Annotated in this window: 54 protein-coding genes (2 of these 54 cut by a window edge); 22 read left to right on the forward strand and 32 right to left on the reverse strand. The window is 57.8% G+C overall.

Annotation, left to right across the window (positions count from 1 at the left end; translation table 11 throughout):
* The 6 genes in view from NQT62_RS01085 to NQT62_RS01110 are tightly spaced (at most 8 nt apart) and all read right to left on the reverse strand, a layout consistent with a single transcriptional unit that may run on beyond the window.
* Window positions 1–290, reverse strand: the 5' end (the start) of a protein-coding gene (locus tag NQT62_RS01085) for a hypothetical protein (RefSeq protein WP_256762688.1). 865 nt of this gene lie to the left of the window's left edge; the window shows 290 of its 1,155 coding nt (coding positions 1–290); its start codon is at window positions 288–290; the stop codon falls past the left edge of the window.
* Entirely contained in the window at window positions 287–1,999 is a 1,713-nt protein-coding gene (locus NQT62_RS01090) for an ATPase, T2SS/T4P/T4SS family (protein ID WP_256762689.1), read from the reverse strand. Before NQT62_RS01090 ends, NQT62_RS01085 begins: the two co-directional genes overlap by 4 nt.
* Window positions 1,996–2,469 (reverse strand): hypothetical protein, encoded by a 474-nt coding sequence (locus tag NQT62_RS01095; RefSeq protein ID WP_256762690.1) that lies wholly within the window; start codon window positions 2,467–2,469, stop codon window positions 1,996–1,998. The genes NQT62_RS01090 and NQT62_RS01095 overlap by 4 nt, the downstream gene beginning before the upstream one ends.
* Window positions 2,459–3,766 (reverse strand): type IV pilus inner membrane component PilO, encoded by a 1,308-nt coding sequence (locus tag NQT62_RS01100; protein WP_256762691.1) that lies wholly within the window; start codon window positions 3,764–3,766, stop codon window positions 2,459–2,461. The genes NQT62_RS01095 and NQT62_RS01100 overlap by 11 nt, the downstream gene beginning before the upstream one ends.
* An 8-nt stretch (window positions 3,767–3,774) precedes the next feature.
* Complete coding sequence (locus NQT62_RS01105; RefSeq protein ID WP_256762692.1) at window positions 3,775–5,643, reverse strand: type II secretion system protein GspD; 1,869 nt, start codon at window positions 5,641–5,643, stop codon at window positions 3,775–3,777.
* Window positions 5,640–5,990 (reverse strand): TcpQ domain-containing protein, encoded by a 351-nt coding sequence (locus NQT62_RS01110; protein ID WP_256762693.1) that lies wholly within the window; start codon window positions 5,988–5,990, stop codon window positions 5,640–5,642. The genes NQT62_RS01105 and NQT62_RS01110 overlap by 4 nt, the downstream gene beginning before the upstream one ends.
* Window positions 5,991–6,236: 246 nt before the next feature.
* Between NQT62_RS01110 and NQT62_RS01115 the strand changes: the two genes are divergently transcribed.
* Window positions 6,237–6,572, forward strand: a complete 336-nt coding sequence (locus NQT62_RS01115) for an STAS domain-containing protein (protein WP_256762694.1) — start codon at window positions 6,237–6,239, stop codon at window positions 6,570–6,572.
* A 27-nt stretch (window positions 6,573–6,599) separates the two neighbouring features.
* On the opposite strand, the gene NQT62_RS01120 is transcribed toward NQT62_RS01115, so the two are convergent.
* The 5 genes from NQT62_RS01120 to NQT62_RS01140 all read right to left on the reverse strand — a co-directional run bounded on the left by NQT62_RS01120 (window position 6,600) and on the right by NQT62_RS01140 (window position 13,686).
* Entirely contained in the window at window positions 6,600–8,237 is a 1,638-nt protein-coding gene (locus tag NQT62_RS01120) for a sulfatase-like hydrolase/transferase (RefSeq protein WP_256762695.1), read from the reverse strand.
* Window positions 8,230–10,836 (reverse strand): glycosyltransferase, encoded by a 2,607-nt coding sequence (locus tag NQT62_RS01125; RefSeq protein ID WP_256762696.1) that lies wholly within the window; start codon window positions 10,834–10,836, stop codon window positions 8,230–8,232. The genes NQT62_RS01120 and NQT62_RS01125 overlap by 8 nt, the downstream gene beginning before the upstream one ends.
* Window positions 10,837–10,914: 78 nt before the next feature.
* Window positions 10,915–11,259 (reverse strand): DMT family protein, encoded by a 345-nt coding sequence (locus NQT62_RS01130; RefSeq protein WP_256762697.1) that lies wholly within the window; start codon window positions 11,257–11,259, stop codon window positions 10,915–10,917.
* 80 nt (window positions 11,260–11,339) lie between these two features.
* Complete coding sequence (locus NQT62_RS01135) at window positions 11,340–12,302, reverse strand: MBL fold metallo-hydrolase (RefSeq protein ID WP_256762698.1); 963 nt, start codon at window positions 12,300–12,302, stop codon at window positions 11,340–11,342.
* Window positions 12,303–12,411: 109 nt separating this feature from the next.
* The gene (locus NQT62_RS01140; protein ID WP_256762699.1) at window positions 12,412–13,686 is read right to left on the reverse strand and encodes an MFS transporter; all 1,275 of its coding nucleotides are present in this window, start codon (window positions 13,684–13,686) and stop codon (window positions 12,412–12,414) included.
* A gap of 71 nt (window positions 13,687–13,757) precedes the next feature.
* Between NQT62_RS01140 and NQT62_RS01145 the strand changes: the two genes are divergently transcribed.
* Window positions 13,758–14,639, forward strand: coding sequence for a LysR substrate-binding domain-containing protein (locus NQT62_RS01145; protein WP_256762701.1), 882 nt, complete (start codon window positions 13,758–13,760; stop codon window positions 14,637–14,639).
* On the opposite strand, the gene NQT62_RS01150 is transcribed toward NQT62_RS01145, so the two are convergent.
* Window positions 14,602–16,032 carry an aminotransferase-like domain-containing protein gene (locus NQT62_RS01150; protein ID WP_256762702.1) on the reverse strand — a complete coding sequence of 477 codons (1,431 nt, stop codon included), beginning with the start codon at window positions 16,030–16,032 and terminating at the stop codon, window positions 14,602–14,604. The genes NQT62_RS01145 and NQT62_RS01150 overlap by 38 nt on opposite strands.
* A gap of 185 nt (window positions 16,033–16,217) precedes the next feature.
* Here NQT62_RS01150 and NQT62_RS01155 point away from each other — a divergent pair, with 185 nt between their 5' ends.
* A complete protein-coding gene (locus NQT62_RS01155) occupies window positions 16,218–16,553 on the forward strand; it encodes a DUF2917 domain-containing protein (RefSeq protein ID WP_256762703.1) in 336 nt (111 codons plus the stop codon).
* Between the two features lie 89 nt (window positions 16,554–16,642).
* Complete coding sequence (locus NQT62_RS01160) at window positions 16,643–17,908, forward strand: NRAMP family divalent metal transporter (protein WP_256762704.1); 1,266 nt, start codon at window positions 16,643–16,645, stop codon at window positions 17,906–17,908.
* Window positions 17,909–17,929: 21 nt separating this feature from the next.
* Here the strand turns inward: NQT62_RS01160 and NQT62_RS01165 are convergent, their stop codons facing one another.
* Window positions 17,930–18,628 carry a haloacid dehalogenase type II gene (locus NQT62_RS01165; RefSeq protein ID WP_256762705.1) on the reverse strand — a complete coding sequence of 233 codons (699 nt, stop codon included), beginning with the start codon at window positions 18,626–18,628 and terminating at the stop codon, window positions 17,930–17,932.
* 117 nt (window positions 18,629–18,745) lie between these two features.
* On the opposite strand from NQT62_RS01165, the gene NQT62_RS01170 reads away from it, so the two are divergent.
* From NQT62_RS01170 to NQT62_RS01190, 5 genes are all read left to right on the forward strand, one after another.
* The gene (locus NQT62_RS01170) at window positions 18,746–20,326 is read left to right on the forward strand and encodes a sensor histidine kinase (RefSeq protein ID WP_256762706.1); all 1,581 of its coding nucleotides are present in this window, start codon (window positions 18,746–18,748) and stop codon (window positions 20,324–20,326) included.
* Complete coding sequence (locus tag NQT62_RS01175; RefSeq protein ID WP_256762707.1) at window positions 20,323–21,042, forward strand: winged helix-turn-helix domain-containing protein; 720 nt, start codon at window positions 20,323–20,325, stop codon at window positions 21,040–21,042. Before NQT62_RS01170 ends, NQT62_RS01175 begins: the two co-directional genes overlap by 4 nt.
* 73 nt (window positions 21,043–21,115) lie before the next feature.
* Window positions 21,116–23,041, forward strand: a complete 1,926-nt coding sequence (locus NQT62_RS01180; protein ID WP_256762708.1) for a potassium transporter Kup — start codon at window positions 21,116–21,118, stop codon at window positions 23,039–23,041.
* Between the two features lie 86 nt (window positions 23,042–23,127).
* Window positions 23,128–23,880, forward strand: a complete 753-nt coding sequence (locus NQT62_RS01185; RefSeq protein WP_256762709.1) for a metallophosphoesterase family protein — start codon at window positions 23,128–23,130, stop codon at window positions 23,878–23,880.
* Entirely contained in the window at window positions 23,877–25,376 is a 1,500-nt protein-coding gene (locus NQT62_RS01190) for a bifunctional serine/threonine-protein kinase/universal stress protein (RefSeq protein ID WP_256762710.1), read from the forward strand. Before NQT62_RS01185 ends, NQT62_RS01190 begins: the two co-directional genes overlap by 4 nt.
* A gap of 471 nt (window positions 25,377–25,847) precedes the next feature.
* On the opposite strand, the gene NQT62_RS01195 is transcribed toward NQT62_RS01190, so the two are convergent.
* Window positions 25,848–26,069, reverse strand: coding sequence for a hypothetical protein (locus NQT62_RS01195; RefSeq protein ID WP_256762711.1), 222 nt, complete (start codon window positions 26,067–26,069; stop codon window positions 25,848–25,850).
* Window positions 26,070–26,193: 124 nt separating this feature from the next.
* Window positions 26,194–27,813 (reverse strand): MFS transporter, encoded by a 1,620-nt coding sequence (locus tag NQT62_RS01200; RefSeq protein ID WP_256762712.1) that lies wholly within the window; start codon window positions 27,811–27,813, stop codon window positions 26,194–26,196.
* Between the two features lie 218 nt (window positions 27,814–28,031).
* On the opposite strand from NQT62_RS01200, the gene NQT62_RS01205 reads away from it, so the two are divergent.
* From NQT62_RS01205 to NQT62_RS01215, 3 genes are all read left to right on the forward strand, one after another.
* Entirely contained in the window at window positions 28,032–28,466 is a 435-nt protein-coding gene (locus tag NQT62_RS01205; RefSeq protein WP_256762713.1) for a hypothetical protein, read from the forward strand.
* 71 nt (window positions 28,467–28,537) lie between these two features.
* Entirely contained in the window at window positions 28,538–29,893 is a 1,356-nt protein-coding gene (locus NQT62_RS01210) for an ATP-grasp domain-containing protein (protein WP_256762714.1), read from the forward strand.
* A 38-nt stretch (window positions 29,894–29,931) separates the two neighbouring features.
* On the forward strand, window positions 29,932–30,528 hold the full coding sequence (locus tag NQT62_RS01215) for a YHS domain-containing (seleno)protein (protein WP_256762715.1): 597 nt from the start codon (window positions 29,932–29,934) through the stop codon (window positions 30,526–30,528).
* Here NQT62_RS01215 and phnE read toward each other — a convergent pair.
* Genes phnE through NQT62_RS01235 form a run of 4 tightly spaced genes read right to left on the reverse strand, consistent with a single transcriptional unit; the run spans window position 30,517 to window position 33,920 of the window.
* Complete coding sequence (gene phnE, locus NQT62_RS01220; protein WP_256762716.1) at window positions 30,517–31,353, reverse strand: phosphonate ABC transporter, permease protein PhnE; 837 nt, start codon at window positions 31,351–31,353, stop codon at window positions 30,517–30,519. The genes NQT62_RS01215 and phnE overlap by 12 nt on opposite strands.
* A 26-nt stretch (window positions 31,354–31,379) precedes the next feature.
* Complete coding sequence (locus NQT62_RS01225) at window positions 31,380–32,213, reverse strand: PhnE/PtxC family ABC transporter permease (RefSeq protein WP_256762717.1); 834 nt, start codon at window positions 32,211–32,213, stop codon at window positions 31,380–31,382.
* 10 nt (window positions 32,214–32,223) lie between these two features.
* On the reverse strand, window positions 32,224–33,054 hold the full coding sequence (locus tag NQT62_RS01230; RefSeq protein WP_256762718.1) for a phosphonate ABC transporter ATP-binding protein: 831 nt from the start codon (window positions 33,052–33,054) through the stop codon (window positions 32,224–32,226).
* Window positions 33,051–33,920: a putative selenate ABC transporter substrate-binding protein gene (locus NQT62_RS01235; RefSeq protein ID WP_256762719.1), complete on the reverse strand. Its 870-nt coding sequence runs from the start codon at window positions 33,918–33,920 to the stop codon at window positions 33,051–33,053. Before NQT62_RS01235 ends, NQT62_RS01230 begins: the two co-directional genes overlap by 4 nt.
* 109 nt (window positions 33,921–34,029) lie before the next feature.
* Between NQT62_RS01235 and egtD the strand changes: the two genes are divergently transcribed.
* The gene (egtD, locus tag NQT62_RS01240) at window positions 34,030–35,001 is read left to right on the forward strand and encodes an L-histidine N(alpha)-methyltransferase (RefSeq protein WP_256762720.1); all 972 of its coding nucleotides are present in this window, start codon (window positions 34,030–34,032) and stop codon (window positions 34,999–35,001) included.
* Between the two features lie 4 nt (window positions 35,002–35,005).
* On the opposite strand, the gene NQT62_RS01245 is transcribed toward egtD, so the two are convergent.
* Window positions 35,006–36,181, reverse strand: coding sequence for a methyltransferase (locus NQT62_RS01245; protein ID WP_256762721.1), 1,176 nt, complete (start codon window positions 36,179–36,181; stop codon window positions 35,006–35,008).
* Window positions 36,182–36,198: 17 nt separating this feature from the next.
* Window positions 36,199–37,443: a selenoneine synthase SenA gene (gene senA, locus NQT62_RS01250; protein ID WP_256762723.1), complete on the reverse strand. Its 1,245-nt coding sequence runs from the start codon at window positions 37,441–37,443 to the stop codon at window positions 36,199–36,201.
* Between senA and senB the strand changes: the two genes are divergently transcribed.
* The 4 genes from senB to NQT62_RS01270 all read left to right on the forward strand — a co-directional run bounded on the left by senB (window position 37,442) and on the right by NQT62_RS01270 (window position 43,433).
* Entirely contained in the window at window positions 37,442–38,470 is a 1,029-nt protein-coding gene (gene senB / locus NQT62_RS01255; RefSeq protein ID WP_256762724.1) for a selenoneine biosynthesis selenosugar synthase SenB, read from the forward strand. The genes senA and senB overlap by 2 nt on opposite strands.
* Window positions 38,457–40,751, forward strand: a complete 2,295-nt coding sequence (gene selD / locus NQT62_RS01260; protein ID WP_256762725.1) for a selenide, water dikinase SelD — start codon at window positions 38,457–38,459, stop codon at window positions 40,749–40,751. Before senB ends, selD begins: the two co-directional genes overlap by 14 nt.
* A 7-nt stretch (window positions 40,752–40,758) precedes the next feature.
* A complete protein-coding gene (locus tag NQT62_RS01265; RefSeq protein WP_256762727.1) occupies window positions 40,759–41,376 on the forward strand; it encodes a TVP38/TMEM64 family protein in 618 nt (205 codons plus the stop codon).
* 65 nt (window positions 41,377–41,441) lie between these two features.
* Window positions 41,442–43,433, forward strand: a complete 1,992-nt coding sequence (locus tag NQT62_RS01270) for a methyl-accepting chemotaxis protein (protein WP_256762728.1) — start codon at window positions 41,442–41,444, stop codon at window positions 43,431–43,433.
* 7 nt (window positions 43,434–43,440) lie between these two features.
* On the opposite strand, the gene NQT62_RS01275 is transcribed toward NQT62_RS01270, so the two are convergent.
* The 9 genes from NQT62_RS01275 to NQT62_RS01315 form a co-directional block, all read right to left on the reverse strand.
* Window positions 43,441–43,800: an FKBP-type peptidyl-prolyl cis-trans isomerase gene (locus NQT62_RS01275; RefSeq protein ID WP_256762730.1), complete on the reverse strand. Its 360-nt coding sequence runs from the start codon at window positions 43,798–43,800 to the stop codon at window positions 43,441–43,443.
* 86 nt (window positions 43,801–43,886) lie between these two features.
* The gene (gene cynS / locus NQT62_RS01280; protein ID WP_256762731.1) at window positions 43,887–44,330 is read right to left on the reverse strand and encodes a cyanase; all 444 of its coding nucleotides are present in this window, start codon (window positions 44,328–44,330) and stop codon (window positions 43,887–43,889) included.
* Window positions 44,327–45,256 carry an ABC transporter ATP-binding protein gene (locus NQT62_RS01285; protein WP_256762736.1) on the reverse strand — a complete coding sequence of 310 codons (930 nt, stop codon included), beginning with the start codon at window positions 45,254–45,256 and terminating at the stop codon, window positions 44,327–44,329. The genes cynS and NQT62_RS01285 overlap by 4 nt, the downstream gene beginning before the upstream one ends.
* A 5-nt stretch (window positions 45,257–45,261) precedes the next feature.
* The gene (ntrB, locus tag NQT62_RS01290) at window positions 45,262–46,110 is read right to left on the reverse strand and encodes a nitrate ABC transporter permease (protein ID WP_256762741.1); all 849 of its coding nucleotides are present in this window, start codon (window positions 46,108–46,110) and stop codon (window positions 45,262–45,264) included.
* 3 nt (window positions 46,111–46,113) lie between these two features.
* Window positions 46,114–47,469 carry a CmpA/NrtA family ABC transporter substrate-binding protein gene (locus NQT62_RS01295; protein WP_256762742.1) on the reverse strand — a complete coding sequence of 452 codons (1,356 nt, stop codon included), beginning with the start codon at window positions 47,467–47,469 and terminating at the stop codon, window positions 46,114–46,116.
* 21 nt (window positions 47,470–47,490) lie between these two features.
* A complete protein-coding gene (locus tag NQT62_RS01300; RefSeq protein ID WP_256762743.1) occupies window positions 47,491–48,171 on the reverse strand; it encodes a DJ-1/PfpI family protein in 681 nt (226 codons plus the stop codon).
* Window positions 48,172–48,282: 111 nt separating this feature from the next.
* Entirely contained in the window at window positions 48,283–48,912 is a 630-nt protein-coding gene (locus tag NQT62_RS01305; protein WP_256762745.1) for a response regulator, read from the reverse strand.
* On the reverse strand, window positions 48,909–50,081 hold the full coding sequence (locus NQT62_RS01310; RefSeq protein ID WP_256762746.1) for a sensor histidine kinase: 1,173 nt from the start codon (window positions 50,079–50,081) through the stop codon (window positions 48,909–48,911). The genes NQT62_RS01305 and NQT62_RS01310 overlap by 4 nt, the downstream gene beginning before the upstream one ends.
* Window positions 50,082–50,316: 235 nt before the next feature.
* The gene (locus tag NQT62_RS01315; RefSeq protein WP_256762747.1) at window positions 50,317–50,550 is read right to left on the reverse strand and encodes a hypothetical protein; all 234 of its coding nucleotides are present in this window, start codon (window positions 50,548–50,550) and stop codon (window positions 50,317–50,319) included.
* A 4-nt stretch (window positions 50,551–50,554) separates the two neighbouring features.
* Here NQT62_RS01315 and NQT62_RS01320 point away from each other — a divergent pair, with 4 nt between their 5' ends.
* Window positions 50,555–50,827, forward strand: coding sequence for a hypothetical protein (locus NQT62_RS01320; RefSeq protein ID WP_256762748.1), 273 nt, complete (start codon window positions 50,555–50,557; stop codon window positions 50,825–50,827).
* 117 nt (window positions 50,828–50,944) lie between these two features.
* Here NQT62_RS01320 and NQT62_RS01325 read toward each other — a convergent pair whose 3' ends face one another.
* Together NQT62_RS01325 and NQT62_RS01330 are read right to left on the reverse strand one after the other, a co-directional pair.
* The gene (locus tag NQT62_RS01325; protein ID WP_256762749.1) at window positions 50,945–51,661 is read right to left on the reverse strand and encodes an NAD(P)H-dependent oxidoreductase; all 717 of its coding nucleotides are present in this window, start codon (window positions 51,659–51,661) and stop codon (window positions 50,945–50,947) included.
* A 170-nt stretch (window positions 51,662–51,831) separates the two neighbouring features.
* On the reverse strand, window positions 51,832–52,482 hold the full coding sequence (locus NQT62_RS01330; protein ID WP_256762750.1) for a response regulator transcription factor: 651 nt from the start codon (window positions 52,480–52,482) through the stop codon (window positions 51,832–51,834).
* 163 nt (window positions 52,483–52,645) lie between these two features.
* Between NQT62_RS01330 and NQT62_RS01335 the strand changes: the two genes are divergently transcribed.
* The 4 genes from NQT62_RS01335 to NQT62_RS01350 all read left to right on the forward strand — a co-directional run.
* On the forward strand, window positions 52,646–53,311 hold the full coding sequence (locus NQT62_RS01335; RefSeq protein ID WP_256762751.1) for a TetR/AcrR family transcriptional regulator: 666 nt from the start codon (window positions 52,646–52,648) through the stop codon (window positions 53,309–53,311).
* Window positions 53,312–53,397: 86 nt separating this feature from the next.
* The gene (locus NQT62_RS01340) at window positions 53,398–54,798 is read left to right on the forward strand and encodes a TolC family protein (protein WP_256762752.1); all 1,401 of its coding nucleotides are present in this window, start codon (window positions 53,398–53,400) and stop codon (window positions 54,796–54,798) included.
* Complete coding sequence (locus tag NQT62_RS01345; RefSeq protein WP_256762753.1) at window positions 54,795–55,862, forward strand: efflux RND transporter periplasmic adaptor subunit; 1,068 nt, start codon at window positions 54,795–54,797, stop codon at window positions 55,860–55,862. The genes NQT62_RS01340 and NQT62_RS01345 overlap by 4 nt, the downstream gene beginning before the upstream one ends.
* Before the next feature lie 5 nt (window positions 55,863–55,867).
* Window positions 55,868–57,671, forward strand: partial view of an efflux RND transporter permease subunit gene (locus NQT62_RS01350; RefSeq protein ID WP_256762754.1) — the 5' portion only. It continues 1,280 nt past the right edge of the window; only the first 1,804 of its 3,084 coding nucleotides appear in the window; the start codon lies at window positions 55,868–55,870; its stop codon lies off the right edge, out of view.

The raw sequence follows: 57,671 nt of genomic DNA on the forward strand, positions 1-57,671 counted from the left end.
AGCATCAAGCGGTCCTCATTGGGCATCACCTCACTCAAAATCTGACTGATTTTGAAGTCCTGCCCCTGACTCAACTTCGCCAGCATCAGGCGCATGGCAAACTCGCGGGACGAATCTCGCGTGGCCTTGGACTTGGCAATTTTCTGCTCTTCCACAAGGAAGGTGCGAAGCCGCTCGCGCCGCTCCAGCGAGCGGGCCAGCTGCAAATAAAACTCATCCCGCTTGCCTCGGAAATCCATCAACTGGACATAAGTCCAGAGGGATTTGAACAAGGCCATGATGCCGTTCACGACAACACCTCAAACCGGTGGAAGCTGTCGAATCGCTCACACACCCGCAGGTCGACCGTGCCCATCAGGGCCTTGTACAGGGAATGTTCAAACACGGTTTTTCCCGTCATGTCCGGGCTGTCAAACTGACCATTGGACTTGGAACGGAAGTAACGCATGGCGTCGTAATCTTTGGACTCCCGTATCAGCTTGAGCCATTCCGTGTCCGGGCTGTACACCTCGCTCACCACGGTCAAGCCCGTGGTACCGCGTCCACGGCAACGGCCACAGCCCCGCGGGTTTTTAAAGAAAAAGCGATCACGGGTCAAACCAAACCGCTGCTCAGCCAGCGATAAAATGTCGTACACATGCTCGGAATCGGCGTACACCCGCGAGTACACCGAACCATTGATGCGGCAATTGGTGCACAGCTTGGGCACCAGCGCCTGGTACACCAGCAAGGTCAGCATGTTGGGGTTGGTGAGCACTTCCCGGCTCATGCCGATTTCATCGTTGGTCAGGCGCGGCACAATGCCGGAAATCAAATGCGCGTGCACCGTGGCGCAGGCCATGTGGCCGGTTTCCACAATTTGCTGGGCCGCCATGGCACTGGCGGAATCGCGAATTTCCCCCATCATCACGCAACCCGGGTCGGCGCGCATCAGGCCAGCAATCACTTCCGAGAACTTGGCCATGGAGGCCTGCCGGTCAATCAGGTCACGCTGAATCGGAATTTGGTGAACACCCTTCAAGGGATATTCCACCGGGTCTTCCAGCGAGTAAAACGCATCCGCTTCCAGGTGCGGGTGTGTTTCAATGAAGGTCTTCAACGAGGTGGTTTTGCCCGAGCCGGTCACACCTGAAAAAATGATCAGACCCGATGGGGTGTTGGAGGCGTTTTTCAGTTCCTGAATTTGCGAACGCGCATAGCCCAACTGCTCATAACTGAGGGTGGGGCTGTCCACATCCACATACAGCAGGCGGCACACCAGCTTGGTGCCCGACCAACCCCGGATGCTTTGGTACCGCAAGGCCACGCGTTGACCGGCAATTTCCCGGGGCTCGATCATGCAGTACAGGTTTTCGGTGGTCGAGAATTGCGACTCACTGTTAGAACCCTTGCCCGATGCATTGTTATAAGCCCAGGCCATGGCACGCTCAGCCTGAAGCGGTGTGTAAATGCCGTTCTGACCATCACGCAGCGGTTCCAGGTCGCCATCCACCCGCAGGTGTACCTGGGCCACATTGTTGGTTACCCGCACGTGAATGTCGGTGGCTTTTTCACGCACGGCGGCGTTCACCCAGGATTCAAAAATTTCTTTGGCCTGGCTCTGCGAAAAATTGCTGTCCTCCAGGCCTTCCAAATCCACTTCATTGGAACGGGCCAGCTCGGTCAGGTGTTCCAGCACACTGAGTGAACAGGGCTGGTCTTTGCCATCCAGTTGGAATTTGTTGGCAATCAGGCGTCCGCGAGCCTGGGCGATAAAGGGCGCCAACGGAACCGGGGAATCCGGATTGAACAACACCAAGGCCCGTTTAATCCCGGTCTCGATGATCACCAAATGCGACTCAACCGCTGCGGGCAACAACACCAAGTGAGACCCCGTACGCCCGCTGAGCACACTGGTGTAAAACGGCAACTCAGACAACGCATTGATGACCACCGGTCCATCTGCCCGCGGTACCATGCTGGGCGGCACTTTCACCGATGCTTTGACAGGCGTATTCATGGGCGAGCCCCCACCGAAATGGTTCGGCGACTTTTCGTGCTGCCAGTTTTTTCAATCACCACGCCCTGCTCGCTCAAGGACACAATGCGGTGGCCATTCCAAACATCGCCCTGGCGATAGGTTTGCACGCCGCCCTTGCCATCGGCCACCTCCAGCTTCAGCTCACCCAAAGGGCCATAAATGGCCATCACCGTGTTGCGTGCAGGCACCGGCTCTTCCTCCACCGCGGGGAAGAAGTTGCGCAGGGGCGGCATGGCGGGTTGGCCAGGTTCGGCCGGTGTAGGCACACCCTCGGCCAAGCTGCTGGCAGCCGGCGTGCCATTCAGCTTGTTCAAAAATTCAGCTTCTTCGATTTTGCGCTGGCGGTCAGCCAGTGCCCGAATGCTGATGCTGCCCGACGAACCGGCAGCCAGAATTTGCTCGCTGACCAGGAACAACAGCACGAGGAACGCGGTGCGATTAATACGCATAATAGGCCCCCTGCAAATCCAGCTCGATTTCAGGGGCGGCAGAACTGACCGCAGCAAACGTCATGGTCAATGAATCCCAATACATCGATTTTTCCTGGGCCCGAATAAAGGCTTCTGCCATGGATACACCGCCTTTGAACCGGAAGCGATAGCGGCTCACCGCGCCTTCCGGCGAAATGTTGGCGTAGCCTGTGGGCCAAATTTCTGGTTCAGCAAACATTTCAATTTTGAGTTTGGAATGCTCATACACCTGGCGCTGCTTGAGCACCCAGTTGTCCAGCTCGCTTTTCACCGCCAGCTCTCGCCAGGCCTTGGGGCCCGACAGCGGCAGGTTAAAATTTCGTGTCACCACCGCCTGCGAGGGCACCGCCTTGTTGATGAGCACGCCATACCCCTCTTTCACCGGAAACGCGGCTTCCAACTGATCGGTGTACCCGCCCACCGACATCCATTTCATGGTGCAGGCCGCATACTTGCACTCCATGCTTTGCAAAGCCCAACCGTTGATGAAAAACGGCAAGTCATACACAGACTGCAGCAAGGTTTGGTAATCCGCCGTGCTTAACCCAACGCGTCCCAGGCTTTGCTCAAGCGCTTGCCCGTACTCTTGGGTTTTGTCCTGCAAGGCAATCTGCTGGGCCAGTGCGCGCTTCTGCGACGCATCGCTGTAGTACTGGTAACCCACCCACGCGCCCAGCACCACCAACACCAAAGCAATCAGTTGCGACAGGTTTTTGTAATCCAGCGGAATGGTCTGTATTTTGTCGGCGCGCTGAACGTGTCGCTTGATGAATGCCGAATCATCCTCAATGTGAACATCGGCCACCCAAATCTTGGTGTCATTGCTCACCACGCGAAACAGCTGGCTTTCTTCCCGGCTGCGCTGGTAATACTCCATCATCGCCAGCACTTCGCTTTCCGTGGCAATCACATCCATGGTGGGCACACCATGTTCGATCACAACCAAGGCCACCTCACCCAAGCGGTCACCCGACCGTATGCGCCAGGCCACCAGGGAATCCGTGTCGCCAAAAGCACGGGCCAACACCGCCGCCAGCGCATAGGGCGCATCATTGCGCTCCTCTTTGCTCAGGGACTCGTCAAAATTGTCGAACCCGGCCACCACGGTTTTGCCGGCTTTCACCGACGCGTAGAGGCCGCAATCCAACAACAATGCATTTTGGCGAATTTCAGCCATCTGGCCCCACAGCCGCCGTGCAAACACCGGCTGCCAGGACAAACCCGCCACCAGCAGACGCTTGGCATACTGACCGACCGCGCTGGTCTCGTCTTTCATGGCGAAACCTACAAAATAACAGCGCGAATGAACACGATGAAATTCTCACGCCGCGCACTGGAAATGCGTGAGCCTCCAAACCCCAGGCTGATGCCCTCACCCAGCGTGCGCTCATCGCCACTGGAGATGTCTCTGGACAAACCGGTGATGGCCATGACTTCACCAGGCTTCAATGCAATGGTGTACTGGTCGGAAATGGCGCTGGTGTTGGGTGTTTGCACCCGCTGCAACGTATCGCCACTGCCGGTGGTCACCTCAAACAAACCCAGCAGATCGGACAGGCTCAAGCCCATCTTCACCATCACGGTGTTGTTTTCCAGAATGAACGGCATCACCGCGTATTGGTCGCCGGTCGTGATGGAACTCGTGGTCAAACCGGGCAAACCGGTGCCACCGCCCAGTGCTGACCCCACCGAGGGTTTGGTTTCCGACAAATATCCAGTGGTGTTCAAACGGGCCTTGCGTGCCCACTGGCGGTTCAGTGCAATCAACGAAATTGGACGGTGCTGCACGTTGTTGCCGATCTGGTTCAAGGCATTGATAACGACCGATGAATTGCCAAAACGCCGACTGGTGTCGCTGGTGCCGCCCGGCAAAATGGTGGCTGTAATCGCGCCCGCATTGAGCGAAGTCAAGGTGGTGGGGGCCGATGAATTCAGGCCGTAATTGCCAGACAGACTTTGATAAAAAGCGGCCCAATCCACACCCAGTTCATTGGCGTTGGTGGTGGTCACCGAGTAGATGTCCATCTGAATTTGAACCTGCTTGAGCATGTTCGCGTTTTCGGCACGAATAAACTCACGCACACTGGCCTGGGCGTCGCGGCTGGTACGCACCACCAAGCGTCCAGAACCTTCCGACACAATCACCTCGGAACCCGGCACGCCCTCCACCATTTTCTTCACCACCGCCACCAGGCTGGTCATGCCATTGATGGCACCTTGCTCGGCCACATTCAACTGGGACGAGGCACTCATGCCTTGACCGGTGGTTGATCCAGTGGTCCCGGAATTGATGGTGTAGTTGTAACCGTTGGGGAAACTGGCCACTTCGTACATCGCGGTGGTAAACCGCATGATGACGATGGCGCCATCCCGGTATTCCCAGGACAGGCCCAGCTGATCGGTGAGGTTGTTCAGAAAACCAATCAGGGTGCCGCGCCAATTCATGGATGCCGCCGACAACATCAGACTGCTGGCTGGCGGGTTGCTGCCGGTGGCCGATACGCCGCTTGCCGCGCCCGGGGCAGCCACTGCAGCTTGCTTGGCCCCCACGGCAGGCAGGGCCTGCACAGCCTGCAAGGCCTCAGCCAGGGCCGACGCAGAGCCAGGGTCGGATGACTTGGCTGCACCACCGCCAGCGGCAGCAGCGCCAGTTCCACCGCCGGCTGGGGCAGGGGATGCCGCTGTGCTTGTTTCGCTATTGGTGGTGCTGCCGTTGGTGGCATTGCTGGTGGCCGGGTTGTTGTACACATCCTGCTGAATACGCACCGGAATACCCACCATTTGCGCCAAGCGGGCCGACACCACCGACAAGGGCAAGGGATTTTTCCCGTCGGCGAAGTTCATGACATATTCGGCCGAGAAACCAGGGGGCAATTTGTCATCCGCGTTGGTGGGCAACATGGCAGCGCCCACCCAACTGCGGCTGGAAAACCGCAACACCGCTGGCTTGCTCTGACGTTGGGCCGCCGAATCTGCAAAGTCGGCACCGCCGCGCACCTGGGCATCACCGGGCAAACTGCGTACCACCGCGTCGCGCTTGTCCACGGCCTGGCTGCGTTTAATCTCGGTGATTTTTTGGGAGATGGGCGTTGCGCAGGCCTGCAACATCAACACAGCAGCGCCTACGTTGCTCAAGCGAAACAAGGACTTCATGGGCACTCCCGCGTCTGGTCGCCCAAGCGAGTAATGCGCAGCAGGGGTGGGTTATTGGCGTAGATACAGGCCTCCAGCGGGTATTCAGAATTGGCAATGCCCGGCGTGTCCAGCACTTGGGCAATGGCCTCGGTGAAGTTGCCTTCAAACACCGACGGCGCGCCAATTAAAAGATAACGGTCGGCATCCCAGCGAAAAGAATAACCAGCCTGCTTGGCCCAACGTGCCAAGGCACGGTCCAAACGCAGGTCATCGAGCCGAAGTTCCCACCGCGAGGCCACCGGCGGGGCATCACTGCCGCCCGCTGTAGCGCGTGCCGGCGCTGTGACAAAACATGCAAGCGCCATCAGGCCCGCGCAAACAACGCGTAAAAATAGATTTGCCACCCTGTCGAAACCCTGTTTAATGTTTGTAGTTAATCGTTGTTTACATCCGAACCGCTGGGCCTGCGGTATAAAGCTATAACGACTCAGAACAGAAAATCAACTAAAACAATTGTGAATTTTCTGTCAAATTGTTAGCCGCACATGAGTGTTGATACTGGCTGACAGCGGTTTTGGATGTTTTTTCGCCATGCAAGGAACGTGTTGTCCATGATGACCATTGAAGAACAGGATGAAGTGCAGGTGGTTCACCTGGAAGCCCGGGTGGTGGATGCCAAAACGGCCGGACATATCCGGGAAACCCTGCAGGAACTGATGCCCCATCACAAACGGTTTGTGCTGGACCTGGCGGCCACACAACTGGTGGACAGCGGGGGCTTGGCCGGCATTGTGATGTTGCTGAAAAACATGAACAGCCAGCAATGCAAGATGGTGTTGTGCAACCTTAGCAAGCCGGTGGTAACCCTGTTTCAGCTCACCAAGATGGACCGCCTGTTCAAAATTCAACCCGACCTGAAGGCGGCGATCGGCCAATGCGTTGAATAAAGTGCTGTGCGCCTTGAAAGCGCACAGTCAGGGTCCGACCGATCCCGGCCCAAAGGCCTGCAACAAGGTCGCGGTAAAATCATTCAGCCCGCCCAGCGGCTTTCTGTGGGCCGGTGTCAAGCCATCGGTGAAACCCAGTTGCTTGAAACGCGCCAACAAGGCGGGATCTTTCGCCACGATGAACACGGGTACATCCCAGGACGCATCCGGTCCCGTCACGCTGCCGGTGGGTTGATGGTCGCCCAACATCACCACCACCGTGTCGCGTTGCTCGGGCTGCTGAAAATACCCCGCCAGCCACTGATGGCAATAGTTGATGGTGCGCAAGTAATCGGGCCGCATATTGGCCCAATTCACCTGCTCGGCTTGTGCGCGGGCGGCCTGCGCGGGGTCAAAGGGCGTATCACTCAGCACCCGCTTCCAATCGGGCTGGTAAGGCGGCACCTGATAAAACGGAAAGTGCGTGGAAATGGTGGGAAACACCGTCAAGCGGGGCTTGTCACCCGGCTTTGCCGGGTATTGCTCTGCGTATTTGGCCAGGGCATATTGATCCGGAATTTTCCAGAAACCAAAGGCTGGCCCGGTGTAGTTCAAATCAGGGCCGCTGACATAACGGTCAAAACGGTAAAAGCTGCGCTCCACCCAATCCCAGAACACCGAATGGTACAGGCCCACCACCTCATAACCCTCCCGCTGAAACACCTGCAAGAGCGTGGGGCGCTGAGTGGTCATCAGCACGTCAAACTTGCGGGGTTGGTGCAGGTTGAGGTCGATGCCGGACAACACCGACATGTGCGCCAAGTCGCTGGCGCCACCCACCGTGGGTGATGTGTAAAACGCAGACACCGCCTGCCAGCCACTGCGCTCAATGGCGTTGGCGAGCTCACGCCGTGAGCCTGCCACAGCTGCATTGGCATCGGCCTGGTCATACAGCATGGCACCATAGGTTTCCAGCAACATCAGCATGACATCGCGATGCTTCAGTTCGGTCAACACGGTGCCAGGCGGCTTTGCCATGGCTGCATCCACCACAGTGCTGGCGGGCAGCAGGCTAGCGGCCCCCGTGGGGGAAAACGCATCCCACAGGCGCACAGCCTCTTTCCAATAGGTGGGCACCACCGGCTTGCACACCACCTGCCAGGTGGATTCCACGCCAGCATAATTGGCACAAGCCACAGCAGACAAAGGCAACAGCAATATCCACAGTCGCGCGGTTTTTCGGTAGGCCCACAGGCCGTCCGCCAGCGTTGAGAAACCCCAGTGAATGGCCCGGTACAACCCCACCATGAACAGGACCAGCGCGGCAGCAGCCAATACACTCATCCACCCGGGCAAGCCCTTGGCGCTCACCCAAACAAAGCGGGGCAACTGCGGCAAGTCCCAATACAGGTTGACGGGGCGACCCAACACATTGGGCACCACCATGTCGGCATAGTGGCCCAGCACCAGCACCAGATAAAAACCGGAGAGCACCGCCAGAAGACGGCTACCCAACCTGCCGCGCCAGCAGGTCCACACCGCCATCAACAACAGGAGGACTAGAAAGTCTGGCCCCAACTTCAAGGTGGGCTTCACCCACACCGTGGGCCACACCGCCTCAAAGCCAATCAGCGCATTGAGCAACAGCAGTGCGCACAACCAGGAAACAACGCCTTTTTTAAACAAGTGATTCCGCCTTTTCATCCACCAGGCCTTCCGCGCGGGCACTGAGCAGAGAAACCACCACGGCCGCCACGCAAGGCACGCTTTGCAGCAACAACACCCCACACCAGGCCAGGTTTTCCTGTGCCTGCAGTCCCAGCCGTGCAAGCAACAGGACCTGAAGAGACAACAACGCAAGCGCGCAAATGGATTCACCCCGCGCCGCTGCCAAGGCTTGCCGCCAACGGGCACGTTGCCCTGTCTTTGGCGTGCGGGCGAACGCAATGGCTCGGCCCAGCAACAAACCGCTCAAGGTGGCGTGCCCGATGGTGTAACTGAGGGACAAACCCGCCAGTGTGGCGGCCAAGGCCTGCCCGAGGGTGGTGCCCACCCGGGTGGTGTACAGCGTGAGCAACTTCACCAGCTTGAACACGAAAAACAGGAATGGCACCACGCTGATCAGCAAGGGCGGCGCATTAAAGGCCAAGGGATTGATCAGCATCAACACGGACCAGATCACCGCCAGACCGGTGAACAACAGGTTCAGGCCGTCGGCCATCCAAGGCAGCCAGCCAGCCAAAAAATGGTAGCGTTGCCCAGCCGTCAGGCCTGTTTTCTGGAAACCCAGCAAAGCCGCGGCGTGCGCACGCACAATTTGCATCGCCCCATAGGCCCACCGGTGACGCTGTTTTTTGTAATCCAGAAATGTGTCGGGCATCAACCCTTGGCCATAGCTGTGGTCAATGTAGGTGGCCTCATGCCCCGCCTCAAAAATGCGCAAACCCAGTTCAGCATCTTCCGTCACGGTGTGGGTACCCCAGCCCCCCACATCATCCAGCACGGAACGCCGCACCAGCGTCATGGTGCCGTGTTGAATGATGGCATTGCGCTCATTGCGGGTGACCATGCCCACATGGAAAAAACCTTTGTATTCCGCATAGCACAGGGCTTTGAATGCACTGTCGCTGGCGTCGCGATAATCCTGTGGTGCCTGCACAATGGCAATCGACGGGTTGGAAAAAGCAGGCATCAAATCCCGCAGCCAGTTGGACGCGACCTGGTAGTCGGCATCAATCACGGCCACCACCTCGGCACGGGCGTCGGTGTGATCCAGGGCCAGGTTCAAGGCGCCCGCCTTGTAGCCAGCCAGGGGGTTTACATGGAAAAAACGGAATCGATGGTCGCTGCTATCCAGGCTCATGCAATGCGCCTGAACGGGTTTCCAGGTGGCTTCGTTGCGGGTGTTGTTGTCAATCACCAGCACTTCAAACTGTGGATAATCCAGTCGGGCCAAAGCATTCAGGGTGGCCTTGAGCAATTCGGGTGGCTCTTCATAGGCCGGTACATGAATGGATACAAAGGGCAAGGCACTCGAAGCCGTCGCTGTTTCCCGCGGCAACGGTTTGCCCAGCAGCCGTTGCCGCCCTGCCACCCACAAGGCTTCAGCCCACTCATGGGCTTCGGCCAGCACCACGACCACAATGCCCAGCACACCCAGCAACATCAGTGCCGACACGGCCACACTGGTCCAGGTGTGGTACTGCTGGGAAAACTCATAGAGGATAAACACCACCAGGGTGGAGGCTGAAAACGCATTGAACATGAGAAATGAGCGCCCGGCAGTGGTCAAGGCTCGAGCATCGGTCAGCAAAAACAGGGTAATCAACAACGCCACGCCCACCGACACGCCTGCGAGCATTTTCCAGTGCGGCACTGCAATGATGGGGTTGCGCATTTCAAACTTGGGGTTGCGGTCCGCGTCCAGCACGCCCCAGTGTGCACCCACAGCCCCTTCTATTGTTCGCTTCCAGGGCTGGTCAAAAGCTTCCATCACATAAAACACCACCCCTTCAGCCTGTGCACGGTGAATGAAGCGGCGCAGAAAAATCGCTTGGTTGGCTTGCGAAGCAACCGCCTGTTGAATGGTGCGGCCCTGGCTGGGCCAACCCACTTCAGACACCACCACCCGCTTGTCTGGGAAACGTGCCTGTACCTGATGCAAGGTGTTCAATGCATAGTCCACCGCCTTGTCCATCTCCACACCTTCCCAAAACGGCAGCAAGTGAACCGCGATGTAATCCACATGCGCAGCCAGTTCGGGGTTTTGTAGCCACACATGCCAGGGCTCGGCTGTGCTCACCGGGATGTCGGTCAAGGCCCGCACCGTGTCTAGATACGCGGTGAGCTGATGCACGGACACATCGGTGCGCAGCAAGGCTTCGTTGCCGACCAGCATGCGGACAATGTTGTGCGGCGCTGACCTGGAGATGCTCACCAGGCGGTCAATTTCCCGTGCGTTGCTGACCGCATCGGGCCCAATCCACGCGCCCAAAGCCACGTTGATGCCGTAGGTGTTGGCCAGCTCGGGAATGTCGCCAAACACCCCCTCAACCGTGTAAGTGCGGATGGCCCGGGTTTTGCCCTGCAGGCGGGCCAAATCGCGGATGATGTCTTCCCGAGTGGGCAGGACATTGTTTTGTGGATTTTGGTCTTTTTGGTAAGGGGAGAAAGCAAAGCCGGGAATGACGTCAGGCCAGGCGGGCTCCTGCACGGGTTGGTTGACAGCACCGTAGCCACCAAACACCATCAGGACAAATGCACACAGGGCCAGAAAAGACGGCATGACAACACCTCACACTGCAACAGGCAAAGCTAGGTTAACGCAGTTTGACCGGCCGGGGTGGACTTCCGAACATCGGACTCAGAGCGGCCCCTTGAAAATGAAAAAGGCGCCCAGCCCAATGAAGGCAAACCCCACCGCGTGATTCAAGGTGAGCTGCTCGCCCAGGTACACCACGGAAAACACGGCAAACACCGCCAGCGTGATCACCTCTTGCATCGTCTTCAGCTCAGCAGTGCTGTACACCGTGTGGCCAATTCGATTGGCCGGAATGGCAAAGCAATATTCAATGAGCGCGATCAGCCAACTCACCAGAATCACCACATACAGCGGTTTTTCACCGAACTTGAAATGGCCGTACCAGGCAAAGGTCATGAACACATTGGACACAATGAGCAGCAGCACCGGCAACAGTTTGGGGGACATCACAGCAGCACCTCAAAGAACAGGCATTCAACGAAAAACGCCCCCGAGGGGGCGTCTTCCAACTCTACACCAGCGATGACTTACTTCAGGCCCTGGTAATTGATGGGCAGGAATGTATAACCCTTGCCATTTTTGACCAAGTGACCCACGCCAGGGAAAGACAAATGGCTGGCGCCCACCAGATAACCGTTTTTGGCGGCATCGGCGAAAGCCTTCTCACGCTCTTTGCGAGCGGCTTTGCTGTCGCTGTCAAAACCAATGGTGACTTCCGGGTGGTTAAACTGCACGGAAGCCACGTGCATGAGGTCACCCCACAGCACCAGCTTTTGGCCTTTGCTGTCGACTTCATACACGGTGTGGCCTGGGGTGTGACCGTAACTGGCAATCGCCTTCACGCCCGGAACAATCTCGGTATTGCCCTGGAAGGTTTTGAGTTTGCCGGCCTCCACATAGGGGTTCACCGACGCCATGGCACCCTGGAAGAAACCTTTCTTGTCGTCCGGTGCTGCATCCATGTTGGCCTTGCTCAGCCAGTAGTCGGTGTCTTTCTTGTCAATGTGCAGGGCGGCATTGGGAAACGCCAGCTTGCCATCGGCCACCAATCCACCCACATGGTCAGGGTGCATGTGGGTAATCACAATGTCATCCACCTGCTCTGGCTTGTAACCTGCGGCTTTCAGGTTGTTCAACACATTGCCCAGCGTGGGGCCAAACAGGCCAGCGGCACCCGTGTCGATCAGCACCAGTTTGCTGCCGGTGTTCACCAAAAACGCATTCACAGACGTGTCCACTTCATTGCCCAGGAAACTGTCCTTCAGTGCTTTGCTGGTTTTCTTTTCGTCCTGGTGCAAGAGCTTGGTCACCGGCAACTTCACCGTGCCGTCCGACAGGGCGGTCACTTCAAAGTCACCCAACAGGATTCGGTAGTAGCCGGGGGCCTGGGTTTTCACCATGGGCGCAGCGGCGATGGCCGGTGCTGTGGCGGCCAGGCCACCCAAGGCCAAGGCCAGGCTGGCCACGAGTGCAGAAACGGTGTGCTTCATGAATGAGGTCTCCTAAACAACGGGAGCGCTCAGTGTACGCCAATGCCAGGATGGGCAGCCATCCACATGAAAAAAGTAAGCGCGATAAGCATTTTCCCGAGGGTAAACCCTAGCGGGACGGCGGCACGACTGCAGACAAGGGCGTGATTTTTTTCAGCAGCAACGCACAACCGAGCACCGCCAGCAGGGCCAGCAACAGTGTTGCGCTGACCCCGCGCCATTGACCGAAACCCCAAGCCAGCCCGGCACCGGAACCCAGCAAACTGCCGCCCAGATAATAGGCGGTGAGGTACACCGCCGAACTGAGTGCGCGGCGCTCACGCGCCCGCTCTCCAGCCCAGCCACTGGCGGTTGAATGGGTACCAAAAAAGCCCATGGTGAACAAAGCCACGCCCGCCACAATCACGGGCAACCAGGCAAACTGCGTGAGTGCCAAACCGGCAATCATCAACACCACCATGCGCCACAACACATTGCGACGGCCAATTTTGTCGACCCAACGGCCGGCAGTGGCCGACGAGACGGTGCCCAAGGCATACAGCAAAAAGATGGCACTCACCTGGGTGTGGCTTAAGCCATAGGGCGAGGCTTCCAGGCGAAAACCGAGATAGTTGTACAGCGCCACAAACACGCCCATGAGCATGAACGACACAGCATAAATTTTCGGCAAAGCCGCATCGGCAAACAGGGCACGGGCGTCTTGCAACAGCATGGTCAGGCTCACCGCGCGAGCCCGAAAATGCCTGGAGTCGGGCACGCTGCGATAAAACAGAATGGCTGCGGCCATGCCCAAGAGCCCTGAGCACAGAAATGCCATGTGCCACCCACCCACCGAGGTCAGCCAGGAAATGATGAAACGCCCGCTCATGCCACCAAAGGCATTGCCGGCGATATACAAGCCCATGGCACGGCCCCGCGCACTGGGTGCAATTTCCTCACCCAAGTACGCCATGGCCGTGGCCGGCAGGCCGGCTATGGCAACACCCAGCAACACCCGCAGCACGAGGAAGTGGGAAAAAGTGTCCACCAAGGGCACCAACAGTGTAAAAAAGGCCGATCCGAACAAGGAGCACTTCATCAACAGGCTTCGGCCATACCGGTCAGAAAGGAGACTGAACGGAATCAACATGAGTGCCAAAGCGGCGGTGCCTGCACTCAGCGTAAGGCTGGCACCGGCCGGTGACACGTGAAAAGTGTGGGCAAACAGCGGCAACAGGGTTTGGGGCCCGTACAGCAGCGAAAACGTGGCAAAGCCTCCCAAAAACATGGCCAGGTTGGCTTGCTTGTATTCGGTGGTACCCGCCTCCAGGTAAGTGGAAGCGGTGGACATGCTGGACATGGGAACCTGTGGGATTTGCCGGAATGAAAACCAGTTTAGTTGCATGAAAAACACCAGTCCAATATATTTTTAAGGTGTTTTTTATATATGCAGAGTATGAATTGGAACTGCGACACTTGCGATATTTCGTAGCCGTGGCCGAAACATTGAACTTCACGGCGGCGGCTGAACGTCTTCACATTGGCCAACCGCCCTTGTCCATGCAGATCATGGACCTGGAAGACGAGCTGGGTGTGAAACTGTTTACACGCACCAAGCGCAAAGTGGAACTGACCGATGCCGGGCAACAATTTTTGCTCCGTGCCCGTGGAATTTTGGCCGACGTGCACACGGCCAGCCAGGAAGCCCGCAAATTTGCACAAGGGCAACAGGGCCTGATCCGCATGGGCTTTGCCTCCTCCCTGCCCTACAGCTCCATCATGCCCCGGCTGCTGTTCGCATTTCGCCAACAGGCCCCAGCGGTGCAATGGCAATTGTCCGAAATGTTCACCAATGAACAGTTTGAGGCGCTGGGCAACAACCTGCTCGATGTCGGGCTGGTGCGCTATTCCGGCGGGCCGGTGCCGGATGGGCTGGAAGTCAAAGAAATTGGTCGGGACCCGCTGCTGCTGGTGGTCAATGCCCATCACCGGCTGGCCAAACGCCGTCGCGTGGCGTTCAGGGAATTGCAGGGTGAGCATTTCATCACTTTCCCGACGGGTGTGGGGTCCGGCTTGCCCGGTATTTTGAGCCGCCTTGGGCAATCGGCCGGCTTTGAGCCCCAAGTGGTGCAGGAGGTGAAAGAGGCCACCACACAGATAGGCCTGGTGGCAGCGGGGTTGGGCGTGGCCTTGCTTCCCGCACCCCTGGCTGTCATTCAACTGCCTGGTGTGCGTTACCTGCCGGTGGTCGATGCAGGGGCTTATTACGCCTTGTCAGTGGCCCATCGGAAAGCCGATTTGATCAACCAACGCCCCCTGCTCACCCTTTTCTTGAACGTGCTGGCATCGCTTCAATGAGTTGGGCCAAACGGGCCACCGCATGATCGGTCGCATCGCTCCAAGGCTGCCCACAGGCCAGTCGCAAGAAATTTCGATAGCGGCCACTGGCTGAAAACAGCGGACCAGGCACGGTGGCAATGCCCTGCTCAATGGCCTTGCCATGCAGCTTCACGGTGTCAATGTCATCGGGCAGCTCAATCCACAACACGAAACCACCCTGGGGATTGGTGACGCGGGTATCCGCCGGGAAATGACGGGTAACCGCATCCCGCGTGCGGGCCACTTGCTCAGTCAAACGGCGGCGTAACGTGCGCAGGTGGGCATCAAACCCACGGGAGTCCATCAACGCGGCCAACACCCGTTGGGTCATCACATTGGTTTTGCCGCTGTTCACGGTTTTTTGAAACAGCACCTGCCGTGCCCGTTTCCCACCCGCCACAAAACCAATGCGCAAGGCGGGGCTCACGGTTTTGGAAAACGAGCTGCACAGCATCGTGTTGCCGCTGCGGTCAAAGGCGTAAATCGGCCGGGGCCGCTCGGGCGTGTTGCACAGGTCACCATACAGGTCATCTTCAATCAGCGGAATATTACGCTCGGCCAATAGGCGGGCCACCGCTTGCTTGTTGGCGTCGGGCATGACACAGCCCAGCGGGTTGCTGCCGTTTGGGATGAACAGGCAGGCGGCCACACCGCCGTCTCGCGTGGCCAATTCCAGGGCTTCAACCGACACGCCCGTCTGTGGATGGGTGGGAATTTCCAGCGCTTTCAAGCCCATGGCCTCCAGCAATTGCAACATCACGTAATAGGTGGGCGACTCCACCGCCACCGTGTCGCCCTGCCGGGTCACGGTGCGCAGGCAGAGCATGAGGGCCTCGGTGCACGAATTGGTCACCACCACCTGTTCAGGCCGCACTGTGCAGCCCCACTCCAAATAGCGGCGAACCAACGTGTTAACCAACACCGGCTCACTGATGTTGTCGTGACTGCCCGTGGCCAGCAAGCCCGGCTGGGTGCGGGCAATGCGGCTGTAGAGGGTATTCAGCCGCGGGGCCAGCAATAGGGCTGGCGCTGGAATGGCCGAACCCATTTGCACAATACCAGGGGTTTGGTTCAGGTGCAGTACCCGCATCAGTCGGGCACTCAAGTCCACATCCACCGCCTCAGGAATGTCGTTCACCGGTTGATAGTTCACCACGCGCTGGGCTTTGCCCCGCACGTAAAAACCCGACTGCGGGCGTACTTCCACCAGGCCGTGGGTTTCCAGGCTGCGCAGGGCCTGCATCACCGTGCTGATGGACAGCTTTTGTTGCTGGGCCAGTTGGCGCACCGAAGGCAAACGGTCCCCGGGGCGCATCACGCCATCGTGGATGAGCCCGGTCAGTTGGTGAGCAAGGTCTTCGTAGAGCAACATGCCCATAGTGTGCCGGTTTGATCGTGGATACATCAGTCACAGTTCTACTGAATGTACACCAGCACAGTTGGATTTCACAGCCACTGTCATGGTCACAATTTCGCCCAGCTGAATCTGTACCGGTCATGGTCGGCTCTCTAAGATAAACCCATGTTGTCGCACAGTTTCACAACCGGGAGAACACCATGAATGTATCCAGCAGCCTGCGCATGTCCCTATCATCGCTGTTGAGTTTTCGCAGTCACGGCACGTTGCGTGTGTTGCGTGGTGAGGTTTGGTTAACCAGCGACGCAGACCGCCAGGATCATTTTTTGAAAGCCGGGGACGAATGGACCCTGAACAAAAAACGCCATGTGGTGCTGGAATCGCTGGACGAGCACACAGTGCTGGAGTACCGACAGCCCACGCCACGGCAGGCGCCCAGCGGTATGGGTGAAGGCTGGCAGTTTGTTGAAAACTGCGGGCTGATTAAAACCGGCTGGGCAAAAGCCCCCAGAAGCGCTTGGGCGGAGGAGCCTTGAATGCGGTGCCTTAATACTCGGTAAATGGAATGGGGCGACAATTCGGGAATGAACAGTCCATAAAACATTCCTCCGAAGAAGTCCGCCCCATGACCTTGTTTCGACGCACCCAGGAAATTACCCAGCGCCTTGGCGCAGGCCTCATCACCGGCGCGGCCGATGACGACCCCAGCGGCCTGGCCACGTATTCGCAGGCCGGTGCTCAATTTGGCGGTGGCTTGCTGTGGACATTGGTGCTCACCACACCGCTGATGATCGGCATTCAAATGGTGAGTGCCCGCATCGGCTGGATCACCGGTCGAGGCTTGGCCGCCAACATTCAGAAAGTGATGTCCAAACCAGTGGCCATGGTGCTGGTGTTGATGCTGGTGTTTGCCAACACCCTGAATATTGCGGCGGACATTGCTGCCATGGGCGAAGCCCTTCAACTGATGGTGGGAGGCCCCGAACATGGTCATGCCATTCTGTTTGGCCTGCTCTGTGCGGTGCTGCCCGTTTTTTTAAATTTTGAGTCCATGGTGCGGGTGTTGAAATACCTCACCTTGGCACTGCTGAGTTATGTGGCCGTTGCACTCACCTTGCGCGTGGATTGGTGGCAAATGTCCTGGGACAGTGTGCGGCACCTTCAACAAGGTGGACCAGAATTCTGGATGATGGTGGTGGGCGTGTTGGGCACCACCATCAGCCCCTACCTGTTTTTTTGGCAGGCCTCGCAAGAAGCCGAGATGAAACAGCGCCTGGGTGAACATGCCCAGGTGCTGGAGTCGCCCTTGTTCACGCGGGAGCACCTGTTCCGCATCAAGCTGGACACCAGCGTGGGCATGCTGTTTTCCAACCTGATTGCCTTTTGCGTGATGCTGTCGGCAGCGGTGGTGTTCAACCAGCATGGCTTGGTGGACATTCAAACCACCCGGGAAGCGGCTGTGGCCCTGGAACCCATTGCTGGCAAAATGGCCTTCACATTGTTTGCCTTGGGCATCATCGGCACGGGCATGCTGGCGGTGCCAGTGCTGGCTGGCTCAGCCGCCTATGCAGTGGCCGATGTGTTCGACTGGAACGCAGGCCTGGACCACCAGTTCAAGGAAGCCAAAGGCTTTTATTGGGTGTTGATTGTGGCCACATTGGGCGGCACGCTGATTGACTTCACCTCACTGGACCCCATTCGGGCCCTGTTGTGGAGCGCCGTGGTCAATGGTGTGATTGCGGTGCCCATCATGGTGGTGATGATGCTGTTGGCCTCCAACCGCCGCGTGCTGGGCGATTTCACCATCACCCGCCGTCACCGGGTCACCGGTTGGATTGCCACCGCAGTCATGTCCCTTGCCGTGATTGCCATGGTGTGGGAAGGTGTCTGACAAACCTGCCCATCAACAGGCTCAGCCCATGAGCCTGGCCAGCTCATCAAGTCCTCGAACACTACAATCCACAGTCACGCTGGCCATGGTTTCGCCTTTGCCTGGCCCATGCTCGGATGGTCGGGCGACGAAACAGGTTTTCAAGCCCGCCTGCCGCGCCGCGGCAAGGTCTGAGGAGTGGGCCGCCACCATCATCACCTGCCATGGCTCCAGGTCAAAAGCCGCTGCTGTGTGTTGATACACCGCCAGCTTGGGTTTGTAATCCCGGGCAAGCTCTGCGCCCAAAACGGCATCCCACACAAAGCCGTTGCGCCGCGCCAGGTTCACCATCAGCGCAATGTGGCCGTTGGAACACGGGGCAATGAACCGTTTTGCACGCAAGGCCTGCAAACCGGGTACAACATCAGGCCACGCATCCAGCCGGTGCCACGCCAAATTCAGTTCATGACGGGTGGCCTCATCGGCCGGAATATCCATGGCACCCAACACGTGGTCCAGGTTGATTCGGTGAAGCACATCCAGCTTGGAAAACGGAATCTCGCCGCTGCGCACCCGCTCCATGGCAGGCTGGTACTGCGCTCGCCAGGCATCGGCCAAAGCACCCCAATCGGCCGCAATGCCCTGCCCACCCAAGATGCGGGCTGCCTCACGGGCCACACCCGAACGCCAGTCCACCAATGTGCCAAATACATCAAATACCACCGCCTTGATTTCTTCCATGCCCTGCACTCCTGACCACATCACCCGCCAGCTTAACGAATGCGAATGCAGGATGCAGCCCCGCAATTTCCCCACTTCATGTTTAAATGCGGACGTGAACACTCCGATTGACGCTGCATGAGCCGCACTCGCACCCCCCGTCGCCTTGGGCGAGATGGATTTTTTCAGGCACCGGAATCCATTCGCTGGGGCCTGGGGGTTTGGGGGCTGGGGTTTGCGATCATGATCGCCGCCGATGGGCACCTGGGATTCCGGGACTTCACAGGCATCCTGGTGGCGGCCAGTTGCCTGGCCAGCTTGCGGCTGACAACCCCCCAAACCCTGGTGTTCAACATCGTGGGGCTGCTGGCATTCAACTGGCTGTTCGTGCCGCCACGCTACGACCTGGACATTCACCACAAACAGGATGTGGCCCTGTTGCTCATGGTCTTTGCATCAGGCGCGTTGATCAGCCTGTTGACCTCGCGTTTGCGCGAACTGCTGCAGGCTGAGCGCCATGTGGCCGATGAAACCGAAGACCAACTCAGACTGTCCGAGCAACTGTTGGAACAACATTCCCCGGAAAACAAGTTCAAGGTTCTTCAGCACTGGGTTTCCGAACTCGGCATCTCGCCCCTGCACGGGCTCATCAGCCCACACTGGCCGTATCGTCCGGCCTTGCACGCCCACACTGCGGTGGTTTTGAACAAACCCCACAAAACAGTGATTCGGGGCTTGATCGCCTCCTGCAATGAAATCAGTGAACAGGGGCCACTCACCGGTCGGCATGAAAGCTCCAGCCTGCTTTATCTGCCATTGAAGTCTGGGGGACGCGCGTGGGGCTCGGTGGCCTATGCAGCACCCGTGGGCCTGACGCTGCGCCAGCAACTTCAGCAGATGGGCCAAGTGAAACGCTGGTGTGCCGTGCTGGCCAATGACCTGGAACGCTGGTACACCCAAAGTACACTGGACCGTGTGCAACAGGAACATCGCAGTCAACAGTTGCGCAGCACCTTGCTGGCGGCCATTGCACACGACTTTCGGACCCCACTGGCCACCATGCTGACGGCCGTCGACCATTTGCGACACCGGCAACAGCCGCTGCCGGTGGCCGATGCCCAGACATTGGCCATCACCTTGAGTGATGAAATCCACCACCTCCAAAAAATGTCGGAGAACACCCTGCAACTGGCTCGGCTGGAGGCCAGCTCGCCGCCAGTGCCCATGCAATGGGAGAGCCTGCAGGAAATCTGCGGCACAGTGGCCCGGCAATTCCGCAAAGCCTACCCCACCCGAACATTGACTGTCACCTTGCCAGCAGAACCCTTGCTCATGGAATGCAATGCCGTGCTGATGGCCCAGGCCCTGGACAATCTGTTGGACAATGCGGCCAATTACAGTGCTGCAGATCAGGCGGTAGAACTTCAATTGGCCGAGGAGGGTGACCAGCGGGTGCTGCGGGTGCTGGACCGTGGTCCAGGCATTCCTGACGCCATCAAACCACGGGTGTTTGAATTGTTTGCACGCGGAGCCGACTTGGGATTGCCCGAGGACGTGTCCCGACATCGCACCGGTTTCGGATTGGGGCTGGCCTTGTGCAAGGCAGTGGCCGATGCCCACCACAGCACGTTGAGAATATCCAACCGCGATGGCGGCGGCAGTATTTTTGTGTGGCGCTTGCCCAGTCCATCCAATGCGCCTGAGGGGCTGCCCGAATGAATGCACTTCGAATCCTGCTGCTCGAGGACGACTGGCAGTTACAAAATGCATTGCGCAGCACACTGGAGGCCGGTGGGCACCAGGTGAGTACCTGCAAAAGCCTGCGCGAGGCACAGGCATGCATGCTCCAACACCTGGGCACCGCTCAGGCCATGGAACTGGTGTTGCTGGACCTGAACCTGCCTGACGGCCTGGGTGACGCCTTGCTGGATTGGATGAACCGGGAGGGCATTGAGTGCCCGGTGATTGTGACCTCCGCCACTTTTGATGATGCACGCAAGGTGCAATTGCTGGATGCCGGTGCACGCGATTACCTCGTCAAACCCTTCAGTGCCGCGGAATTGATGGCCCGCATTCGGGTGTTGTTCCGTTACAAAGTGTTGACGACCCCCAACCAGCCTGGGCCCAATTATGTGCAGGCAGGTCTGACGGTTGACCTGGGCAAACGCGAAGTGCTGCGGCACGGGGAAGCCGTTCACCTAACGCCCAAGGAATTCGCCCTGCTGGCATTGATGGTGGAACATGCCGGCGAGGTGCTGACCCATCGGCAATTGCTAAAACACGCCTGGGGTGCCGACTATGTGGACCACCTGCATTACCTGCGCCTGTTCATGGCGCAACTGCGCAGCAAACTGGAAGACAACCCCAACGAACCCAGCTTGATTTTGACAGAGACCGGCGTGGGCTATCGCTTGAAGGCGGCAGACACCCCCTGAAGCACCCATCCTTATGCAATCCTTATGTGTGCAGTGCAATAATTCGCCTCGTTAACAGTCGGACCCCTGTTCAATGAGCACCACAACCAACACAGCACCTGCAGCAGCCACGCCACCCCAAGCCGGTCACCATGCCCACAAACAAGGCTTGGCAGCCCTCACGCTGGCTGCCATCGGGATTGTGTATGGCGACATCGGCACCAGCCCCCTGTACACCGTGAAGGAAGTGTTTGCCGACCACACAGGCCTGGCGCTGATAGACCAGAACATTCTCGGCGCAGTCTCCACCATCTTCTGGGCGCTGATTTTGATCGTCACGCTGAAATACGTCATCCTGATTCTTCGGGCCGACAATGAGGGCGAAGGCGGTAGCCTGGCCCTCACAGCGCTGGCCTCCAACGCCGTTCGCCGTCGCGTGAAATTGCGAAACAGCCTGTTGGTATTGGGTATTTTTGGTGCCACCATGTTTTATGGCGACAGCGTCATCACACCCGCCATTTCCGTGATTGGTGCCATGGAGGGCTTGACCGTGCTTAACCCCGACCTCAGCGTGGCCATTGTGCCGCTGTCGTTGGTGGTTATTCTCGGGCTGTTTTTTGTGCAGCAATGGGGCACCCAGAAAATCGGAAAATTGTTTGGTCCCATCATCGTGCTGTGGTTTGTCACACTGGGTGTGGCCGGCGCGCTGCAGGTCATTCGCACCCCGGAGGTGTTGCAGGCCTTGAACCCCCTGCTCGCCCTGGAATTCATGTTTTTGCGCGGCTTTCATGTGCTGGCAGCGGTGGGGGCCGTCGTGCTGGCACTGACCGGCGCCGAAGCCCTGTATGCCGACATGGGTCACTTTGGCAAACGCCCCATCCGTGTGGCCTGGATGGGCCTGGTGTTTCCCGCCCTGGCGTTGAATTATCTCGGCCAGGGTGCCTTGCTGATGCGCGACCCACGCGCCATTGAAAACCCCTTCTTCAAGCTGTTTCCGGAATACATGGTCATTCCCATGATCGTGCTGGCCACCATGGCCGCCATCATTGCCTCGCAAGCCGTGATCTCCGGGGCTTATTCCATGACCCGGCAAGCCATTTTGCTGGGCTACCTGCCCCGCATGGAAATTCGTTACACGTCAGCCGCTGAGCGCGGTCAGATCTACATGCCCTCGGTTAACTGGGCACTGATGATGGCGGTCATTCTCGCGATTGTGGGCTTCAAAAGTTCATCGGCGCTGGCTTCAGCCTATGGCATTGCCGTCACACTGACCATGCTCATCACCACCTTCCTCACCTTCTTTGTGGTGCGCAATGGCTGGAAAATGTCCCCGTGGATTGCCTACGGGGCCACCGGGTTTTTCATCACGCTGGATATTTTCCTGGTGACCAGTTGCGCCATCAAATTCTTCGATGGTGGCTGGTTCCCCATTGTGATGGGTGCCACCCTGTTCATGATCATGGTGACCTGGAAACGCGGCCGCAGCCTGCTGGTCAGCAAGATCAAAGAAGACGGCATTGTGCTGGAAGAATTCATCCAGCACATTCACGAGTCGGATGTGCACATCGCCCAGCGCACGGCCATTTACCCCGTGGCCAACCCGGACACCGTGCCCCAGGCCTTCCTGCACAACATGAAACACAACCAGGTCATCCACGAGAAAAACGTGCTGCTGACGGTGGAGTTCTGCGAACTGCCCTGGATTGCCGAGGCTGATCGCGCTGTGGTGGAACAGGTGTCCAAACTCTTCTGGCGGGTGCGCCTGCGGTTTGGCTTCATGGAGCAACCCAATGTGCCCGATGCACTCAAAAGCTGCGAAGCGTTTGGCCTGCACATTGAGCCTTTTGAAGCATCGTATTTCCTCAGTCGCGAAAGTGTGGTGGCCACGCCAGGCCAAGGCATGGCCTTGTGGCGTGAAAAGCTGTTCGCAGCCATGAGCCGCAACGCGGGCAATGTATCGGCCTTCTTCAAGCTGCCCGACGGTGCCGTGGTGGAACTGGGAACCCGCATCCAGATCTAGTCGATTTCCAAACCCTGTAAGGCTGCCGTTAGCGTGGCTGGGATATCATTGTTTTATAACAAGATTTACCCAACACGAGAGAGACAATGAAAATCGCCCTGCTGTCGGACATCCACAGCAACCTCCACGCCCTGAAGGCCTGTATTGCCCATGCACGCGAGAGCGGTGCCCAGCAGTTTGTGGTGTTGGGTGACCTGGTGGGTTATGGTGGCGACCCTGCCGGCGTGGTCGACGCCGTGATGGCCCTGTGGGAAGAAGGCGCCTGGATCATCAAAGGCAACCACGACGACATGGCAGTCAACCCGCCGCCGGCCCTCAATGACATGGGTTCCTCCAGCGCCACCTGGACGCACGATCAGCTCAACCTCGAACAACGGGAATTTCTGGCCACCCGCCCGATGACGGTGGTGCATGGCAAGGCCCTGTTTGTGCACGCCAGTGCCAACAAGCCCGAGCGATGGGACTATGTGGACAATGAACTGAAAGCCCAATTGTGCATGGAGGCCGCCCAACGCGACTTCAGAACCCCCCATGTGTTTGTCGGCCACGTACACCATCAAGCGCTGTTCTACACCGGCGCTGGCCGCCACATGATGCGATTCGACCCGGTGCCGGGTGTACACATTCCTGTGCCGACCCGTCGACCGATGGTGGCCACGGTGGGTTCCACCGGCCAGCCACGGGATGGCGACGCCCGCAGCATGTATGCGCTGTATGACGACGTGCTGCAAACCTTGTGCTTCAACCGCGTGGCCTATGACACCCAATCGGCGGCCGAAGCCATCCGGGCACAAGGTCTGCCGGAACAGATGGCGCACCGACTGGAAATCGGCAGATGACACGCCTCGTCGAGGGTCAGCAACTCGACGGCTTTGTGGTGCATGAGTGCCTGCACACCGGTGGCATGGCCTACATCTACCGGGTTGAATATGATCTGGCCATGGGCCACAGCAGCAAAAACCCAGGCTTTGACATGATCATGAAAATTCCCCGCATGCGCGAAGGCGATGGCGGGGAAAACATCATCAGCTTCGAGATTGAACGGCAAATTTTGCCTGCTGTGTCAGGCCCGCATGTGCCCCGGTTTGTGGCAGCAGGCGACCTCGACAGCCTGCCCTACCTGGTGATGGAATACATTCCGGGTGTCACACTGGAACACATCATGGAAGAGGCTCAAACCTTGAGCCCGGAAACCATGGCGACGATTGGCTCGGCCATGGCCCGTGCCGCGCACAGCCTGCACAAACAGAACGTGTGCCACCTGGACCTGAAACCCGCCAATGTGCTGTTCCGACGAACCGCCCAAGGTGAGACCGATTTCACCCAGGCTGTGCTGCTGGATTTCGGATTGTCCTGGCATGCACATTACCCCGACTTGATGGCAGAAGAACTTCGCAAAGCCGTGGGCTCACCGGCCTGGATTGCGCCTGAACAGGTGGTGGGTGTGCGCGGCGACCCGCGCAGCGACGTATTTGCCATCGGCGTGATGCTGTACCAACTGGCCACAGGTCGCTTGCCGTTTGGTGCACCCAGCACCCAGGGGGGCTTGCGCCAACGGCTATGGATGAACCCGGTACCACCTCGAGTACGCCGGGCCGAGCTACCCGAATGGTTTCAAGAAGTGGTATTGAAATGCCTGGAACCCGAGGCGATACGGCGCTTCCCATCGGCCGCGCACCTCGCGTTTGAACTGAATAACCCGGCACAGGTGCGCATCACTGACCGTGGGCAGCGCTTGGTAAGGACATCCTTCTGGGTACATTTCAAGCGTTGGTTGCGCGCAGCCGGCATGCAATACCACCCCAGCCCGCTGCCCGAGCGGCAAATCGCCGACGTGCCCATCGTGATGGTGGCCGTGCCGAACAAAGATGTGACCGATGCCACGCTCTACTCCCTGCGAGAAGGCGTACAGCGCAGCATGGGTTTGAGGCCAGGTGCCCGGCTGGCCGTGGTCACGGTGATTCGACAGGGTTTGCTCAGCGGTCACCTGAACCAGAGTGAATCCGAGATTCAACGACACCACCTGAACCTGCTGAGGCAATGGGCTCAACCCTTGACCCTGGATGCACACCACATTTCATTCCACGTGCTGGAGGCCAATGATGTGGCCGAGGCCCTGTTGAGCTACGCCGCTGGAAACCATGTGAACCTCATCATCATGGGGGCTGCCACCCATGGCTTGCAGATGCAACGGCTGATGCGCACTGTGCCCATCAAAGTGGCCATGTATGCACCATGCTCGGTGATGTTGATCAAAGCAGCCTTGCCGTTTGAGCAGCTGCTGGAAGTGAAGGAAGACGTGTATGACGGGCTGGATGTGTTCAAGACCTGGTGACCTTGTGCCGGTGGTCCGTGCTGGTTTATAGCCCCCCAGCAACGCCGGTAGCCCCTGCCTTTCTTAGCCCCCGGCAACGCCGGTAGCCCGGTCCGAACGCCCCCCGAATGTAAAGGTTGCCCCGCGCATCTCGAACCGTCCCGAGAACTCGCCACTGCGTGGCTCAAACATCTCGGTCCGTGTGTTCGAATGCTGTGCGGGTCAAACCGATCGGGGGGCTGACTGTTCGGCGCCGGGCACACCGGCATTACTGGGGGGGCCTGCGCGGTTCACCTCCCCTGCAGCGACATTCAGGACAATCTGCAAAACCGTGCCAAGCAGGCGCGGTGGGCACAGCCTTTCAGGCTGGCCCAGAGGGCGATTCCCGACCATCTTTTTTGGAGGGTCGACCTCAGCGATCGCGAGGCCCAGGTTTTGAACCACAGATTGGCCGTCGCCAAGGGTGAGGTGAACTGCGCAGAGTGAAACGACTTACTGCTTCGGCGGCACAGCCGGTGCTGGTTCTACCGCCGGTGTTGCTGGTGTAGCCGCTGCATCAGCCGGCGCAGCAGGTGCCTCTGCGGGCTTGGCAGGCTCAGAATGTGAGCCGGTGTCGTGCTTCTCGCCGCTCATGTCCAGGTTGTCACCGCCCTTGATGATCACAAACATCGAGATGGCGGCAAATACGATAAAACCAACAATAATTTTCCACATGGAGATGCTCCCTTTCGATTAAATACATTCAAAAAAACAGCCTCCAAATCCAGAACTGCAACTTGGAAGCCGCTTTGTTGAATGCCGACGCAGCCAGAGGCTGCATCGGCAAGCAGTTAGACCATCAGTCGTTTTCGAAGATGTCGGTGTCTTTGGTTTCACGAACAAACAGCAGGCCAATCACGAAGGTGACGGCTGCAATGATGATCGGATACCACAAGCCGTAGTACATATTGCCGTTCTGCGCCACCATCGCAAACGCAATGGTGGGCATCAAGCCACCAAACCAACCGTTACCAATGTGGTACGGCAAGCTCATGGAGGTGTAGCGGATGCGGGTCGGGAACATTTCCACCAACATGGCGGCAATCGGGCCGTACACCATGGTCACATAGATCACCAGGATTGTGAGGATGATCACGATCTTGACTTTGTCGACCTTGGCGGGATCGGCCTTGGCTGGGTAGCCTTCGGCCGTCAGTGCGGCTTTGACTTCCTTCTTGAATGCTTCGATGGCTGCTTTGGAGGCATCATCAAACTTGCCACCCACCACATTGCCCACAGGCGTGGTCACGTTTTCATAGGACACCGAGTTCTGTGCCAGGAAACGCTTGGCAATGTCGCAAGACTTCTTGAAGTCAATTTCGCGTGCCACGGGGTTGCCCTGGAAGGAGCAATCGCCGGGGGCTGCAGTGACCACAATCTTGTTCTTGGCCTGGGCTTCAGCCAGCGCGGGGTTGGCCGCTTGCGTCAGGGCGTTGAACAAGGGGAAGTAGGTCAAGCAAGCCAGCAACATGCCCGCCAGAATAATCGGCTTGCGGCCGATCTTGTCGGACAGGGTACCGAAGATCACGAAGAACGGGGTACCGATGATCAGCGACACAGCCACCAAAATGTTGGCGGTTGCAGCATCGACCTTCAACACCGAGGTGAGGAAGAACAAAGCGTAGAACTGACCGGAGTACCAAACCACCGCCTGACCAGCCACCAGACCGAACAGGGCCAGGATCACGATCTTCAGGTTTTTCCACTGACCGAAGGATTCGGTCAACGGGGCCTTGGAGGTTTTGCCTTCTTCTTTCATCTTCTTGAAGGCGGGCGATTCATTCATCGACAGACGAATCCACACGGACACAGCCAGCAGCAGAATCGACACAATGAATGGAACACGCCATCCCCAATCGGCAAAAGCTTCTTCGCCCAAGGTGGTCCGTGTACCCAGAATCACGATCAGGGACAGGAACAAGCCCAGGGTCGCTGTGGTTTGAATCCACGCGGTGTAAGCGCCACGCTTTCCGTGCGGTGCATGCTCAGCCACATAGGTCGCCGCGCCACCATACTCACCACCCAGTGCCAAACCTTGCAACAGGCGCAGCACAATCAGGATGACCGGAGCGGCCACGCCAATGCTGTTGTAGTTGGGCAGGATACCCACGATGAAGGTGGAACCACCCATCAACAGAATGGTGACCAGGAAGGTGTACTTCCGGCCGATCATGTCACCGAGGCGACCGAACACCAGCGCACCGAACGGGCGCACGATGAAGCCAGCCGCAAAGGCCAGCAACGCAAAAATGAAGGCGGATGTGGGGTCCAGTCCAGCAAAGAACTGTTTCGCAATGATGGCTGCCAGTGAACCATACAGATAAAAGTCATACCATTCAAAAACTGTGCCCAGCGATGAGGCGAAGATCACTTTCTTTTCTTCACCAGTCATCGGCCGTGCGGCGGCTGCGTTGGCCATGTCACGTCTCCTTTGCTTTATTTAAGAATTACATCCACTTTGCGCGGATGATGCGATGAACTATGGAGAGACTTCCTGACAGGACTCTGACGGGTAAACCCGAATTTTTAAAAGGCCTCCGGTCACCCCCTGAGATCGAGTGACGGGTAAACCCTGCCTTTTGGGGCTTTGAACCACCACCCCCTACACTGAGGGTTTGCTCACAACCGGTTGTCACCATGAAGCCTGTGATTTTTTGCCTGGAAGACTTTGAGATACACCGCAGCCTGCTGGAACTGAACCTGCGCCAACTGCTGGGCGACACGGTGACACTGTATTTTTTTCGGTCACTGGCCCAGCTAAAGGCCTGCCCCATGCGCTGTGACGTGCTGGTTGCCGACCTCAATGTGACCGACTCCCCAGCCGAAAACACGGCTGAATTTTTGAAGGCATTTGCCGCGCACACCCCAGTGATTGTCCAGTCCAGCGATTTGGATTGGCCACCGCGGCTGGAGGCAGAGGGCCATGGCAATATTGTGGCGGCCGAAAAAGCGGGCCAGGGCCCCCGGTTTGAATACACCTTGCAAACCTGGCTGCAAACCATCCGGCGACGACAAGCGACCCAGGCCTGCGAACAGGGCGCCCTGCTGCCCAACGTGAATCTGCGGTGCTGAACACCCGGATTGAATCCATTTGGGCAACCGCGGTGTTATAACTGCATCACCGCCGAACCTCGCAGTTGCTCATGGCCTCAACGCTACCGAAAACCCTGGTGCTGTTCAACTATGATTGGGACCGAACAGCCACCCAAGCCATCGGCCATCGCTGGCCGCATGTGAATGCAGGCTTTGACCTGTTCAGTTTTCCCAGTAATGCCCGGCTGGCCTGGTTCAACATGAACCGGTTTTGTGACCTGATGGCCTGGAAGGCACGACTGCACAAAGCCGCCGGGGTCATGTCCAACCATGAGCAGTTTGGTGCCCTGTGCGCGGCCCTGCTGGCTGAAAAAATGGGCTGGCCAGGTACACCCGTGTCGGCTGTGCTGGCCTGCCAGCACAAATTGTATGCGCGCCAGGTGTTGGATGAAGTGGCACCCGAGGCCAATACACCTTACCAACGGCTGGATGCACAGTATGGCGGCCCAGTGCCTGCGGGGCTGCAGTACCCCGCCTACGTCAAACCCGTGAAGGCCGCATTTTCCGTGCTGGCCGCCGAGGTGGGCGATGAGGCCACCCTGCACAAACACACCCGCTTCAGTGCCTGGGAGCTGTGGGTCATTCGCCACCTGGTGGAGCCATTTGAAGCGATTGTTCGGGAACGTTTGCCCCAAGCGGGCACCGCCCACAGCCTGATGCTGGAAAAGCCAGTGAAAGCCCGGCAATACTGCCTGGACGGCTATGTGTTCAACGGCAAACTCAAAACCCTGGGGGTCGTCGATGCGGTCATGTACCCGGGTACCGACGCCTTCATGCGGTTTGATTTCCCCAGCCGCTTGAATGCCCGAGCCCAGGAACGCGCTGCCGACATTGCCCGACGGTTTCTGCATCGCGTGGGCTTTAACCACGGCCTGTTCAACATGGAGTTTTTTCATGATGAGCACACCGACACCATCACGGTGATTGAATTCAATCCGCGCATGGCAGCCCAGTTTTCAGACTTGTACGCCCGCGTGCTCGGAATCAACCTGCACGACATCGCATTTGCACTGGCGCACGGCATGGACCCCGGCTTGATGCAACGGACAGAACCCACCGCCGGCACGGCCAGCAGCTTTGTATACCGCAGCTTTGACCCGGCAGCCAGGCCAGCCATGCCAACGGCTGATCAGCGGCAGGCGGTTCAACGCGCGTTTCCGGACAGCCTGCTGTTTGAATTCCCCAAGGATGCCGCCGAAATTGCCCGGGATTTTAAATGGCTGCGCAGCTACCGCTACGGCATTTTGCATGTGGGGGGGGTGGATGCTTTGGACTTGAAACTGCGCTGTGAAAAAGCCAGCGCCATGCTGGGTTGGCCAGCACCCTACGCGGGCGATTTGAGCGAGGCGGAACTATTGGACCCCCTGTTCAACGGCACATTTGAAATGGAACTTGCCACCGGTTGAGTGGTCCATCTCCGCATTGTTAACCCGCAGGACGATACATGAAGCGCACCATTCAAGCCCTGGCCCTGGCCACCGTTGTCTACACCCTGGCAGGCTGCTCAGCCATGCAGGCCCAAAACCCAGGAGAAGGGCTGGGCCCTGTAAACGCCGTGGCCGTGGAGCAATCGCCCCGCGTGATGCTGGGCGGCGCCGACGTGGTGGCCTACCAGACAGAGAACCGCTATCAACCGGGATTACCGCAGTTCACTTCGCAATACAAAGGCGTGGACTTTTACTTTGCGACCATGGAACACAAGGCCCGCTTTGACGGCAATCCGGAACAATACATTCCGCAGTATGGCGGTTATTGCGCCAATGGCATTTCATTTGCCATACCGTGGGGTGGCAACGCCACCGACTTTCTGGTGAAGAATGGCAAGACCTACATCTTCGGTGGAGAAATGTCGCAGAAGGCTTTCATGCTCGACCTCGACAAAAACATCGCATTGGCCGATGAATATTGGCGCACCGAAGTGGAAGGCCACAACAGCTTTTTGCAACGCGCCAAGCGCTTGGTGTTCCGTGTGCCGCACTACAAAACCGGGGCCGAGCAAGCCCGTGAAGTGGAAGCTGCCACACCCAAATCAGCGGGATGAACGCACCCTGAACCAGTAGCTGAGAAAATCGACCAGCGCCACCAGCAGCATCATGGCGAGCAACACGGTGCTGGTCTCGTGCATTTGGAACAAGCCCATGTGGTAAGCCAACATTTGGCCCAACCCCCCGGCACCCACAACACCGAGGATGGCGGCTGCACGAATGTTGTTCTCCCAGCGGTACAGGGTGTAGCTGATGAGCTGCGGCAATACAGTGGGCAAGGTCGCGTACCAGAACACCGCCACTGGCCCAACGCCCCGAGCCCGCAGGGCAAAAGCGGCGTGGTCTGGGGCATTCTCGATGGTCTCGGCAAACAAACGCCCCAGCACGCCCGTGGTGTGCAACGCCAGGGCCATGGTGCCGGCAAAAGGCCCCAAGCCCAAGGCAATCAACATGAGCGCAGCCCACACCAGCTCGGGCACGCTGCGCAGTGAATTCAACACCGCTCGGCTGGCACCGCGGGCCACATACACCCCTTGATCATTGCTTCGGCCACGTGTTTTGCTGGCTGGCAAAGCCCACACCAGGCCAAACACGGCCGCAATCAAAGTGCCCAAGGCTGACATGGCCAGGGTTTCCAATGTGGCCAGCGCCACCTTGCGAACAAAGGCGGGCTCCCAATTCGGAGACAGCAATTCGTTGACAAACTTCAACATGCGACCGGCTGCGTCGATCGAGAAGAACTGTCGCCACTGCAAATCCAGGCTGATAAAACTGGCGGCAATCAATACCCCAATGGACAACACCACCCAACAGGATTTGCACCGGGCATCAAACATGGGTTTGGGAATGTTCACTTGAACAGGATTGTGGTTTGGGCTCATGGCGTGATCCTCATTCGATTCACTGTTTAGGCCAGCACACTGCGCAACCAGGTGCTGACCCGGTCGGCCAGCCACACCAACAACACAAACACCAAGAGCATGGTGCTGACCTCACCACCGGCGAACATCTTCATGGACGAGTCCAGCTGTTGACCAAGCCCACCAGCCCCGACAAACCCCAGAACGGCAGACGAACGAATGGCACATTCCCAGCGGTACACGGTGTAACTGGCCAGTTCGCCGGCATTCTGTGGCAAAGCCCCATAGAAAAAAGCCTGTAGACGGCCACTGCCGTTTTGCAGCAGATTTTGGGGCACATGGGGATCGCCCGATTCCAGAATGTCGGCATACACCTTGCCCAGCATACCGCCATAGGTGAGCGCAATCGCCAACACACCTGAGGTGGGGCCCAAACCCACCACCCGAACAAACACCAGCGCCCAAATCAATTCAGGCACACTGCGCAGCACAATGGCCACCCACCGCACACACTGACGCAGTGCTGAAGGCAGCCAGCCCATTCGGCCCGGAATGGCCGAGACCGACAACACCCGAACCGACAACAGCGCGATGGGCACCGCCAACAACCACGCCAACGCCAAGCCCGCAGTGGCGATGGCCACGGTGCGCCAGCTTTCGCGCAGCACCATCTTCAAAAACTCGGGCTCCACCTTGGGAGGCACCATGTCCTTGAGAAAATTCAGGGTGGGTTTGAGATTTTCTTCGGCCAGCAATACCCAGGGCTTGAACTCGGTGCTGACCAGCATGGGCCACAGCAGCACCAGGCCGGCCAGGGTCCAAAACACCCGTGGCCACCAGGCGGGATCTTGCAAACGGGGATGATCAAGGGTGCTGCGCATGGTCGACCCTTCAGCGGCAGTGCATGGGCACTGGGGCTGGCTTGGCATCGGGCGCAACAAACTCGGGCGCCGGGCCAGTCAGCTCATCCAGATGCTGGGCGTAGAGGTCTGTCAACACACCAGGCGTTACTGCAGCGGCCGGCAGATCGAACACCAAACGGCCATCGCGCAAACCCACCACGCGGGGAAAATGCTTCAGGGCCATGTCCACCTGGTGCAAGGTACACACCAGGGTGGCCTGGCTTTGCTGCGCAAAACCGGTGAGGGTTTGCATGGCCTGCTCGGCCCGTACGGGGTCGAGTGCGCTCAAGGGCTCGTCCACCAACAACAGGCTGGCCCCAGAAACCAAGCCACGCGCCAAACCGACGCGTTGGCGTTCGCCGCCCGACAAACGATCCACACGGTCAAACAGTTTTTCAGCGAGATCGAATTCGGACAGGGCCTGTTGGGCCAAAGCGGCATCACTTGGATAAAACAGACTGCGCAAGCTTTGCCACAACCCCATCTGCGGAACACGCCCTGCCAACACGGCGGTAACCACACGTTGGCGTGGTGGCAGTGGAGGCACTTGCGGGGCCAAAAACAGGGACTGCCTCAGGCGCTTGAGCTGCGCCTTGGGCACCTGCCAGGGGTTTTGGCCACCGAGCTGCACAGTTCCCGCCTGCGGCTTGAGTGCGCAGGCCAACACATGCAGCAGCGTGGTTTTACCGGCACCCGATGGACCAATCACCGCCACCTGTTCGCCGGCTTCAATGGCCAAAGAAACCCCCTGCAAAGCCAGGGGGCTTTGGTCGCTGGCCGCCGGGTGGCGGCCAGCGCAGTGCTGCATCACGACATTCACTTCAACAATCCTGCGGAGCGGGCGGCTTTCTCAATACCCACATAATTGTCAGCCTTGGTGGGAATGAACTTGGAAGCGCGTTGCAGTTCCAGAATTTCCTTGCCTTCCGGTGTGTTTTTGTCCAGCGCCAGGAAAGCATCGACCAGCTTTTTGCGCACCTCCGGTGACACACTGCTGTTCACGGTCCAGTTGTAGTCGTAATACTCCGGGGTGGTGTAAATCACGCGTACCTTGTTGGTATCAACCTTCTTTTCTTCGACAAATTTCTGCCACACGGAAATGTTCAGTGCACCTGCATCCACTTTGCCAGCCGCAACGGCAGCAATGGTGGCATCGTGCGCACCACTGAATGACACTCGTTTGAAATCTTTGTCTGGGTCCAGCTTGCTGACTTCCTGCAAGAAATAGCGGGGCATGAGGTGGCCCGAGGTGCTGGAAGCAGAACCGAAGGAGACCGTTTTGCCTTTCAGGTCCGCCAGGGTTTTGATGTCCGGGTCGGTGGTGATGAATACCGATTTGAATTTTTCGTCTTCAGCGCGCTGCACCAGGGGAATGACCTGGCCGTTGGAACGCACCTTGGCCTGCACAAAGGTGAAGCCGCCAAACCAGGCCATGTCCACCTGCTTGTTGGCAATGGCTTCAACCGACGCGGCATAGTCGGTGACCGGGGTGTACTCCACTTTCATGCCCAGTTTGTCGGACAGGTACTTCATCAAAGGTGCAGCTTTGCGTGCCAGCTCGGTGGGCGACTCGTCCGGAATGGCGGTTACACGAAACACCTGTTCAGCATGACTTAAACCGGCCAATCCGATCATGGCGCAAGTCATCAATACTTTGAATGTGCGGGATGGTGAAAAACTGATCATGAATCGCTCCTTGATTGAGTAGGCCTGCAACAACACCGGCCAACCGAGTATAGAACCGATTTTGCGGCACAATGGATGCACTTTGTAACTGCAATAAGTATTTTTTGCCATGAAGCACACGCCCCGATTCATTCAGCGCCACCACAGCAACGCCCTGCAAATTCGGGCGGAGTTGCTTCAAGGTCTCCATGCACCGATTGCGCACACCTCGCCCAAATACCTCTACGATGAGTTGGGCTCCAAACTGTTTGAAGCCATCACCTGCATTCCGGAGTATTACCCCACCCGCGTGGAGGCCAGTATTTTTCGGGCACAAGCCGATGCACTGGCCAAGCTTGTACCCAAGCAGGCCAGCCTGATTGACCTGGGGGCCGGCAATTGCCAGAAAGCAGCCAATCTCTTTGCGGTTTTTGAACCAGCAAGGTATGTGGCTGTGGACATTTCGGTGGAGTTTCTCAGGGGTGCGCTGGAATGCCTCCAGCGTCAATTTCCAGACATGGACATGGTGGGTGTGGGGCTGGATTTTTCCGAACACCTGCAGTTGCCAGACGCGCTGGGCTTGCACCCGAACGACCCGCGGGTGCTGTTTTACCCGGGTTCCAGCATCGGAAACTTCACACCCAATGAGGCCCTGGCTTTTTTAAAACAGGTACACGCCTGCTGCGCGGTCAACCCAGAGGGTGGCTTGCTGATCGGGGTGGACCTGGTGAAAGATGCGCGGGTTTTACAGGCAGCCTATGATGATGAATTGGGCGTGACCGCTGCGTTCAACCGCAACCTGCTCTTGCACCTGAACACGCTGATCGGCAGCAATTTCAAACTGGCCGACTGGGCCCATGTGGGCCTCTACAACACCGAGTTGAATCGCATCGAAATGCACCTGGAGGCGGTTCGTGATGTGGTAGTGACCTGGCCAGAAGGCAGCCGCCACTTCGCGGCAGGCGAGCGCATTCACACCGAGAACTCATACAAGTGGACAATAGACGCTTTCACGGCCTTGCTGCATGACGCTGGCTTTGGACAAGCCACGGTGCTCACCGACCCCCAACACCAGTTTGCGGTGTGTTGGGCGCCGGTGTAGGGGCCTAGACGGCAGGTTCCAGCACAAACAGCGAGGTCACTTCCTGTTTGCGGGCCTGGTGCAACGGGTCGGATGGGTCCAGCGACTTGCTGTGCACCGGTCGGGTGTGCGTGACATGAACCACCCGCAGACCCGCCTGCGCAATCCAGTGCTGAAGCTCACCAGGTTTGCGCAACCCCAAATGTTCAGCAAGGTCAGACATCACCAGCCACGCCTCACCACCGGGCTTGAGGTGGGCCTTCACGCCATTCAAATAGCCCTTGAGCATGGCACTGTTGTCGTCGTAAATGGCTCGCTCAATTGCAGCCACCGGTTTGGCGGGCAGCCACGGCGGGTTGCACACCAGCAAGTCAGCCTGTCCGGATGGAAACAGGTCTGCCTGCACCACCGACACCTGCGCCTGCACACCGAGCTGCTGCACGTTGAAGGTTGCGCAGTCCAGCGCGCGGGGATCCAGCTCGGTGGCCAGGATGCGCGGTACCCCCCGGCGGGCCAGCAATGCGGCAATGACCGCTGTGCCGGTGCCAATGTCAAAAGCCAGGGCGTCGGGCCTGGAAAAGCGTTTCACATCCGCCTTGGCCAGCAGGTTGAGGTACTCACCGCGCACCGGTGAATACACCCCATAAAACGGAAACACCCGGTTGTTGGGTGCGGCGCCCAAGGCAGCAATTTCGACACCTTTTTTCCGCCATTCAAAAGCCCCAATCAAACCCAGCAATTCACGCAGAGAAATGCAGGCCAAGCCCTGCCAATTCAAGATTCCCCAGGCGGCCTGAAGCGCCTCATGCACCTCGGGCGCACGGCGCAAAGGCACGGTGAAATCTGCATTCAAAGGCACCAGAATGGAATTCAACACCCGCGCGCGTTGAGCCTGGCTTTGTCGATGCAAATGAAATGCATGGGCCGCGGTCACCTCGGGCTTGGCTTTTTTGGAACCCTTGCGCTTGTCGACCCGGCGCGCCAACGCCGACATCAATTGCTTGGCGTTTTGAAAATCACCCCGGTACAGCAACACCGCACCTTGCATGATTTCCCGATAGGCCATGTCAGCCGTGAAGGTGTCGTCGGCCAGCAGCACCTGTTTGGGTGCAGACACCAGTCGCTCGGTCATCCACTGGGTGGTGTAGTGGTCTGCCCCCTCACTCCAGGTCAGTGCATGTCGGTGTAATTCAATGGCCATCTCGGCGAAGTCCTTGTTCAAACGGTTGCACAGGTTCTAAAACCGGCAAAAATATCGGTTCGGTTGGGGGTGAAGTAATTGCGGTATTTGGGGTGCCGCATGGTGAGCGATGTGGCCATGCAGGCGCCTTTAAGCACGGTGCGGGTGCCAAACCACGGAGCTGAATAGTCCGCATAGGGGTGGGGTACAAAGCCTGGAAAGGGAACAAAAGACGACACTGTCCATTCCCAAACTTCGCCCCACGCCAGGCCCGGTTCGATGTGGACGGCATACTCCCATTGTGCCTCGGTGGGCAACTGACGACCTGCCCACGCGCAGTAAGCCAAGGCGTCGGCCTGACCGAGGTGCACAGCCGCCGCGCTCAGGCTCACTGGGTGAGCCTGTCCACCGCGTTGTTCGAGCAACTGCCCGCCCTGCCATTGAAAACGTGCAGGCAAGGCATGCCCGGTGGCCTCAACAAACGCCAGATACTGGTCCCAACTCACGGGGTGTGAATCCACTTCAAAGGCTGGCAGGCTGATGCTGTAAGACGGCAGCTCATTGTCAAAGGCAAAGCCGTCGCCTTGCCAGCCCAGCATCCACTGGCCAGCCGGGATAGACAGCGGGCCAGCCACCGGGTCCGAAAACACCCACGGTGATGGATGCGCATGGCTAGGCTGCAGTGGAATGTCCAACTGACGGGCCATGTACACCGCCGCTTCATTGTGCATTTGCTCATGAAACAGAACCAGCCTGAAAAAATACAGCACGGAATCCTGTTCGGCCGGGCTCAAGCCCTGCGCCCGAATCAGGGCTTCCACCCGGGCCAGCTCCTGCAAGGTTAACTGCAGGGTATCGAACAGATAGCCCTGGATGGCTGACAAATCACCCACCGCCAATGCCCAACGGGTGTCGTGGGCCACCAGGCTGCTGTTGAACAGGGCGTCGGCATGGTCCAGCACAGCAGGCTTGCGAGCATGCAAGGGGTTACAGTGCACACCCTTGAGCAATTCAACATTCCGCGCGACCCACCACTCCTGAAACCAGGCGATGTGACCAGCTTCCCACAGGGGTGGGTTCAAGCCGCTGTCCAGTGGTACCTGCAACCCTTCACCCAGGGCCTTGGCATAGTCATGGAGCAAGCCGAGGGTGCGCACGCGGGTTTCCACCAACCGAATGGCCAGGTCGGACGGGCCCGCGCAGCGGGCGTTCTGTGCCGCTTGCCAACGCGAGCTCGTGTACACTGGCGGGGCTGTATCTGGACTCAAATTGGGTGTGTGCATGACCTTGGCCAACAAATCTTCTGTGGTGATTGTAAGCCCAGCGCTGGCCGATTCGAACAATGGCAACTGGCAAACCGCGCGTCGCTGGCAAAAGCTGCTTCAAAGTCACTACCGGGTGCGGGTCATCAAACAATGGCCAGACCACGCCAATGCACCAGACGAAGACTGCTTGATGCTGGCCCTGCACGCCCGCCGTTCGGCATCGTCGATTGCTGCGTGGGCCAAGCACCGGCACAGCACCGCACAAACACCCGGCCTGGTGGTGGCCCTGACCGGGACCGACCTGTACAAAGACCTGCCGGACAATGCTGACGCGCAGCAATCCCTTCAGTTGGCCAGCCAACTGATTGTGTTGCAGGACGAGGCATTGAACTCCGTACCCGCCCAACATCGCCACAAAACCCATGCTGTTTTTCAGTCCACCACCAGCCGGCCCACACTGGACAAAACCCGGCGGCACCTGCATGCGATTGCCGTTGGCCACCTGCGTGCGGAGAAACAACCCGACACACTGATGGATGCGGCTGCACTGCTGGCCGGACAGCCTGGCATTTACCTGACGCATGTGGGCGCTGCCCTTGAAACCGCTTATGCCAACCAGGCACAACAGACCATGGCCATGAATCCGAATTACCGGTGGCTGGGGGCTTTGGCGCACGAACTGACCCGAAAGCGCATCCAACGAGCCCACTTGCTGGTTCATATGAGCAAAATGGAAGGCGGTGCCCACGTGGTGATGGAGGCCGTGACCAGCGGGACACCCGTGCTGGCCTCAAACATGGAGGGCAATGTGGGCATGCTGGGGCGGGATTATGCGGGTTACTTTGAGGTGGGCAATTCGGCACAATTGGCGCGCCTGCTGCAAACAGCCCAAGCCGATGTTCGAGCTGGCTGCCCAGCCGGCAGCCTGATGCACACCTTGCGGCGGCAATGTGCCGCCAGGGCCCGACTGTTTACTGCCAGCGCCGAACAAACCGCGCTGTTGAACCTGATCGATCTGGAGTTGAAAACCCATGCGCAGCACTGAACAACCCATTTTGCGTGACATTGTGCTGATTGGCGGCGGCCACAGCCATGTCGGCGTGCTGCGCATGTTTGGCATGAAACCATGGCCCGGGGTAAGGCTCACCCTCATTTGTACCGATGTGCACACCCCCTACTCGGGCATGCTGCCCGGTTATATTGCTGGCCATTACAGCTATGACGAGGTGCACATCGACCTGGGGCGGCTTTGCGCCTTTGCAGGGGCCCGACTGGTGATTGACGAGGTGGTGGGGCTAGACCGCCAGCGCAAGAAAATCATGTGCAAAAGCCGTCCACCGATTGCATACGATGCCCTGTCCATCAACATCGGATCAACCCCACAAACCCTGACAGTGCCGGGCGCAGCCGAGTGGGCTGTGCCGGTCAAACCGATTGCACAGTTCAATCAAAAATGGCTGGCCTTGCTGGACCGGGTGAAATCCCACGAGGGCGCAGACACCATTGCTGTGGTGGGTGGCGGTGCAGGCGGGGTTGAGCTGACTCTGGCCATGCAGCACCGGTTGCGGGCGGAGCTGAGAACCCTCGGCCGCAACCCAGATGACTTGACGTTCAACCTGCTGACTGCAAGCCCCTGCATTCTGCCCACGCACAATCCAACCGTTCGCGCCAAATTCGAGGCGGTGTTGCAAGAGCGCGGTGTTCACGTGCACTGCAACGCTGAAGTCACTGAACTGCGCCCCCATGGCTCGCGCAAAACCTTGGTCACCGACACGGGCCAGGAACTGGCCGTCGATGAGGTCATGTGGGTAACACAGGCCGGAGGGCCAGCCTGGTTGAAAAGCACTGGGCTTGAGCTGACCGAACAGGGTTTTATTCGCGTGGGCCCCACCCTGCAAACCTTGAACGACCCAGATATTTTCGCCGCGGGTGACATTGCGCACTTTGAAGCCAGCCCATTGGAGAAAGCGGGCGTTTTTGCAGTGCGCATGGGCAAGCCCCTGGTAAACAACCTGCAGAACTGGGTTGAAGGTGCGCGGCTGGACGACTATCAACCGCAACGGACCTGGCTGGCCCTGATCAGCACAGGCGACCAGTTCGCAGTTGCCTCCAAGGGCGCGATCGGATTTTGGGGCGCCTGGGTGTGGCGCTGGAAAGACTGGATTGATCGCCGCTTCATGGCCAAATTCAATGACTTCCCCGACATGTCGGCCACACCACCGACAGCCGCATCGTCGCCACAAGTGGCACTGAGTCAGGAGGAATCCCTGCAAGCCATCTCAGCGATTGCGATGCGCTGTGGCGGCTGCGGGGCCAAAGTGGGTAGCACAGTGCTGAGTCGGGCTTTGGGCGCGCTGCGGCCTGTGGAACGGGCCGATGTGCTGGTGGGTCTGCATGCCCCCGATGATGCCGCCATTGTGAAAGTACCGCCCGGCAAGGCCATGGTGCACACGGTGGATTTCTTTCGTGCATTCGTGGATGACCCCTATGTGTTTGGCCGCATTGCCGCCAACCATGCACTGGGCGACATCTTTGCCATGGGTGGTGAAGCACAGTCTGCCACTGCCGTGGTGACGGTACCACCGGGCCTGGAAGCCAAGGTCGAAGAGTTGCTGTTTCAAATGATGTCGGGTGCTGTTGATGTGCTCAACGACGCTGGCTGTGCCCTGGTGGGCGGCCACACTGGCGAGGGCAAGGAACTGGCCCTGGGCTTTGCCATCAACGGACTGGTGGATGAAAACCTACAGGGCGTGATGATCAAGGGGGGTATGAAACCTGGCGATGCCATTGTGCTCACCAAGCCGATTGGCACAGGCACCCTGTTTGCTGCCCTGCCCCAGCTGAAGACCAAGGGCCGGTGGATCGCCAGTGCGTTGCAATCCATGATGGTGTCCAACCGCCTGGGGGCTGAATGCCTGCGCAAGCACGGGTCCAAAGCCTGTACGGACCTCACCGGGTTTGGTCTGCTGGGCCATTTGGTGGAAATGACCAAACCGTCTGAAGTGGATGCCGAGCTGTTTCTGGACCAACTGCCGCTGTTGGACGGTGCGCTTGAAACCGTGAAAGCCGGTATCGTGAGTTCACTGCAACCCGCCAATGTGCGCCTGCGCCGGGCCATTCGAAACCAGGCCGCTTTTGTGGATGACCCTCGCTACCCCTTGTTGTTTGACCCGCAAACGGCGGGCGGCTTGCTGGCCACGGTGCCGGCAGACCAGGTGGACGCCTGCGTGACCGAATTGAAAGCGCTGGGCTATGTCAACACCCGCATCATCGGCCGAGTGATGGCCCAAAGCGATGCATTGGAACCGGTTGTTCTGAAGGGTTGATGCATTGATGGACACCGGGATATTGCTGGAATGGGCTCACTGGTTGAGCCTGTGGTTTGAATCCCACCCCTGGCAGGCTGCGCTGGCCTACACCACGGTGTTCACGGCCATCACCGCATTGTGCTTGCCGGGTGCCGCGGTGCTGATGGTGCTGGGCAGCCTGTGCATGGGGTCAAACCTTTGTTTTGGTTTGTCCCTGACCGCCTCAACATTGGGTGCATGGCTCACGTTTCTGGCGTGTCGCCACTGGTTGAAACCGGTGATGGTGCAGCGCCATGCGCAACGCCTGAACCGCTTTTCAGCAGCCATCCACCGACATGAGGCGGCCACCCTGCTGAGTTTGAGATTGGCGCCTGCCATTCCTTTTGTTCTGTTCAACGTGCTGTGCGGACTGGGCAACACCCGCTCCGCCACTTTTTTATGGACCAGTATCGTGGGCATGGCCCCGGGCACCTGGCTGTATGTCAAAGCAGGCCATGAATTGGGGCAACTCACCGGCTGGCAGGACGCCCTTGCCCCCGAACTCCTACTGACCTTGCTGGCCTTGGCCTTGATGCCCTGGTTGGGTGTGTGGCTGAACAAACGGCTGCAATTGACCCGCACGGGTGGACACCCAACTGTTTGATGGGATTGCACTGACCAATCGGCAACACTTCCGTGCATGACCTGACGACTGACCGGAGTGTTTCCATGCCTTTCACCCTGCCCAAAGCCCTGAACAGTTGGCGCCTGCAATCCAAGTTTGTGCTGATTGCAGCGCCATGCGCGCTGGCAGTGGCCACCCTGTTTGGATTGTTGATCAACGAACAGATGAAGCTGGTCAACACCACCCGCGAGGAGCTTGCTGGCGTTGCATTGGTTCCGCAGTGGTATGCGCTGCAAAACAGCCTTCAAGATCACCGTGAAAGCATTCAACTCAACAGCATGGGCGCAGTAAGCCAACATGCCGCAGGCGACACTGCTGTGGCTGTTGACCAGGCCTTGCAAGCATTGTTAGCGGCCATGCCAACGGACTGGGCAGAGACCCCAAAACGATTGGACGCACTGAAAACCCGATGGAAGTCACGCCAGACCGGTGAGAATGCACAGGCTTTTCAGGACCTCAGCGCGCTGCTCAGCGATGAAATGGGCTTGATTCGATGGTCCGCCGATGACAGCACCATGACATTCGACCCCGAGGTATCCACCTATTACCTCATCAGCGCGCTGAATTTTGATTTGCCCCAATTGCATGAGCAGGTAGACCTGGTGCGCAGCCGCATGGTGAACCTGATTGGCCGCGGCGAAGCTGACGACGTCTTGGCTGGCGAAATTGGCGCCCGCATGTTGATGATTCGTCAACTGGGTTCAAACCTGGTGCTTTCGTTTCAAAAGGTGGAATCGGCTGGCGTGCCGCTGGATGCCAAATTGCGTGAACAGCTCAAGGACTATCCAGCTCGCGAAACGGCACTGCACACGCTGGCGGGCTCCATCAACCAAGCACTGGGTGCCAGCACCATGGCGTCAATCAACCAGCAGGTTCAACCCCTGCAAAGCCTGCTGGACGAAGTGGCGGTGCAGAGCAGCACCTTGCTGAGGCAGGCACTGCAGCAGCGCATCGAGCGTTTGCAAAAAAACATTGCCATGGAGCTCGGATTGGCGGCCCTCATCTGCTCCATGGCTTTGACACTGGCGTTGGCTGTGTTCAGGAAAGTGAATCGAGATGTGGCCTGTGTGCTGACCCAAAGCCAACGGCTCTCCGCATTCAATCTGGTGAACAGCCCTGTTTTGCAGCAGCACGATGAGCTGGGACAGATTTCCGCTGCCATTGAAACCGTTCGGCATTCCCAGGCAACAGCGATTGCCAACATTTCAGCGCTGACAACCCAGTTGAATGACAACACACGGACACTGGAAAACACGACAGGTCATATTCACCAGAATGCGGCAGACCAAGCCGACTCCTCTGCCAGTGTGGCCAGCTCCATCGAGGAGCTCAGCGTGTCGGTTGGGCAAGTGGCTGAGCATGCGGAAGCGGCCAAACACCTGGCCAACCAAACCGGGGAATCATCACGACACGGACTGCACACCGTGGGTGCAGCACGCCAGGCCATGCAAGGCATTGGCGAATCCACCAGCCTGCTGGCCCAAGACATGGACCGCCTGGGTGAGCGCACCGATCGAATTTCCATCATCGTACAAACCATCCATGACATCGCAGAGCAAACCAACCTGCTGGCCTTGAATGCGGCAATTGAAGCGGCTCGGGCTGGCGAACAGGGGCGAGGCTTTGCGGTGGTGGCCGACGAGGTGCGCAAATTGTCGGAGCGCACAGCACAGGCCACACAGGATATTTCCAGCCTGGTTGAAAGCATTCAGTCGGAAACGCTGGCTGCCGTGAACAAAGTCAAAGGCTGGAATAACGAGATAGCCGATGGCATGGCCAAATCGGACCAAGCCGAGCAGGCCATGCAGGGTATCAATTCACAATCGCTACAGGCCTGCGAATCAGTGATGGAAATTCACGCCGCCTTAGCGGAGCAAACCGTGGCCTCTCAAACCATTGCACGACAGATTGAACGCATTGCGCAAGGCACGGAAGAGGCACAAACGGCAGTGGCCGCATTGACGCAGGTGGCCAGCGAAGTCAATGGACTGTCAACCCACCTGAACAGGCTGGTGGGTCAATACCAATTGGGTTGATCAACGCTTAGCGGATGTCGAACAACTCCACATCGAACAGCAGGTCGGTGTTGGGCGGAATCGGGCCTGCACCACGGGTGCCATAGGCGGTGGCTGCGGGGCAGAACAGGGTCACACGGTCACCCACCACCATTTCGCACAGGCCTTGCGTCCAGGCTGGAATGACCTGATTCAGGCGAAAGGAAATTTTCTCATTGCGGCGAATCGAACTGTCGAACACGCGTCCATCCAGGAACGTGCCTTCATAGTGCACTTCCACCATGGAGGTGGGTGTGGGCTTTTGCGTGCCAGTGCCGCGCTGTTTGTAGGTTAGCTTGACGCCGGAAGGCAGAACCAATTCATCGGGGGTGTTGGGGGTGTCGCTCATGGCAGTCTCCAATAGGGGTACTTCGCGAACTGCGAAAGACCCCTATTGTATCGGGCATGGCGACACGATCGTGCCCCAGTGGTGTTTCAGTAGGTTTTGTAGGGCAGGAACTTGCCGCTCATCACAATGCTCACGCGATCGCCCATCGGGTTGGGCTCGCGCTGCAGGTCCATTTTGAAGTCAATCGCACTCATGATGCCGTCGCCAAACTCTTCGTGGATCAATTCCTTGAAGGTGGTGCCATACACGCTGATCAGTTCGTAAAAGCGATAAATGAGCGGATCGGTGGGCACGGATGTGGGCAGGCTTCCCTTGTAGGGGGTGACTTGAAGCAGCTCCACAGCATCTTCCGGCAAATTCAGATAGCTGCCGATTTTTTTGGCCTGCTCTTCGGTCAAGGTCATTTGACCCAACAAAGCGGCAGTCGTCCACTCTTTGGACTGGCCAACAACCTCGGCACAGCTTTTCCAGGACACTTTCTTTTTCCGCTTGGCAGTCAAAATCAGTTGGGTTACGTCATCGCGATTCATGGTGCACTCCTTTGCAAAATATGGATGTTGGCGGGGTTTGTCTCGGATTTGAGCGCTGCCAAACCCGGGCGAACCACCGGGGGTTGCTGGTGACGTTGTTGAACATCACTGGCGTGATTGGTCACCGATGGACTGGCACGATTCACCAGAAAATCCACCAGGTGATTTCGAATGGCGTAGTACTGCGGGTCATGGTGGATGGATGCCCGGGTGCGGTTTCGTGGCAGGGTGATTTCCACGATTTCAGCAATGCGGGCCCGCGGGCCATGGCTCATCAGCAGCACCTTGTCAGCCAGCAAAATGGCTTCGTCCACGTCGTGTGTGATCATGAACACCGTTTGCCGCGTGGCCTGAACAATCTGCAGCAGTTCATCCTGAATGGTGCCGCGCGTTAAAGCATCCAGCGCACCAAAGGGTTCATCCAGCAGCAGCATTTGCGGCTCAATGGCAAAGGCCCTGGCAATGCCCACCCGCTGCTTCATGCCGCCCGACAGTTCATGCGGCTTTTTGTGGGCCGCTTTGCCCAAGCCCACCATGTCCAGGTAGTGCATGGCGTGCGCCGTTACTTCATCGGGCTTTTTCTTGGGCCAACGCGAGCGCACACCAAACTCCACGTTGTTCAATGCGCTCAACCAGGGCAACAAGGCATGGCTTTGAAATACCACACCACGCTCCAGGGACGGACCCACCACCTGTTTGCCATTCATGATGGCATAGCCTTCTGTGGCATCGTCCAGACCGGCCAGAATGTTCAGAATGGTGCTTTTGCCACAACCGGAGTGGCCGATGATGCACACAAACTCGCCTTGGTGAATGTCGAAATTCACATGCTCAAACACGGGTGGCACCGCGGCGTTGCCCGGTTGGTATGTTTTGCTCAAACCCTCCACTTGCAGAAAGGGATTGAGGTCGTGATGAACGGTCATGGCAATTACTCCCGATAAGCCACGGCACGCGCCAGGCGAGCCAGCAAGTTGTCCAGCAACATGCCGATCAACCCGATGAACAAAATGGCACTCACAATGTTGGCAATCGACAGGTTGTTCCACTCATTCCAGACGAAATAGCCAATTCCGGTGCCACCCACCAGCATTTCCGCCGCCACAATCACCAGCCAGGCAATGCCAATTGAAATGCGCATGCCAGTCATGATGGTGGGTGCGGCTGCAGGCAATATCACCGTGAAGGCGGTGCGCAATGCGCCAATTTCCAGGGTCCGCGCCACGTTCAGCCAGTCCCGCCGCACGCTGGCCACGCCAAAGGCAGTGTTGACCAGCATGGGCCAAATGGAACACACGAAGATCACGAAAATGGCCGAGGTGCTGCTGTCTTTGATGGTATAAAGCGCCAAAGGCATCCAGGCCAAGGGGCTTACCGGCTTCAAAATCTGAATGAAGGGGTCCAGGGCCTTGTACAACAATGGGGACATGCCGATGACAAAACCCAGCGGAATGGCCAACAAGGCCGCCAGGCTGTAGCCCGCCAACACTCGGGCGATGGAATACGCCAGTTGGATGCCGATGCCCTTGTCGTTGGTGCCCTTGTCGTAAAACGGGTCACTGAGATGCTCAATCAGCTTTGAACCCACGTCCCACGGTGTGGGCAGCGGTGTTTTGCTGCCACTGGCAGCGGCATTGCCCACCAGTGCAGCATACTCAGCATCCACTGAAACCGCCTTGTTCTCCGGCCGGGTGGCCAAGGCCCACACACCAATGAGCACGGCCAGCAGCAGTGCACTCAATGCCCACGGTGCCCAACGAGATTGTTTAAAGCCGTGCATGCCTTACCCCTTCAAGCGTGAAATGGCAAAGCTTTCGGCATAAGCCTGGGGCTTTTTCGGATCAAACACCTTGCCCATCACGGTGATGGGTTTGTCAGTGCTTGCGGGCACCGGCAAACCAGCCTCTTTCATGAGACGTGTTGCATCGGTGGCCAAAAACACCTGCTTGGCCACCTGGGCATAATCCACCTCGCCCTTGATCTGCCCCCAGCGTTTCATCTGGCTCAAAATCCACAGCGCAAACCCCTGGTAGGGGAATGGGTCAAAGTCAATGCGGTTGGGCTCCTTTTTGATATTGCCCAAACCGTCGGCGTATGTGCCGGTCAACACCTGCTCCACCACGGTGAGGGGCTGGTTCAGGTAGTTGGTCGGGGCAATGGCCGCTGCAATTTCTTTGCGGTTCTCCGGTTTGCGGGCGTAGGCGGTGGCTTCCAGAATGGCCTTCAACAAAGCCTTGTAAGAATTCGGTGCCGAGGTCACAAACTCTTTGCTGGCTGCAAACGCGCAGCAGGGGTGACCATTCCAGATTTCCTTGGACAGTATGTGGATGAAACCCACCCCGTCATACACCGCCCGCTGGTTGACCGGGTCGGGTGCCAAAAACCCGTCGATGTTGTCAGCCCGCATGTTGGCCACCATCTCGGGCGGCGGCACAGCGCGAATCTGCACATCACGATCGGGGTCCAAACCGTGTTCAGCCAGGTAGTAGCGCAACAGGTAGTTGTGCATGGAATAGTCAAACGGCACAGCGAACTTGAAGCCCTTCCAGTCTTTCGGATCGCGCTTGTCTTTGTGCTTCATCGACAGGGTGATGGCCTGCCCGTTGATGTTCTCAATGGCCGGTATGGTGTAAGGAATCGGGTTGGAACCCACACCCAGGGTGATGGCCAACGGCATGGGGCTCAGCATGTGCGCCGCATCGTATTCCTTGGCCAGGGTTTTGTCGCGGATCACAGCCCATCCTGCGGTTTTCACCACCTCCACATCCAGACCCTGCTTGGCATAAAAGCCCATGGGTTGGCCCATGATGATGGGTGTTGCACACGTGATGGGAATAAAACCCACTTTCAGCTTCTGCTTTTCCAATGCACCAGCAGGTGCCGCGAACGCCTCTTTGGCGGCACCCAGCGGGAAGAAACTGGACAATGCGGCCATGGCTGTACCGGCACCCACCACACGCAGGAAATTGCGGCGCACTTGGTCGTCTGGAAACACGGCTTGCATCACGGCGGATTCCACCGCACGGTCCTGCAGGGCGGCCAACGCCATATCATGCTCAGCCTGCGAGACATGCTGCCCGCAGGCACAACCTGCGCCCAGCCGGGTGTAGTGGTCAAAGGGGTCTTTAAACAATGACATGTCAAACTCCTGGGTCAAACATCACGCGCTGGCCTGCAGGGCTGCAGGCCGGTAGTAATCCACATCGTGGCGATACTGCTCATAGGCCTTTCCGTATTCCATCACCCGCGCCACATCGGTGATAAAGGCATCGTCGTAACCCGCACGGCGAAGCAAATGGAAGCCCAGCTCCATGCCGCTGGCGATTCCACCGCCGGTCACGAGCCGCCCAGCATCCACCACCCGTGCGCGGCTCACCCGGCAGGTGGGCGCGATCTCGGCCAATCGATCAATCGGTGTCTTGCCCAAGTGCGACGCTTCCAGACGGTCTGGCTCCTTGCGGTTGGTCGCGGGCAGGCCATCGAGCAAACCCATGCGGGCGTAAATCCATGATCCGGTGCACACGCTGGTCAGCAGACAGTCCTGCGGCAGCGCTCGGACATACCGGTGCAGGTTCCGGTTGTGCATTTCCTGTCGGGTGCCAAACCCACCTGGAATCAGGAAGGCTTGCACATCGGGCTGGTCATTGAAGCTGTAGTTGGGCAACACCGTGAAGCCAGCCTGGGTTTGCACCGGGCGCATGCTTTCCGCAATCAGAAAAACATCCAGCTCTGGGTCAAATCGACGCGCCACGGAAAACACACCGTAGGGCGCTGCGTAGTCCATCACCTCTGCGTCCTTGAACACATAAATGCCCAAGCGGAAACCGTGCGCCCTGGCCATGCCTGTTCACCTTCCCAAAAAACATCCCATGGAGATCAGTGTGCATGCACCCCCCGAGCACGGGTATCGCAGGGCCAATGATTGTTCTGTAGTGCTGGCCCTACAGGGCTGTCACTCCAGCCCGTGTTCCTTGGTGTAATTCACCAACTCCACCAGGTTTTTTAACTGGAGCTTGTCAAACACCCGGGCACGGTAGGTGGACACGGTGTTGGATGACAGACAAAGGCTTTGCGCAATGTGCTGAACCGACTCCCCCTTGGACAACATGCGCAGCACCTGCATTTCGCGATTGGACAGCACCGCATGGCGCGGTTGGTCTGCGGGTTGTCGCAGGGTTTGCGCCAACAGCCCCGCGGCCAGGGGCGTGAGGTACACCTGGCCCTGTGCGGCCAGGCTCACAGCCTGACCCAGCTCTTGCGGTGAACAACCCTTGTTCAAATACGCATTGGCACCACTGCGAATGGCCCGGGTTGCAAATTGGCTTTCGGGATAGACCGACAACACAATCACACCCAGTTTTGGAAATTCACTGCGGATACTGCGCAGCACGTCAAAACCATCCCGTTCACCAAGCGCCACATCCAGTAGCACCACATCGGTGCGTTGCTCCCGCAATATCCGGATGGCCTGCACCCCATCCGAGGCTTCGAGGCAAACATGGCGTGTATCGAGTTCATGAAGAATCTGGATCAACCCTTTTCGAATGATGGTGTGATCATCCACAATCAAGATGCAACTCATGACTGGCCCCCAGCAGACGATCCATGCCGAACCATGACATTGGGCATGGTGATGGCAATGCTGGTGCCACCGCCCAGCGCAGGGCCGATGCTGCACTTCGCACCCAGGTCCCAAGCCCGTTCTTCAATGCCCATCAAACCAAAACCTTGCGATACCCCTTGCACGGGCAAGCCCTGTCCATCATCTTGCACCCGAATGACCAGCGCATGGTCTTCGCACTGAACACTGACTTCCACCCGGCTTGCACGGGCATGCTTGTGCACATTGGTCAGCGCCTCTTGCACAATCCGGTACACCGCAATTTCGGCATCGCGCCCCAAACGAACCATCTCCAGATCGGGTTGAACATCCAGTATGGTTTGAATCCTGGTGCGTGCCATGAACTCACCCAGCAGGTGTTCAATGGCTGGCCACAAACCGAGATGGTCCAACAGACCCGGCCGAAGATCCGACAAAATGCGTCGCAAGCTGTCCATTGCGCCCTCCGACAGTTTCACCATGGCACCAATCCGCAAGGCCAGTTCAGGCACCTCATTGACCCGGTAGGCCAACGCCTTGAGCTCCAGATCAAAGGCGGTGAGTTTGGCCCCCAGGTCGTCGTGCATCTCGCGTGCAATGCGGGCACGTTCGCGCTCGCGGGTGGTGTTCATGTGTGCGGACAAGCGACGCAATCGGTCATGCGCCTGCTGCAACTCGGCAGTCCGCTCCAGCACACGACGCTCCAGTTCAACCTGCACAGCAGCCCGCAGGTTTTGTGCTTCGATGCGGGCGCTGATGTCATTGAAGGTGACCACGGCACCAACCACCGCACTGCCTTCGAAGATGGGATACGACGCATACTCGGCCGGAAAACTGGTGCCATCCCGACGCCAAAGCACTTCACTGTCCACACGACACCCTTCGTTTTGCTGAAAGGCTTTAAAAATTTGGCAATCGCACACAGGCATCAAATCGCGGTTTGCATAGGAATGGTGCATGAGGTAGTGCATGTTGCGCCCCAACACCTCATCGGGTGTGTAACCGAGCATGCTGGCACCCGCTTTGTTGATGAACACACAGCGACCTTTCAGATCGATGCCGTAGATGCCCTCGCCGGTGGAGTCCAGCAACAGCTCGAGCTGCCGGCGCCATGCGGCATGGTGAGAAAGGCTGGAAAGGTGTTTGAACATCGCAATGCCTGTCGATAAAACCTGCACTCAAAATAGCAAAAGCGATGCCTGAAATTTTGCTGTTTTCAATGCGGAAATTGCACAAGAACTGTGCGAAAAAAAAACCACAAAATTTTCGGAAAAAACAATTCAAACGGGTTGTTGTCAATCAATTGATGAAAAAAGCTTTTCAGAAAATAATTTTTGATGTAAACAGTAGTCACCACACCCTAATAGGAAGGTTATAAAACATGGATCAAAAGCCTGTAGACTCTGAAGCAACGAAGGCAGCTCCCGCTGCTGCAAAAAAACCTGCAGCGAAAAAACCTGCTGCAAAAAAACCCGCTGCTGCAAAACCTGCTGCTGCGAAAAAACCCGCCGCTGCCAAGAAGCCTGCAGCTGCTAAAAAACCAGCTGCTGCGAAAAAGCCTGCAGCTGCTGCCAAAAAGCCAGCCGCCAAAAAAGCTGGCGTAGCTTCTGCAGCAGCCAAGGCCTTGGGCGATGCAAAAGCCAAAGCCGCTGGTGCAAAAGCCAAAGCCACCAAGAAAGTGGCTGCCGCCAAGAAAACTGCAACCACCGCCAAAACCACTGCCAAGAAAACAGCCACCAAGGCCAAAGCCGCCGTGATGGGTGCTTCCGACCGCAAGAAGTTGTTGAGCGAAGTGCAGAAAGAGATCCGCGATCTTGAGAAGAAAGTGAAGGATCTGGTGAAGTCGGTTCAAAACGACGTGATCTCCAAGATCAAGAAACAACTCGGCTTGAAGTAATTCAGCTTAAAACAAGAAGAAAATTGGGTGGCAAGGCCCTGCTTGCAGGGCCCGCTGTCCTCCAAAACTGCAGTAACAATCCAAACCCGCGCCTGCCGCGGGTTTTTGTTTTGGGGCTCACGCCATGGGCTTGTCGCCAAGGGGATTCATCTGCGCATCAAAATGATCGAGACTGGGCACAGGCAGGCTCATGCGTTGATCCAGCCCACCGATGCAGGCGTCCAGGTCCAGCAGAATTTGCTCACGAGCCTCTGGGCTGATATACGGCACGTGGTAAGCCGCAAAAGGTGACAGTACTTCAAAGCCAGCGTAACCCAAGCTGCCCTGCTGAACCGGTTTCAACAAATCATTCAAGCCGCCATGCACCGACCCTGGGCCAAACATGTGCTCGCGGCCACCCAAGGTAAAGGTCAACATGGCGCGCTTGCCACGCATCAGGCCCCGGTCATAAAAATTTCGGCCACCGTACACCACACCAGACAGAAATACCCGGTCGATCCAGCCTTTGAGAATGGCTGGCAGTGAAAACCAGTACAAGGGGAAATTCAGGATCAGCAAGTCTGCATTGTTCAGCAGCGCCAATTCCGTGGCAATGTCCTTGGGCAGTGCACCCGTTTTTTCAGCATGTCGCTGTTCCAGCGCATACACCAGGTAATCGGGATTGGCACGTTTGGAAAAATCTGCAGCACTGGCCACGGGATTGAACGACTTTTCATAGAGGTCTGAAACCACCACCGTGTGCCCCATGGACTCAAACAGGCTCACCATTCGATCCTTCATGGCGGTACAAAACGACTGGGGTTCGGGGTGCGCGTGGACAATCAGGACATTCATGGGGTTTGGCTCATCAACACAATGGTGATGGCTATGCTATCAAACCCCGGGGAAAGATATCCCCATTCGATGGGCACAAGTGCTTGGATAGCGTGTGGACAAGCATCGCAAGCAACTCATTTCATGGTGCTTTCCAGGCAGCGATTAAAGAATAGGCAACGCCGCCTGCGTCAGGCATTCTGTGGCTGGCTGTCGTGGGTGTGATGCACTTGTGCATGCTTGTAGATCACCGTGGCTTCCATCCGGTTTTTTGCATTCAGACGCTCCAGAATGTCTTTGACATGCCCTTTCACCGTTTCCAAACTGATGTTCAATGCCTCGGCAATGTCCTTGTTGGTCAGGCCTGCGCCAATCAACTCCAGGACCTGGGTCTGTTTGTGGGTCAACTGTTTGGCGGGGATAGAATGAACGGGTGCGGTGTACAGGCCCGCCTGGTCCAGGGCATGGCGCATGTGTTCCATCAACTTTGGAAACGGCGTCATCTTGGAGAACACGGAGAAGCGCTGAGAATCCTGACGCTTCAACTGCGACATCACTGGCGCATCATTGGCGCTGATCAACACCGGAATGTTGGGAAACAGCGTGTCGAACAACCCAACGAAGGAATCCGGCCTGACGTCATTCAAATAAAAATCGGTGATGACCATGGCGGGAAAATCACGCACTGCCGCCTGGGCGGCCTCTTTCAAATTGGAAAACTGCCGGGTGCGCACACCCGGTGCCAAATCTTTGACCAGGGCCAGCAAACCGAAACTGACGATCGGATGATCATCAATGACAAACACCTGTGGCATGTCGATGCGTTCATTCAAGTGACCCACGGCAACTCCCACGCAAAAGCAATATTGGATGTCTCACTGTAAAAAAAAATGGCGTGGGTCAGTCCGCCAATAAGACCCCTCAAAAGGGTCCCAGATTGCCGATTTGATTCAATATTAAAAATTTCATTGACACTTCGTCAACGACTAAACTAACATCCAAACCATGAGCTACATCACTGAACGACGCGAAGAAGAAAAGGAACGCCGCCGGGAAGAAATCCTGGATGCGGCCGAGGTTGTTTTTTCCGACAAAGGCTTTGACACAGCCACCATGGACCAAGTGGCCCGGCAGGCACGGGTGTCCCGCGCGCTGGTGTATGTCTATTTCAAAGACAAGGACGCCCTGCACCTGGCTGTGTGTCTTCGAGGCCTTCAACTGCTGCGTGAGTTGTTTCAGCAGGCTCGGGAAAATGCCAAAACAGGCGCTGATCAAGTTCGAGCGATTGGCCGGGCCTACATGAATTTTTCGGAACAGCACCCCACCTACTTTGCAGCGTTGTCGCGCTTTGAAGCCCAGGAACACGACTTCAATCAGGACGACCCTTGCTGCGAAACGCTGGAGATGATGCAGGCGGGCCAGAAGGTGCACGAACAGACGGTGCTTGCCCTGGCCCAAGGCATGGCAGACGGCAGCTTGCGCAACGACCTGAAGAACCTGATCCAGATCTCCATCACCCTGTGGGGCTATACCCACGGCACCATTCAACTGGCACAAACCAAATTCAAATTCATGGAAGCCATGGGCTTCTCGAAAGAACAATTCATGAGCGATGCATTGGAACTCACCATGCATGCGCTGTGTAAACCCGGCACCGGAGGCCAGGCATGAGTCCACAACGCACGCGGTTCAACGGGCGGCTTTTTCGCCTTTTTTTTAAGCAATCACTAGACAACCGTCTAGTAATTGTTACAGTGTTGAGTTTACTCACATTGGTTCACGGTATACCCACACAGGCGGCCGAGGCTGCCCCCCTGGACGTCCCGCTGATGCGCTATGTGCAAGAGGCACTGCTGAACAATCCAGGCCTTCGGTCCGCCAGCCTGGACACTGAAGCGGAACGTCAGCGCCTGGAAAACCTGCGCGCACGCTACTACCCCAGCCTGAGCCTTCAGGCACGGGCCACCGTGTCCGAAGGGGGCCGCACCATCGATTTTCCGGCAGGCGACTTGTTGAACCCCGTCTACCAAACCCTCAACGCTCAACTGGTGATGAACGGTCAGGCACCGCGCTTTCCCACCATTCAGAACCAGTCCATTCCCCTGTTGCGCCCCACCGAACAGGACACCCGGCTGCAACTGCGCGGGCCCATTTATGAACCGGTGCTGAATGGACAGGTAAAAGCACAAACCGAGGTGTTCAATGCACAACAAGCCGCGCAACTTCAGGTCAGGGAAGAATTGGTGCGCGATCTTCAAGTGAGTTACTGGCAACTGGCCCAAGCGCAAGCGCGCATTGATGTGCTGCGCAAAAGCCTGACGACTCTGGAAGAAAACCGCCGCGTCAACCAGCAACTGTACAAAGCGGGGGAAACCACGCTGGATGCGCCTCGCCGAGCCGAAGCCGAGGTACTGGACATTCAGGTTCAACTGAAAGACGCCGAGAAACAGGCGCGACTGGCGCGAGACTATTTCAATCTGCTTCGATTTGCCCCCACGGCCAGTCCAGTGGACATGCCGGTGTTCAATGATGACGATGCGAGTATTGAGCAGTTACTCAACGAACTTCAACCCCGCGAACCTGGCGCTGCGGCTGCGCCAGCGCTAACCCGACTGGAACGCAGCCTGGCTGCCCAGCAAGCAGCCATAGAAGCGGCAAGCGCCACCTACAAGCCGACCCTGGGCTATCAAATTGAAGGGGGTTATCAAGGCCGTGATTACCAAACTGGACCCAAAACTGGTTTTGCCAGTGCATCGGTGGTCCTGAGCTGGACACTGGCCGATGGCGGTGTGCGCAGCAGTGACGTGTTGCGTGCCAAAGCACAAGCCGATGCGTTACAAGCCCGCGCCGCACAGCTTAGCCGTCAACTACAACTGGCCAAAACCCAAGCCACCGAAAACCTGTTGGTGTCGTTGGACTCGATTGCAGCACGTACGGCGCAGCGCAAAGCGGCCGATGAAAGCCTGCGCATCGTGAGCAAAAAGCGCGACGCTGGCGAAGCCACACCCATTGAATTCCTCAGCAGCGAGCAGGCCGCCACCCGGGCCCGGCTGGGGCTGATTGCAGCGGTTTACCAGGTTCGAATCGACCACGCCGTCTGGCAATTCAACAACCGCGACATTCCCGATTACGCTTTGCCTCAAGGAGTTCAACCATGAACCGCTCCGCGTCCCTGCCACTGATGTCCACAGCATTGGGCCTTGGCCTGCTGCTGTCCGCCTGTGGGCCTTCAAAACCCGATGCGGAAGCAGCCACCGCCACAACAGCCCGTGTGGTCAAGGTTCAAACCGTGAGCCTGGGCCCCAGCCAAGCCGCCATCGATGTGGCCGGTGTGGGCGCTTTTCGGGATGAAACCAAGCTCAGTTTCAAGGTGGGCGGTGTGATTGAACAGATCACGGTTCGCGAGGGTGACAGCGTGAAGCCCAATCAAAAACTGGCTTGGCTGAACCAACAGGAAGTGAACGCCGCCGTGAGTCAGGCCACCGCTGGATTGGACAAAGCCCGGCGTGACCTTCAGCGTGGCGAACAATTGCGCAGCGAGGAAGTGATTTCATCAGTCCAGCTGGATAATCTGAAAACAGCCCTTCAAGTGGCCCAGGCGCAAGCCAGTCAGGCCAGTTTTTCACGACAGACGGCCGAGTTGTCTGCCCGTGCAGCCGGGGTGGTGCTCAAGCGGTTTGCGCAAGTGGGGGAAGTGGTGGCGCCGGGCCAACCCGTGTTGTTGCTGGGCAGCCGGGCCAGTGGATTTGTCATGAAAGCCAGCCTGTCCGACAGGCAAGCCATTCATGTGCGGGTGGGACAAACCGCAACAGCGCAGTTTGATGCAGTGCCAGGCATTCAATGGCCCGCCAAGGTGATTGAACTCGCCCAAGCAGCCGACCCAGCCACAGGCACCTATGGTGTTCAGGTGCTGATTGACACACAGGCCAACCCAACACTCAATGTGCTGTCTGGCATGCAGGGCCAGTTGCGCATTCAGCCCGCTGGCAGCAGCGAGCAACGCAGCTATGTACCGCTGGAAGCCGTGATTGAAGGTGATAACAAAGCAGCCTGGCTCTTCACGGTTGAGCCAAACAACTCGGTGAAACGGCGCGCCGTGAAGGTGGCTTTCGTGCAAGGCAACCGGTTGGCCCTGGCTGAAAACCTTCCCGAGGGTACCCGGGTGGTGAGCGTGGGTGCAGCCTACCTGCAGGACGGTGAGACCGTCCAGATTGCGGAGTAAGCACCATGAGACTGTCGGATTTTTCCATCAAAAATTACCAGTTCACCCTGGTGATTTTTTTCCTGCTCACGGCCATCGGTTTGACCGCGTTCAACGACATTCCACGCACGGAAGACCCGTACTTCGACATCAGTGCATTTCGAATCAATGTGATCTACCCGGGTGCAGACCCGATTGAAATGGAGCAGCAGGTGGCCAAGCCCATTGAAGATGCGCTGCGGGGCCTGGACGATTTGAAGGAAATGTTCTCCACATCCCGCAACAGTGGCGGGGTGGTGTTTGTGCGTTTCAAGGCCGAGGTGGATGTCGATAAAAAATTCGATGAAGTCAACCGCGAAATTGCCCAGATTCGTCCCAAGCTGCCCGCCGGCGTTCGTTCATTGGAAATCAAGCGCATCAACCCGGGCTTCACCAATATTGTTCAATATGCGTTGGTGTCCCGCACTGCCAGCTACGCCGAACTGGCCGATTATGCGGAGGACCTGTCCGAGGCACTGGAACGCATTGACGCGGTGCGTGACAGTGAGACCTGGTCGTACCCCAAGCAACAAGTTCGCGTGACGCTCAATTTCAAGAAGCTGGCCGAACTCAAAATTCAAGCTGCCGATGTGGCCCGTGTTATTCAAGGCGAATCGCTGAATATTCCAGGTGGACCGGTTGAAGAAGGTGGACGTCGGCTGAACGTTCAAACCTCGGGCCAGTACCGCACGGTGGACGAAATCCGCAACACGGTGATATTCGGAACAGGCACTGGGGGTGCTTTGGGCGGCCGCTTGGTGCGCGTGGGCGATGTGGCCGATGTGCAATGGGACTATGAGAATCAGGATGTGATGGCCCGTTACAACGGAGAACGCGCTGTATTTGTAACCGCCAACCAGAAAAAAGCCCGCAATATTTTTGTGACACAGAAAGCGCTGGACGAGGTGGTGGATGACTTTGCCAAAACCCTGCCGCCCAACATCCAGCTGCAGCATGGCTTTGAGCAATACAAAAACGTTGAAAAGCGCTTGAACCGCCTGAACTTCGATTTCGGCCTGGCCGTGCTGCTGGTGCTGTTGACACTGCTGCCACTGGGCTTGCGGGCGGCTGGCATCGTGATGATTTCTGTGCCACTGTCACTGCTCACGGGTTTGGCCTGTTTGTACTTCGCCGGCTTTTCGCTCAACCAATTGAGCATTGCCGGATTGGTGGTGGCGCTGGGCCTGTTGGTGGACGACTCGATTGTTGTCATTGAAAATATTGCGAGATATCTACGCATGGGCCACAGCCGCGTGAATGCAGCGCGCTTCGCAACCCGGCAAATTTCGCTGGCTGTGCTGGGCTGTACCGCCACCCTGCTGTTTGCATTTTTGCCCCTGCTCATGCTGCCCGACAACGCCGGCAAATTTGTCCGCTCATTGCCTGTGGCCGTGGTATTCACGGTGATGGCCTCGCTGTTTGTTGCGCTCACCATCATTCCGTTTCTGGCCAGCCGATTGCTGAAGAAAGAAGACGATGAACACGGCAACTGGTTGCTGCGCAAACTCAACAGCGGCATTGAACGGGTGTACACACCCCTGTTGCACCGTGCACTTCAAACCCCGAAAACAGTGGTGGCAGGCTCGCTGGTGCTGTTTGCAGCCAGCCTGGCTTTGGTGCCGCTCATGGGTTTTTCCTTGTTTCCCAAGGCCAACACACCCCAGTTCGTCATTGAGGTCAGCTTGCCTGCGGGGTCCAGCCTGAGCGCCACGGACACGGTGATTCGGCAAATTGAAACCGAGCTGAAAGCCTTTCCGGAAGTGGTGGATGTGATGAGCACCGTGGGTGAAG

It is taken from the genome of Limnobacter humi, assembly GCF_024518835.1.
Taxonomy (GTDB): domain Bacteria; phylum Pseudomonadota; class Gammaproteobacteria; order Burkholderiales; family Burkholderiaceae_B; genus Limnobacter; species Limnobacter humi.

Bases quoted from the DNA above. Each gene is read 5' to 3' on its own strand.
- NQT62_RS01200 (WP_256762712.1), bottom strand. From the start codon at position 27,813: ATGGCCAACGCAGCCGCCGCACGGCCGATGACTGGTGAAGAAAAGAAA.
- ntrB (WP_256762741.1), bottom strand. From the start codon at position 46,110: ATGCACGGCTTTAAACAATCTCGTTGGGCACCGTGGGCATTGAGTGCA.
- egtD (WP_256762720.1), top strand. From the start codon at position 34,030: ATGAAGCACACGCCCCGATTCATTCAGCGCCACCACAGCAACGCCCTG.
- NQT62_RS01300 (WP_256762743.1), bottom strand. From the start codon at position 48,171: ATGGCCAGGGCGCACGGTTTCCGCTTGGGCATTTATGTGTTCAAGGAC.
- NQT62_RS01125 (WP_256762696.1), bottom strand. From the start codon at position 10,836: ATGCCGTCTTTTCTGGCCCTGTGTGCATTTGTCCTGATGGTGTTTGGT.
- NQT62_RS01115 (WP_256762694.1), top strand. From the start codon at position 6,237: ATGATGACCATTGAAGAACAGGATGAAGTGCAGGTGGTTCACCTGGAA.
- NQT62_RS01135 (WP_256762698.1), bottom strand. From the start codon at position 12,302: ATGAAGCACACCGTTTCTGCACTCGTGGCCAGCCTGGCCTTGGCCTTG.
- NQT62_RS01210 (WP_256762714.1), top strand. From the start codon at position 28,538: ATGGCCTCAACGCTACCGAAAACCCTGGTGCTGTTCAACTATGATTGG.
- selD (WP_256762725.1), top strand. From the start codon at position 38,457: ATGCGCAGCACTGAACAACCCATTTTGCGTGACATTGTGCTGATTGGC.
- cynS (WP_256762731.1), bottom strand. From the start codon at position 44,330: ATGAATCGCGATGACGTAACCCAACTGATTTTGACTGCCAAGCGGAAA.
- NQT62_RS01285 (WP_256762736.1), bottom strand. From the start codon at position 45,256: ATGACCGTTCATCACGACCTCAATCCCTTTCTGCAAGTGGAGGGTTTG.
- NQT62_RS01215 (WP_256762715.1), top strand. From the start codon at position 29,932: ATGAAGCGCACCATTCAAGCCCTGGCCCTGGCCACCGTTGTCTACACC.
- NQT62_RS01295 (WP_256762742.1), bottom strand. From the start codon at position 47,469: ATGTCATTGTTTAAAGACCCCTTTGACCACTACACCCGGCTGGGCGCA.
- NQT62_RS01245 (WP_256762721.1), bottom strand. From the start codon at position 36,181: ATGGCCATTGAATTACACCGACATGCACTGACCTGGAGTGAGGGGGCA.
- NQT62_RS01130 (WP_256762697.1), bottom strand. From the start codon at position 11,259: ATGTCCCCCAAACTGTTGCCGGTGCTGCTGCTCATTGTGTCCAATGTG.
- NQT62_RS01225 (WP_256762717.1), bottom strand. From the start codon at position 32,213: ATGCGCAGCACCCTTGATCATCCCCGTTTGCAAGATCCCGCCTGGTGG.
- NQT62_RS01180 (WP_256762708.1), top strand. From the start codon at position 21,116: ATGAGCACCACAACCAACACAGCACCTGCAGCAGCCACGCCACCCCAA.
- NQT62_RS01270 (WP_256762728.1), top strand. From the start codon at position 41,442: ATGCCTTTCACCCTGCCCAAAGCCCTGAACAGTTGGCGCCTGCAATCC.
- phnE (WP_256762716.1), bottom strand. From the start codon at position 31,353: ATGAGCCCAAACCACAATCCTGTTCAAGTGAACATTCCCAAACCCATG.
- NQT62_RS01110 (WP_256762693.1), bottom strand. From the start codon at position 5,990: ATGGCGCTTGCATGTTTTGTCACAGCGCCGGCACGCGCTACAGCGGGC.
- NQT62_RS01275 (WP_256762730.1), bottom strand. From the start codon at position 43,800: ATGAGCGACACCCCCAACACCCCCGATGAATTGGTTCTGCCTTCCGGC.
- NQT62_RS01090 (WP_256762689.1), bottom strand. From the start codon at position 1,999: ATGAATACGCCTGTCAAAGCATCGGTGAAAGTGCCGCCCAGCATGGTA.
- NQT62_RS01095 (WP_256762690.1), bottom strand. From the start codon at position 2,469: ATGCGTATTAATCGCACCGCGTTCCTCGTGCTGTTGTTCCTGGTCAGC.
- NQT62_RS01105 (WP_256762692.1), bottom strand. From the start codon at position 5,643: ATGAAGTCCTTGTTTCGCTTGAGCAACGTAGGCGCTGCTGTGTTGATG.
- NQT62_RS01205 (WP_256762713.1), top strand. From the start codon at position 28,032: ATGAAGCCTGTGATTTTTTGCCTGGAAGACTTTGAGATACACCGCAGC.
- NQT62_RS01195 (WP_256762711.1), bottom strand. From the start codon at position 26,069: ATGTGGAAAATTATTGTTGGTTTTATCGTATTTGCCGCCATCTCGATG.
- NQT62_RS01325 (WP_256762749.1), bottom strand. From the start codon at position 51,661: ATGAATGTCCTGATTGTCCACGCGCACCCCGAACCCCAGTCGTTTTGT.
- NQT62_RS01265 (WP_256762727.1), top strand. From the start codon at position 40,759: ATGGACACCGGGATATTGCTGGAATGGGCTCACTGGTTGAGCCTGTGG.
- NQT62_RS01165 (WP_256762705.1), bottom strand. From the start codon at position 18,628: ATGGAAGAAATCAAGGCGGTGGTATTTGATGTATTTGGCACATTGGTG.
- NQT62_RS01170 (WP_256762706.1), top strand. From the start codon at position 18,746: ATGAGCCGCACTCGCACCCCCCGTCGCCTTGGGCGAGATGGATTTTTT.
- NQT62_RS01345 (WP_256762753.1), top strand. From the start codon at position 54,795: ATGAACCGCTCCGCGTCCCTGCCACTGATGTCCACAGCATTGGGCCTT.
- NQT62_RS01155 (WP_256762703.1), top strand. From the start codon at position 16,218: ATGAATGTATCCAGCAGCCTGCGCATGTCCCTATCATCGCTGTTGAGT.
- NQT62_RS01335 (WP_256762751.1), top strand. From the start codon at position 52,646: ATGAGCTACATCACTGAACGACGCGAAGAAGAAAAGGAACGCCGCCGG.
- NQT62_RS01150 (WP_256762702.1), bottom strand. From the start codon at position 16,032: ATGTTGCTCTACGAAGACCTTGCTCACCAACTGACCGGGCTCATCCAC.
- NQT62_RS01100 (WP_256762691.1), bottom strand. From the start codon at position 3,766: ATGAAAGACGAGACCAGCGCGGTCGGTCAGTATGCCAAGCGTCTGCTG.
- senA (WP_256762723.1), bottom strand. From the start codon at position 37,443: ATGCACACACCCAATTTGAGTCCAGATACAGCCCCGCCAGTGTACACG.
- NQT62_RS01140 (WP_256762699.1), bottom strand. From the start codon at position 13,686: ATGCAACTAAACTGGTTTTCATTCCGGCAAATCCCACAGGTTCCCATG.
- NQT62_RS01185 (WP_256762709.1), top strand. From the start codon at position 23,128: ATGAAAATCGCCCTGCTGTCGGACATCCACAGCAACCTCCACGCCCTG.
- NQT62_RS01305 (WP_256762745.1), bottom strand. From the start codon at position 48,912: ATGAGTTGCATCTTGATTGTGGATGATCACACCATCATTCGAAAAGGG.
- NQT62_RS01160 (WP_256762704.1), top strand. From the start codon at position 16,643: ATGACCTTGTTTCGACGCACCCAGGAAATTACCCAGCGCCTTGGCGCA.
- NQT62_RS01235 (WP_256762719.1), bottom strand. From the start codon at position 33,920: ATGATCAGTTTTTCACCATCCCGCACATTCAAAGTATTGATGACTTGC.
- NQT62_RS01310 (WP_256762746.1), bottom strand. From the start codon at position 50,081: ATGTTCAAACACCTTTCCAGCCTTTCTCACCATGCCGCATGGCGCCGG.
- NQT62_RS01190 (WP_256762710.1), top strand. From the start codon at position 23,877: ATGACACGCCTCGTCGAGGGTCAGCAACTCGACGGCTTTGTGGTGCAT.
- senB (WP_256762724.1), top strand. From the start codon at position 37,442: ATGACCTTGGCCAACAAATCTTCTGTGGTGATTGTAAGCCCAGCGCTG.
- NQT62_RS01175 (WP_256762707.1), top strand. From the start codon at position 20,323: ATGAATGCACTTCGAATCCTGCTGCTCGAGGACGACTGGCAGTTACAA.